The following is a 45140-nucleotide window of genomic DNA, read 5'->3' as shown; positions in this document are numbered from 1 at the left end:
ACGCCGCAGCGCTCGCAGATGATGCCCTTGAAGCGCACGCGCTTGTACTTGCCGCAGTAGCACTCCCAGTCCCGGGTGGGACCGAAGATCTTCTCGCAGAAGAGGCCGTCACGCTCGGGCTTGAGCGTGCGGTAGTTGATGGTCTCGGGCTTCTTGACCTCGCCGTGGCTCCAGGTGCGGATGTCGTCCGCGGTGGCGAGGCCGATCTTGAGCTGGTCGAAGAAGTTAACGTCGAGCACTTGGCTTCAGAGTCCTTCGGTAGTGCGTAAAGGTAAGTAGGGGGTCGGGCGGAAGGACGCGCGTCGCGCGCTGTCTCTCGATTCCGGGAGGACAGGCGCTTCGCGCGTCCTCCCGGTCAGACCTCTTCGACCGAGCTGGGCTCGCGACGCGACAGGTCGATGCCGAGCTCCTCGGCGGCGCGGAAGACGTCCTCCTCCGCGTCGCGCATCTCGATGGTGGAGCCGTCCTGCGACAGCACCTCCACGTTGAGGCAGAGCGACTGCATCTCCTTGACGAGGACCTTGAACGACTCCGGGATGCCCGAGTCGGGGATGTTCTCGCCCTTGACGATGGCCTCGTAGACCTTCACGCGGCCCGGCACGTCGTCCGACTTGATGGTGAGCAGCTCCTGGAGGGCGTAGGCGGCGCCGTAGGCCTCCATCGCCCACACCTCCATCTCGCCGAACCGCTGGCCACCGAACTGGGCCTTACCGCCCAGCGGCTGCTGCGTGATCATCGAGTAGGGGCCGGTCGAGCGCGCGTGGATCTTGTCGTCGACCAGGTGGTGGAGCTTGAGGATGTACATGTAGCCGACCGAGACCGGGTCCTTGAACGGCTCGCCGGAGCGACCGTCGAAGAGGTGGGCCTTGCCGTCCTCCTTGATCATCCGCTCGCCGTCGCGGTTGGGGTGCGTGGCGCGGAGCAGACCGGTGATCTCGTCCTCGCGCGCACCGTCGAAGACCGGCGTGGCCAGCTTCGTGTTCGGCTCGGCGTGCTCGGCACCGATCGAGGTCAGGCGCTGCGCCCACTCCTCGTCGGCGAGGTCGGCACCGATGTGCCATCCCTGCTTGCCGAGCCAGCCCAGGTGCAGCTCGAGGATCTGGCCGATGTTCATGCGTCGCGGCACACCCAGCGGGTTGAGGACGACGTCGACCGGCGTGCCGTCCTCCATGAAGGGCATGTCCTCGATCGGCAGGATCTTCGCGATGACGCCCTTGTTGCCGTGGCGACCGGCGAGCTTGTCGCCCACCGAGATCTTGCGCTTCTGCGCCACGTAGACCCGCACGAGCTGGTTGACGCCCGGGGGCAGCTCGTCGCCGTCCTCACGGTCGAAGACGCGCACGCCGATGACCGTGCCGGTCTCGCCGTGGGGCACCTTCATCGAGGTGTCGCGCACCTCGCGCGCCTTCTCACCGAAGATCGCGCGGAGCAGGCGCTCCTCGGGGGTCAGCTCGGTCTCGCCCTTGGGCGTCACCTTGCCGACGAGCAGGTCGCCGTCGCGGACCTCGGCGCCGATGCGGATGATGCCGCGCTCGTCGAGGTCGGCGAGCATCTCCTCGCTCATGTTGGGGATGTCGCGGGTGATCTCCTCGGGGCCCAGCTTGGTGTCGCGGGCGTCGACCTCGTGCTCCTCGATGTGGATCGAGGTGAGGACGTCCTCCTGCACCAGGCGCTGGCTGAGGATGATGGCGTCCTCGTAGTTGTGGCCCTCCCACGGCATGAACGCCACGAGCAGGTTGGTGCCCAGCGCCATCTCGGCGTTGTCGGTGCACGGACCGTCGGCGATCGGCGAGCCGACCTCGACCCGGTCGCCCACCTCGACCAGCGGACGCTGGTTGATGCAGGTGCCCTGGTTGGAACGACGGAACTTGGCCAGGCGGTATGAGGAGTAGCTGCCGTCGTCGTTCATGGTCTCGACGAGGTCGGCCGAGACCGCCTTGACGACACCCGCGTGGTCGGCGACGACCACGTCGCCGGCGTCGACCGCGGCGCGGTACTCGATGCCGGTGCCGACGATCGGGCTGTCGCTCTTGATCAGCGGCACGGCCTGACGCTGCATGTTGGCGCCCATGAGCGCGCGGTTGGCGTCGTCGTGCTCGAGGAACGGGATGAGCGCGGTGGCCACCGACACCATCTGGCGCGGGGAGACGTCGATGTAGTCGACCTCCGCGGCCAGGACCTCGGCGACCTCACCGCGACGCTGGCGCACCAGCACCCGCTCGTCGGTGAAGCGGCCCTCGGCGTCGACCGCCGCGTTCGCCTGGGCGATCACGTAGCGGTCCTCGTCGTCGGCGGTGAGGTAGTCGATCTGGTCGGTGACCTGACCCTCGACGACCTTGCGGTACGGCGTCTCGACGAAGCCGAACGGGTTGATGCGACCGTAGGAGGCCAGCGAGCCGATCAGACCGATGTTCGGGCCTTCGGGGGTCTCGATGGGGCACATGCGGCCGTAGTGCGAGGGGTGGACGTCGCGGACCTCCATGCCGGCGCGGTCGCGGGAGAGACCGCCGGGGCCGAGCGCCGAGAGGCGACGCTTGTGCGTCAGGCCGGCGATCGGGTTGGTCTGGTCCATGAACTGCGAGAGCTGCGAGGTGCCGAAGAACTCCTTCAGCGCCGCGACCACGGGCCGGATGTTGATGAGCGACTGCGGCGTGATCGCCTCGACGTCCTGGGTGGTCATGCGCTCGCGCACGACGCGCTCCATGCGGGCCAGACCGGTGCGGAGCTGGTTCTGGATCAGCTCGCCGACGGTGCGCATGCGGCGGTTGCCGAAGTGGTCGATGTCGTCGGGGTCGATCGGCAGGACGCCCTGCGCGGTCTCGAGCTCGGCGCGACCGTCGTGCAGCGCCACGATGTAGCGCACGGTGGCGACGAGGTCGGAGATCGTCATGGTCTGCTGGTCGAAGGCCTGCTCCTGGCCCAGCTTCTTGTTGATCTTGTAGCGACCGACCTTGGCGAGGTCGTAGCGCTTGGGGTTGAAGTAGTAGTTCTTCAGCAGCGTCAGCGCGGCCTCACGCGTCGGCGGCTCGCCCGGGCGCAGCTTGCGGTAGATGTCGAGCAGCGCGTCGTCGGGGCCCGAGGTGTTGTCCTTCTCCTCGGTGAGCTGGATCGACTCGAACTGGCGCAGGTCGGCCATGACGGCCTCGTAGTCGTACTCCTCGCCGGTGTCCTCGGCGACGGCCTGCAGGGCCTTGAGCAGCACGGTGACGTTCTGCTTGCGCTTGCGGTCGAGGCGGACGCCGACCATGTCGCGCTTGTCGATCTCGAACTCCAGCCAGGCACCGCGGCTCGGGATGAGCTTGGCGGTGAAGATGTCCTTGTCGGAGGTCTTGTCGGCGGCCCGCTCGAAGTACACGCCCGGCGAGCGGACGAGCTGGGAGACGACGACACGCTCGGTGCCGTTGATGACGAAGGTGCCCTTGGGCGTCATGAGCGGGAAGTCGCCCATGAAGACCGTCTGGCCCTTGATCTCACCGGTCTCGTTGTTGGTGAACTCGGCCGAGACGTACAGCGGCGCGGAGTAGGTGAGGTCCTTCTCCTTGCACTCGTCCACGGTGTACTTGGGGTCGTAGAAGACCGGGTTCTCGAACGAGAGCGACATCGTCTCGGAGAAGTCCTCGATCGGGGAGATCTCCTCGAAGATCTCCTCGAGGCCGGACTTGTAGGAGACGGATTCGCCGGCGGCCTCGCGGGCCTGCAGGCGGGTCTTGTGGGCCTCGTTGCCGACCAGCCAGTCGAAGCTGTCGGTCTGGAGGGAGAGCAGCTGCGGGAGAGCGAGCGGCTCGGCGATCTTCGCGAAAGAAATGCGGGACTTACCGGGAGTGGTGCGCGCGGCCAAGAGTTGTCCTTCGACGGTTCGACTCTTCGAGAGCGCCAGAGGCCCCCCACGTCAACGGCCACCGGGCAGGCCGCAGCGCATCTGAGGGCAGGCGCAAAGCGCCACGATACAGTACCCAGGCTCAACTGGGCAACACCGCGTTCATCGCAGATTGTCCGGGCTCCTGGCCCACGTCCTGCGCGCGGTTCGTGCGCCGATCATGCTCGCGCGACGCCGACGCGTCAAGCATCCGCGCCGCTTCACTGTGGACGACGCCCGCCGCGCGCCGGCTCAGGCGCCGCAGCTCGCGTCGGTGCACAGGTCGGCGAGCAGCCACCCCTGCGGCCCCTTGGCGCTGCGGACGAGCTCCATCGTCGCCCACATGTTGAGGGTGAAGGGCTGGGCGCCCTTCTTCGTCACCGCCTGGTCGATGAAGACCACCACCGTGGCCCGGTCGCCGTCCTTGCTCACGCGGGTGAGGGCGGTGCCGGTGACGGAGGCCTGCACCACGATCTGCTGGGCCTGGGCCTCGGTCGTGAGCTCGGGCCAGGCCTTGGTCTGCTTGGCGGCCATCTCGTCGGTGAGGTAGCCCCGCAGCCGGTCGAGGTCGGCGGCCATCGTCTGGTGGTTGTAGGAGAGCACCGGACCGACCATCTGCTCGGCCGCGCCCTCCGCGGAGAGTCCGGCCCGCTCGACCTCGGCGCCGCGCGCCGCTGCGGCGCGCGGGGAGTCCGAGGCCGGCCAGGTGCCCGGGAGAGTGCCGACCCAGATGCTCAGCGCGAGGGCGAGGACGGCGACGACGCCGATGGCGCCGACGAGGGCACCCGAGGGCGGTCGGGAGAATCTGGAGGTCCGCTCGGGCGTCGGCTCCTCGCGGGGCGCGTCGGCGGCGGCTTCCTCGCCGACAGGGCCGGCGAGGGTGTCGGACGCGGCGACAGCGGCGCTCGGGGCGGGCGTCGCGGCCGACTTCTCGAGGCGTGTCGTCTCGGCGGCCGCAGCCGCCTCGGCGGCGCGCTGCTCCTCCTCGCGAGCGCGCTCGGCGGCGAGCTCGGCGTCGGACTCGGCGCGCTTGGCGTCGTCCAGCAGGACGGCGGCGGCGTCGCTGTAGGCGCGGAAGCGGCGGTCGCCGGGGTCGAGCTCGGCGATCGCAGCCTTCCAGGCGGCGCGGATCTCGTCGGCCGACGCCGACTCCTCGACGTCGAGGAGGTCGTAGAGGTTGGCGCTCACGGGGTGCTCCCCTGGCTCGGGGCGGTGGTCGCGCTGGGGGCGGGCGTCGTCGGCGCGGACGGCGAGCCGCTCGGCGAGGGCGACTGGCTTGGCTGGGTCGGCTGGCCCGGGACCGGCGGGACGCCGCCCTGCGGCTGCGAGGCCTCGCCGAACGAGGGCAGGCCGTCGTCGATGTCGTCGAGGTCGTCGACCTTCCAGACACCGCCGATCTTGACCAGCGACACGTCGTAGCGGAAGCGCAGCGGCTCGAAGGGCACGCGCTCGGACGGCTTCTGCGGGTTGGGGTAGGTGAACTGCACGATGCCGCCCACCAGCAGGTCCGCCGAGTCGGCGTCGATGGAGGAGATGCCCACGGAGAAGACCTGCGCGGAACGGTCGACCTTCGTCTGCTTGACCGTCTCCTCGGCGAAGCCGACGTTCTCGTCGAAGACCTTCGCGAACTTGGCGCTCATCAGGCCGGCGACGGCTGCGTAGTCGGGCATCTTGCCGCTCGCGTCGAGCAGGTCGGGGCCGTAGGTGTTGAACCGCTGCGCGAACGTGCGCCCGAGGGCGAGTGCCCGCTCGCGGTCCTGCGCGGGGCTCACGCCGGGATCACGCAGCGACTCGATGCGGGCGAACGGGCTCGCGCCCGCGCCGCGGTCGAGCACGAGGTAGGCCGTGACGCCGAGCGAGGCGACGAGCACGGCGCTCAACAGTCCGACGATGCCCCACTGCAGGCGGGCACCTCCCCGTCGTCCCGTGGTCGGGTCGACGTCTTCGCTCACGCGATGGTCCTCACTGGTCGAGCATCGGTTGCAGGTACAGCCACTTCCACGAGTCCTTGCCGAGGGAGGGCGGTGCCACGTTACCTCGCGGTGCGCTGCGCGCTCCGGCCGGCTCTCCCCAGGTGACGCTGCCGGTCGACTCGTCGTAGCCCGCCACGATCGGCGAGGTGCCGGTGAGGTCGGGAGCCACGCGCGGCAGGTTCTGCGGACCACGGGCGTTGGACGACGTGATCGGCTCCTTGCAGCCGACGCCGCGCGGGATCGGGAGGTCCTGGTAGCGCTCGGTCTCGGGGTTGCGCCGCGAGGTCAGGTACCCGTCCTTGCACACCGGCTGGTTGGTGATGATCAGGCCGAAGTGCGCGTCCCACTTGCCGCTGCCGCCCTTGGAGACGGGCGTCTTGCCGACCACGACCATGCCGCCGAGCACGGCCCAGGGGTAGGCCACGAGCAGCTGCTTGACCGCCGGCAGGTGGCGGACGACGACCTGGCCGGTGGCGGCGAGGTTGGCGATGAGCTCGCTCAGGTCGACGCCGTTCTGCTCCAAGAAGGTGCGCAGCTGGGTGGCCGCGACCGAACCGTTGTCGATCACCTTGCGCAGCGACGGGTCGGCGGAGGCCAGCGAGCGGGAGAAGAGCGAGAGCTGGCTGGCGAACGTGCGCAGCGACGACTCGCTGGCGATCTGCCCGCGGAGCACGGTGTTGCCGTCGCGGATCAGTGCCGAGGTGGTCTCGAAGTTGTCGTTGGCGGTCTCGATGAACGAGTTGCCGGTGTCGATGATGCGCTGGAGGTCCTCGCCGGCGCCGCCGAAGGCCTTGCCCAGCTCGGCCACGGTGGTGCTCAGCGCGTCACGGTCGACGCTGCTGACGGTGTTGGACAGGTCGCCGAGCAGCTTCTCGGTGGCGATCGGGGTGGCGACGTCGTCGATCTCCGAGCCCTGCTTGAGGAACGGGCCCTTGTCGGTCTGCGGCTGCAGCTCGACGTACTGCTCGCCGACGGCCGACTTGTTGCCCACGAGGGCGAGGGTGTCGGCGGGGATCTTGTCCCACTTGTTCTCGATCTCGAGCTCGACGTCCACGCCCTCATCGGTGAGCGTCAGCTCACCGACCTGGCCGATCCCGACACCGCGGTAGGTGACCTCCGCGCCGGAGAAGATGCCGCCGGACGTCGGGTACTTGGCCACCACGGTGTAGGAGCGGTCGATGACCACCCGGTCGAGCTGGGCGTAGCGAGCGCCGACGAAGGAGACGCCGACCAGGGTGATCACCGCGAAGATGATCAGCTGGATACGGGTGCGGCGGGTGATCATCGCGTCCCTCCCGGACGGGCGCCGGAGCTCAGCATCGGGCCGGCGAGCAGGCCGACCATGTCGGTGTCGTAGGTGTCGTCGAAGGCCTTCCACATGGTGTCGACCTGGCTCGTGCCGCCCGGTGCCGGTCGACCGAGGCCGCCGCCGCCGAGCACGCTGCCGAGCAGGTTGCCCAGCGCGTTGCCGTTCGGCGGTGCTGCGGCACCCTGGCCGCCCCGCGCACCGCTGGTGGGTGCCGCGCCGCCGACGCCGCCGAGGACGCCGCTGAGCGGGCCGGTGACGCCGCACAGGATCTTCACCGCGGAGCAGACGTTGTCGAGCAGGAAGCTCGGCAGCTTCAGGCACGCCGCCGGGTCGGGCGGGGTCTTGATGCAGGACTGGATCGTGGCCGTGACGCCGTCGCAGAGGTTGGGCAGGTTGATGATGTCGTTCAGCGGGCTGTCGGGCAGCGCGTTGATCGGGACGCACAGCAGGTCGGGCAGCGTCGCGTCGCCGAGGTCGAGCTGGAGGTCGACCGACAGGTTCACGTAGTCGCCCATGTTCAGCTTCGAGGCCACCGCGGGGTCACGGCCCACGGCCTCGTCGACGAACGGGTAGGTGAGGAACGTGCTGAAGCCCTTGACGAAGTCGTCGCCGGACTTCGCGATCTGGGTGAGGATCGGGTCGAGGGCCTTGAGCGAGTTGACCGTCTGCTCCTTGGTGGTGGTGATCACCCGGACGCCGACGTCGCTCAGGCGCGTCAGGCCCTGGAGCATCGCCACGAGGTCGTCGCGCTGACGGTCGAGCGAGTCGAGCGCGCTCGGCAGCTCGTCGAGGGCGCGGTCGATGCTCGTCTGCTGGCTGCGGGCCGTGGCGGCGAGCCGGTTGACCGACTCGATCGCGTTGACGATGTCCTGCTTGCGAGCTGCGAGCTGACCGGTCAGGTTGCTCAGCTGGGTGAGCACCGACTTGGCGGAGTCCTCGCGACCCTCCAGCGCCAGGTTGAGCTCGTTCGCGATCGTCTTGAGCTGGGCCACGCCGCCACCGTTGAGCACGAGGCTCAGCGCGCCGAGCACCTCCTCGACCTCGGGGTTGCGCCCGCCGTCGGGGATGGTGTCGCCGTTCGACAGCTTGCCGCTCCCGCCGCCCGGGGGTGCGGCGAGGGAGACGAACTTCTCGCCGAGCAGGCTGGTCTGACGGATCGAGGCGACCGGCTTGTCGGGGAGGTCGACGTCCTTGCGCAGCTCGAGCGTGACGACGGCCTTGTAGCCGTCGAGCTGGACCTTGGTGACCTGGCCGACCGCCACGTCGTTGACCTTCACCGACGACTTCGGCACGAGGTCGAGCACGTCGTCGAAGGCGACCTTGACCGTGATCGGGTCGGAGCCGACGTCGGCGCCGCCGGGCAGCGGCAGCGAGTAGACGTCGAAGCCGCAGCCGCTGAGGAGCAGCAGGCCGGCGAGCGCACCGGCAGCGGCACGCACCGGCCGCATCAGGCGGCGGCTCATCGCTTCACCTCCACGAGACCGTTGAGCGTCGGGTCATAGACCTTGCCGTACCAGGAGCCCGAGCCGAAGGGCGTCGCGCGCTTGTTGCCGAGGATGCCGCGGATCGCGCCGCAGAGCGTGCCGTTGGGGTCGCTCGCCGCGACGATGCCGCAGATGACGGCCGAGGGGTTGGTGGCGATCTCGGCGAGCACGTTCTGGATGTTGGTGTTGGCGTCGAGCGTGCCGTTGCCGGGGTTGTAGGTGTGGTAGAGGTTCGACAGGGCCAGCGGACCCGCGCGCAGCAGCTCGTCGAGCGCCGCGCGCTGGCGCACGAGCACCTTCGCGACCCGGTTCAGCCCGCGGATGTCCTTGCCCAGGGACGTGCGGTTCTCCTTCACGAAGCGCGCGACCTCGTCGAGCGCCGTTCCGAGGGAACCGAGCGCGGTGGTGAGCTCCTGGCGCTCGTCGGCGAGGAGCGTGGACACGTTGCCCAGCGACTTGTTGAAGTCGCGCACCGTGGTGTCGTTGTCGGCGAGGGTCTTCACGAAGCCGCCGAGCTGGGCGGTGGAGCGGAAGAGCTCCTCCTTGTTGTTGTCGAGGGTCTCGCTGAAGCGCCCGAAGTCCTTGAGCGTCTGGTTGAACGTGGCACCCTCGCCGCCGAAGTTCTTCGCGGTCTGCTCGAGGAGATCGGTCAGCGCGCCGTTCTTGTTGGCACCCGTGGGGCCGAGCGCCACGGTGAGGCGGTCGAGGCTCGAGTAGATCTCGTCGAGCTCGAGCGGCACGGCGGTGCGGTCGGCCTTCACGATCGTGTTGTCGGCCATCACGGTGTCGCCGGTCTTGTAGGCGGGCGTCAGCTGGACGTACCGGTCACCGACGACCGAGGGCGACACGATCACGGCCTGGGCGTCCTGCGGGACCTTGACCTCGGAGTCGTAGGTCATGACGACCTTGACCTGCGTGCCCTCGGGCAGCACCTGGTCGACCTTGCCGACGGCGATGCCGAGGATGCGCACGTCGCTGCCCTCGTAGAGCGACACCGTGCGCGGGAAGTAGGCCGTGACGGTCTTCGCCCCGCTCTCGCCGCCCACGAGCCACACGAGGGCCGAGGCGACGAGGAGGCCGATGACGGCCAGGGGCAGCCAGCGGCGCAGGCCGCTCACCTTCGCGTGCTCCATCAGTTCGCCCCCAGCGTCGGCAGGCCGATCGTCGGCGGCAGGTTGAAGATGTAGGTGTCGAACCAGGGGCCGTTGCCGAGGGTGCTGGCGAAGACCCGGTAGAAGGGCGCCATCGTGTTGATCGACTGCTCCAGGTTGTTCTCGTTCTTGTTGATGACCTGCAGCACGGAGTCGAGGTTGTCGAGCGCCGGCTTGAGGTCGGCCCGGCTGTCGCGGATGAGGCCGGTCAGCTGGGTGGAGAGCTGCGTGGTCGAGACCAGCAGACGGTTGATCTGCTCCTTGCGCTGCACCAGGGCCCGGAACAGCACGTCGGCGTCCGACATCAGCTTGATGATGTCGTCGTCGCGCGCATCCAGCACGGTGGAGACCCGGTCGAGGTTCTTGAGCAGCGAGTTGATCTGCTCGTCGCGCGAGGAGATCACCTTCGACAGGGCCGACACGCCCTCCAGCGCCCCACGGAACTCCTCCGGGGTGTTGCGCGTGAGGTCGGCCAGCGTGCTGAGCGAGGCAGCCAGCTGATCGGTGTCGATCTGCGCGGAGGTCTCGGCCAGGCCGCTGAAGGCCTTGACGATGTCGAAGGGCGAGCTCGTGCGCTCGACCGGGATGGTGGCGTCGTCGGCCAGGCTGCCCTGGCCCGCGGGGGCCACGGCGAGGAACATCGAACCGAGGATCGTCTTGACCTTGATGTCAGCGCGGGTCTGGTCACCGAACTTCAGGTCGGTCTTCACCTTGAAGGCCACCTTGACGGTGCCGTTGTCGGCGAGGGCGAGGTCGGTGACCTGGCCCACGCGCACGCCGGCGATGCGGACCTCGTCGTTGACCTTCAACCCGCCGGCCTCGGAGAAGGAGGCGTAGTAGGTGTCGCCGCCACCGATGATCGGGAGGTCCTGCGCTCTCAGCGCCGCGACGATCAGCAACGCCAGCGTCGCGATGCTCACCGCACCCACGATCACGGGGTTGCGCTCGCGGACCGGCTTCATCGCGCGGCCTCCTTCTCGAGGTTGCAACGCGGACCCGTGACCGGAACGTTCGAGCGGATCGCCGTCACGCCGGGGATGTTCACCGCGAAGGTGAAGGTGCAGAGGTAGAAGTTGAAGAACGAGCTGTAGATCGCCGTGCGACCGATCTTGCGCAGCTTGATGGGCAGCACCTGCAGGCCGCGGTCGATCTCACGGCGGTTGCTGGCGAGGGTGCCCGCCACCGTCCGGAGCTCCTTGATGTCCTTGACGAAGGGGTCCTTGACGTCGGAGACCAGCGCCGCGGTCTGCACCGACAGCTCGGAGATGGAGTCGAGCGAGGACAGGATCGCCTCGCGGTCGTCCTTCAGGCCGCCCACGAGCTGGCGGAAGCTCGTGATGAGCCGGCTCAGCTGGGTGTCGCGGTCCGCGATGCGTCCGAGCACGAAGTCGAGGTTGGTGATGAGGTCGCCGATCACCTTGTCGCGGGTGGCCAGCGTCTGGGTGATCGTCGCCGTGCTGCCCAGCAGGCCCTCGAGCGTGCCGCCCTCACCCTGGAAGACCTGGACGATCTCGAAGGACAGCTTGTTGATGTCGTCGGGCGAGAGCGCCTCGAACAGCGGCTTGAAGCCGTTGAACAGCACGGTGAGGTCGAGCGCCGGGGACGTGCGGGCCACGGGGATGGTGCTGTTCTCGCGCAGGCGCTGCGAGGCGCCGTCGGGCTGCGTGAGGGCGATGTAGCGCTGACCGATGAGGTTGCGGTACTTGATCGTGGCCTTGGTGGCGACGTCGACGTCGGTGTCGGCGTTGACGCTGAACTCGACCTTGGCCCGGTCGGCGCCGAGCGCCTCGACCTTCTCCACCGTGCCGACCTTGACGCCCGCGATGCGGATGTCGTCGCCGGGGTTCACGCCGGTCGCGTCGACGAACTCGGCCGCGTAGCGCTTGGTGGCGCCGAAGGAGAGGTTGCCGATCGTCACGATGAGCACGCCGGTGGCGAGGGAGGTGACGAGGACGAAGACCAGCAGGCGGACGAGGTCGCCGCTGGTGCGCTTGTCGAGACCGCGGATCTTCATCGGCGGGCACCTCCCTGGGCCACGACCGGGCCGGCGAGCAGCGCGTTGAGGTCGGTGCCGGCGTCGTACTCCTCGGCCAGGGCACCGCGCAACGCGCGGACGTCGTCCGGGGTGCCGTAGTAGCCGGCGCCGTAGCCGACACCGTCGGCCCCCGGCGCCACCCGCAGGTTGCCCTTGCCCGTGGAGCCGTTCACACCGTCGTTGAGCGGCGGGAGCCCCGGGGCGGGGTTCTGCTGGCTGAACGGCGGGTTGGGCAGCCCCTGGCAGTTCGGGCCGGAGTCGTCGGCGAACTTCGGACGGTCCTTCGGGGTGTAGCCGCGCGGCTGGTTCTTGAGCGGCTCGAGCACGATGTGCAGCTCGTAGTCGCGGAAGGCCTCGGCGAGGCGGCCCTGGGAGATGACGATCGCCCTCGAGACGCAGGGGAAGATCGGCGAGTACCGGGCGACGGCACGCAGCGTGGGCGTGCTGACGTCGCCGAGCACCTTGAGCCGCTCCGCGTTCGCGTCGAGGAAGGCGGTGGCGGTGTCGGAGAAACTGCGGACGTCGCGCAGCGTCGCGCGCAGCGCCGCCTCGCGGGTCTCGAGGGTGCCGGTCGTGGTGACGGTGTCGTCGAGGATGCGGGCCACCTGGGGAAGGATGTCGGCGTAGGTGTCGGACACCGACGCGGTGAGCTTGAGGTCCTCGAGCAGCTGCGGGATCTGGGGGTTGAGCCGCTTGAGGTAGGAGTCGAGGGTCTCGAGGTTCTTGCCGATGAGCTCGCCGCGACCTTCCAGCGCCGTCGCGAGCGCCGTCAGCGTCATGTTGAGGTCAGCCGGACGCACCGTGCGCAGCAGCGGGTACAGGTCGGAGAGCACCTGCTCGACCTCGGTGCTGACGACCGTGCGGGTGATGGTGGAGCCCGCGCGGATCGTGCCCGAGGCGCCGGTGGGCGGCACCTCCAGCGACACGTACTTCTCACCGAAGAGCGTCTTGGGGACGATCGAGCCCGTGACGTTGGCGGGGATCAGGTCGACCTTGTCGGGGTAGAGCCCCAGCGTGAGTTCGGCGCCACGAGCACCGTCGGACCTGGCACGCAGCACCTCGCCCACGATGACGCCGCGGACCTTCACGTCGGCGCGGTTGGGCAGCTGCAGACCGATCGTGGAGGTCTTGAGGCTGACCTCGTCGTAGGAGGAGAACTTCTTCGTGAAGGTGGCGTAGGTGAGGTACACCGCCACCAGCAGCAGTGCCACGAACACCAGACCGAGGGTCTTGTGTGCGGCCAGGACCTTGTTGATCACTTGTTCACCCCGCCAGCCTGACCGTCGTTGAGGCACCCCAGATCGCCATCGACAACAGCAGGTCGATCACGTTGATGGCCACGATCGACGTGCGGACCGCACGCCCGACCGCGACGCCCACACCGGCGGGGCCCCCCGAGGCGGTGTAGCCGTGGTAGCAGTGGATCAGGATCACCACCACCGCGAAGACCAGCACCTTGCCGAAGGACCACAGCACGTCGCCGGGTGGCAGGAACTGGTTGAAGTAATGGTCGTAGGTTCCGGCCGACTGCCCGTAGAACTGCGTGACGACCAGGCGGCTGGCGACGTAGGACGACAGCAGGCCGACCACGTAGAGCGGCACGATCGCGATGAGACCGCCGACCACGCGGGTGGTCACGAGGAACTGCATCGACGGGATCGCCATGACCTCGACCGCGTCGATCTCCTCGGAGATGCGCATCGCGCCCAGCTGGGCGGTGAAGCCGCAGCCGACCGTGGCCGCCAGCGCGATCCCGGCCACGAGGGGCGCGATCTCGCGGGTGTTGAAGTAGGCCGAGACGAAGCCCGCGAAGGCTGCCGTGCCGAGCTGGTTCAGCGCCGCGTAGCCGGACAGCCCGACCTGGGCGCCGGTGAAGAAGGTCATGCCGATGATGACGCCGACCGTGCCGCCGATGACCGCGAGCGCGCCCGAGCCGAGGGTGACCTCGGCGAGGATGCGCAGGATCTCGCGCGGGTAGCGCTGGATCGAGCGCGGCAGCGCCAGGAGGACGCGCAGGTAGAACGACAACTCCTGCCCGAGCTTGTCCAGCCCCTGGGCGGGGCGGTCGTAGATCGCCTTGATGCTCGCCACGGATCAGCCTGTCTTCGGGGGGACGACCTGGAGGTAGATCGTGCTCAGCGTGAAGTTGACGACGAACAGCAGCAGGAAGGTGATGACGACCGACTCGTTCACGGCGTCGCCCACGCCCTTCGGTCCGCCACCGGCGTTCATGCCCTTGTAGGCGGCGACGATCGCGGCGATAAGACCGAAGATCAGCGCCTTGATCATGCCGATCCAGACGTCGGGCAGCTGCGCCAGCGCGGTGAAGCTGGCGAGGTAGGCGCCGGGCGTGCCGTCCTGGAGGATGACGTTGAAGACGTAGCCGCCGGCCACGCCCACGACGCTCACCATGCCGTTGAGGAAGACCGCGACGAGCATGCAGGCGAGCACGCGCGGGACGACGAGGCGCTGGATCGGGTCGATGCCCAACACCATCATCGCGTCGAGTTCCTCGCGGATCTTGCGCGCTCCGAGGTCGGCGGCGATGGCCGAGCCGCCCGCGCCCGCGATCAGCAGCGCCGTCGCGATCGGACCGGCCTGCTGGATGACGGCGAGCACGGAGGCGGAGCCGGTGAAGGACTGCGCACCGAACTGCTTGATCAGACCGCCGACCTGGAGCGCGATGACGGCGCCGAACGGGATCGCGACCAGGGCGGTCGGGATGATCGTGACCGACGCGATGAACCAGGCCTGCTGGATGAACTCCCGCAACTGGAAGGGACGCCGGAACAGGCTCCGGCCCACATCGAGACCGAAAGCGAAGAGCTTGCCTGCGGTGCCGACGGGAGCCAGGACGCGGGCTGCCGTGATCGAGGACATCTGGCTCGTCAGGCGCTCGAGGTCGTGGTGGCCGCGGTCGGGAGGAAGGATCCCGGGGGCGGGGTGATTCCGTTGGTGCGGCACCACTCACCCGGCGGACGCTGCGAGCGCCGCTGGATGCCGTTGGAGGGGTCGAGCTGCAGCGGGATCGGGGGCAGCGGCGGCAGCTCCTGACCCGACTCGGCGGCCAGCTCGTCGGCGTCCTTCTCCTCGGACATGCCGATGGGGCCGACGCGCTGGGCGTTGAGGAACTGGCGCACGACCGGCTCCTCGGAGCTCAGGAGCATCTCGCGCGGACCGAACATCGCCAGGTGCTTGTGGTAGAGCAGGCCGATGTTGTCGGGCACCGTGCGCGCGGTGTTGATGTCGTGGGTGACGATGAGGAAGGTCGCGTCGATCTGCGCGTTGAGGTCGACGATGAGCTGGTTGAGGAACGCCGTGCGGACCGGGTCCAGACCCGAGTCGGGCTCGTCGAAGAGGACGATCTCGGGGTCGAGCACCAGGGCGCGGGCCAGGCCGGCGCGCTTGCGCATACCACCGGAGATCTCACCGGGGAGCTTGTCCTCGGCGCCGAGCAGACCCACGAGGTCCATCTTCTCCATGACGATGTCGCGGATCTCGGACTCGGACTTCTTGGTGTGCTCGCGCAGGGGGAAGGCGACGTTGTCGTAGAGGTTCATCGAGCCGAACATCGCGCCGTCCTGGAACAGCACGCCGAACAGCTTGCGGATCTCGTAGAGCTCCTTCTCGGAGCAGGTGGCGATGTCGGTGCCCTCGATGATGATCGAGCCCCGGTCGGGCTTGAGCAGACCGATGAGGGTCTTCAGCAGCACCGACTTGCCAGTGCCGGACGGACCGAGCATTACGCAGATCTCGCCCGCGGGGACCGTCAGGGTCACATCACCCCAGATCAGCTGCTTGCCGAAGCTCTTCGTCAAGCCCTCGACGGCGATCTCAACACCCATGACGGTCCTTCTCCCTCGATGACCCCTGGCGGGCGCTCACTCTGCGCTCTGGCGCAGCGCCCCCGCTCGGTATACAACGCACTCCTGCCGCGCAGGTTACGCCGTGGCGGTGGCGCGCGTCACGCCGAGCAGAAGGTAAAGATACCCGCAAGTAGCGAGACCCGCGTCACGCCGTCCCAAACCGTGACCGGACCGTGTCGTGAGCGGCGTCGAGGGCCGATGCACGCGAAAACGACACGGGGCCGGACGGGCTCTCGCCCGACCGGCCCCGTGTGAGGCGATCGATCAGATCACTTGAGGGTGACGGTGGCGCCGGCGCCCTCGAGGGCCTCCTTGGCCTTGTCCGCGGCCTCCTTGGTGACCTTCTCGAGGATGGCCTTGGGGGCGCTCTCGACGAGGTCCTTGGCCTCCTTGAGGCCGAGGGAGGTCAGCGCGCGGACCTCCTTGATGACGTTGATCTTCTTGTCGCCGGCCGACTCGAGGACGACGTCGAACTCGTCCTGAGCAGCCTCCTCCTCGGCACCGGCGCCACCGCCGGCGGCGGGGGCGGCGGCAACGGCGACCGGGGCGGCGGCGGTGACGCCGAAGGTCTCCTCGAACTGCTTCACGAACTCGGAGAGCTCGATGAGGGTCATCTCCTTGAACGCGTCGAGGAGCTCGTCGGTGGTGAGCTTCGCCATGGTGGCGTCTCCTTCTTAGTACGTGAGGGCCGCGGTCGCGGACCTCGGGGTTTCAGGTGGTGGGGTGCGTCGGCGTGATCGGGATGATCAGGCGTCGGCGGAGTCGGCGGCCTCGTCGGTCGCAGCCTCGGTGGACTCCGGCGCGTCGGCCGGGGTCTCCTCGGCGGCGGCCTCGTCGGCAGCCGGGGCCTCCTCGGCAGCGACCGGCGTACCGGCACCACCTGCGAGGATCGAGGGGTCCTCCTGCGCCTTCGCCTCCAGGGCGCCGGCGAGCCGGGCAGCCTGGGCGAGCGGGGCGTTGAGGAGGTAGACGGCCTGGCTCAGCGAGGCGAGCAGAGCGCCCGCCAGCTTGCCCAGGAGCACCTCGCGCGACTCGAGATCGGCCAGCTTGGCGATCTCCTTCGCGTCGAGGATGTTGCCGTCGAGGACGCCACCCTTGATGACCAGGGTGGGGTTCGCCTTGGCAAAGTCACGCAGACCCTTCGCCGCCTCGACGACGTCGCCCTTGATGAAGGCGATCGCGGTCGGGCCGGTGAGCAGGTCGTCGAAGCCCTCGATCCCCGCCTCCTTGGCGGCGATCTTGGCCAGCGTGTTCTTGACCACGGCGTAATCGGCGTTCTCACCGAGGGAGCGGCGCAGGGTCTGCAGCTCCTTGACGGTGAGGCCGCGGTACTCGGTCAGCACGGCACCGGCGGCACCGCTGAACGACTCAGCGATCTCCGCGACGGCGGCCTGCTTGTCTGCCCGCGCCATGGGTCTCCTTCCGGTGGGGACCGCCGCGAAGGACCCGTAGACGACGAACGCCCCGAGCGCAGGCGCTCAGGGCGTGGGCACGTGGTCCTCGCGGACGCGGTGCTGCTCTGATCCCCTGCGCAGGCCGTCCGCTGACTGCGGAACCTTCGGTCAGGGCTGGCAGCCCCGACAACCGGCGGTCTTAAGGTTTCGTGGGCAACGGTAGGGGCCGCAGCGAGCGTCGGCCAAATCCTCGGGCCGTGGAGCGATGCGGCACGATGGTGCCCGTGACGAACCCGACGCCGCTCGCCGACCTCTCCGCCGACGACCTCGCCGCACGCCTGAGCACCGTCCGTGCCGACTACGAGGCGCTGCAGGCACGGGGCCTCACCCTCGACCTCACCCGGGGCAAGCCGGGGGCCGACCAGCTCGACTTGGCCGCCGGCCTGCTCGGTCTGCCGACGACCTACCGCGACCGCGCCGGCACCGACGTGCGCAACTACGGCGGCCTCGACGGTCTGGTCGAGCTGCGCGAGATCTTCGCCGACCTGCTGGGCGTCGACACCTCCGCGGTCGTGTGCGGCGGCAACTCCAGCCTGACCCTCATGCACCAGGTGATCACGGCGATGCTGCTCAAGGGCGGGCCGGACTCGCCGCGACCGTGGTCGCAGGAGCCCACCGTGAAGTTCGTGTGCCCCGTGCCCGGTTACGACCGGCACTTCACGATGCTCGCCGAGCTCGGCATCGAGATGGTCACGGTGCCGATGCACGCCGACGGCCCGGACGTCGAGGCCGTGCGCGCACTCGTGGCCGACGACCCCAGCGTCAAGGGCCTGTGGATCGTGCCGACGTACGCGAACCCCACCGGCTCGGTCTGCTCCACCGAGGTCGCCGCGGCCCTCATGGCGATGCCCACCGCCGCCCCGGACTTCCGCATCTTCTGGGACAACGCCTACGCGGTGCACCACCTCACCGACGCCGAGGTGAAGAGCGCCGACGCGCTCGGCCTGGCAGCGGCCTCCGGGCACCCGAACCGTCCGATCATGTTCGCCTCGACCTCGAAGATCACCTTCGCGGGCGCCGGTGTGGCGGCGCTGGCCACCTCGGCCGAGAACCGGGCGTGGTACCTGGAGCGGCTCGGCTTCGCCTCGATCGGGCCCGACAAGGTCAACCACCTGCGCCACGTGGAGTTCTTCGGCGACGCCGACGGCGTGCGCGCCCACATGCGCAAGCACCGCGAGCTCATCGCCCCCAAGTTCGCGGCGGTCGACCACGCCCTCACCGAGCGCCTCGACGGCCTCGGGATCGCGGAGTGGACCGTGCCGACGGGCGGCTACTTCGTGAACCTCGACGTGCTCGACGGCACCGCCTCGCGCGTGGTCGCGCTCGCCAAGCAGGCGGGCATCGCGCTCACCCCCGCCGGCTCCGCGTTCCCGCACGGCCAGGACCCCCGCGACCGCAACATCCGCCTCGCGCCGACCTTCCCCGTGCTCGCGGAGGTCGAGGCGGCGATGGCCGGCGTGGCGGTGTGCGTGGAGCTGGCGGCGCTGGAGAAGCTCTCCGCCTGACGAGCGCCGGCCCGCGCGGGGCCCGCAACGCAGCGGCGCCCGCCGTCCTCGAGGGACGACGGGCGCCGAGGCGTACCGGGAGGGAGGCTCAGGCCTCGTCCTCCGCGGCGACGTTCTTGATGCGGTTCGGGTCGACCTGCACGCCGGGGCCCATCGTGGTGGAGACGGTGACCTTCTTCAGGTAGCGGCCCTTGGAGCTGGCCGGCTTGAGACGGAGCACCTCCTCGAGCGCCGCGGCGTAGTTCTCGGCGAGCTGGGTCTCGGAGAAGGAGGCCTTGCCGATGATGAAGTGCAGGTTGGCGTGACGGTCCACGCGGAACTCGATCTTGCCGCCCTTGATGTCGGTCACGGCCTTGGCCGGGTCCGGGGTGACGGTGCCGACCTTGGGGTTCGGCATGAGGCCGCGGGGGCCGAGCACGCGGCCGAGGCGGCCGACCTTGCCCATGAGGTCGGGGGTGGCGACGACGGCGTCGAAGTCCGTCCAGCCGCCGGCGACCTTGTCGATGAGCTCGTCGGTGCCCACGTAGTCGGCGCCGGCCTCACGGGCGGCGTCGGCCTTGTCGCCGCCGGCGAACACGAGGACGCGGGCGGTCTTGCCGGTGCCGTGGGGCAGGTTGACGGTGCCGCGCACCATCTGGTCGGCCTTGCGGGGGTCGACGCCGAGGCGGAACACGACGTCCACGGTCTCGTCGAACTTCTTCTTGCTGGCGCCCTTGGCGATCTTGATGGCGGCCAGCGGGGCGTGGAGCTCGTTCTTGTCGAACGTCTCCGCCGCCGCGCGGTAGGTCTTGCTGCGCTGCATGGTGGGTTCCTTAAGGAGTGGAGGAGATGTGGTCAGCGGGCCAGCGCGGCCCTTCCACGGTGGTTCAGCCGTCGATGGTGACGCCCATGGAGCGGGCGGTGCCCTCCACGATCTTCACGGCGGCGTCGAGGTCGTTGGCGTTGAGGTCGGGGAGCTTGGTCGTGGCGATCTCGCGCACCTGGTCCTTGGTCAGCTTGCCGACCTTGTCCTTGTGCGGGACGCTCGAGCCCTTCTGCAGACCCGCGGCCTTCTTGATGAGCTCCGCGGCCGGCGGGGTCTTGGTGATGAAGTCGAAGGACCGGTCCTCGTAGATCGTGATCTCGACCGGGATGACGTTGCCGCGCATGGACTCGGTCTGGGCGTTGTACGCCTTGCAGAAGTCCATGATGTTCACGCCGTGCGGGCCCAGGGCGGTACCGACCGGCGGAGCCGGGGTGGCCGAGCCGGCCTGCAGCTGCACCTTGACCAGTGCGGCGATCTTCTTCTTGGGAGGCATTCCTCTATCTCTTTCTGTCCGTGGTCACAGCGAGGACGTCGGGGCCCTCTGCCACTGCTCGCTCAGGCGAACCCGAGCATTCTTCCGCCTCGGCCCCGCGCCGGCCGAATCGGCGCAAGCGGTGGGCGGGAAGGATGGGGGAGCTCAGACCCGCTGGATCTGGTTGAAGCTCAGCTCGACGGGGGTCTCGCGACCGAAGATCTCGACGAGGGCCTTGACGCGCTGGGCCTCGGCGTTGATCTCGGTGATCGTGGCGTGGAGCGTGGCGAACGCGCCGTCGACGATCAGCACCGAGTCGTCGACACTGAAGTCGGCGACCTCGATCGGCTTCTTCACCGCGGTGGCGGTGCCGCCCCCGGTGCCGCTGGCGGCCGCGGCGGCGTCCGCCTCGGCGACGGCGGCCTCGACGACGGCCGGGGCCAGCATCTTCTCGACCTCGTCCATGCTCAGCGGCACGGGCTGGTGGCTGTGGCCGACGAAGCCGGTGACCGACGGAGTGTGGCGCACCGCGGCCCACGACTCGTCGGTGAGGTCCATGCGCACGAGGACGTAGCCGGGCAGGACGGTGCGCTTGACCATCTTGCGCTGGCCGTTCTTGATCTCGGGGACCTCCTCGGTGGGGACCACGATCTCGTGGATGTAGTCCTCCATGTTGAGGGAGTTGATGCGGTTCTCGAGGTTCTGCTTCACCCGGTTCTCCATGCCGGAGTAGGTGTGCACGACGAACCAGTCGCCCGGCTTGGCCCACAGCTCGCGACGGAAGGCCTCGAGGGGGTCCTCGGCCTCGGCGGGCTCGGCCTCCGCGACGGGCGCGTCGTCCTCGACCTCGGCGGACTCGGCCGTGGGCTCGGCGTCGTCGGCCTCGTCGGCCTCGTCGTCACCGTCAGCCTCGAGGTCGGCCGCCTCCTCGGCGGCGAGCTCCTCGTCGGTGGGACCGTCGAGGTCGACGTCACCGGCGTAGGACGCGGTGGTCTCGTCGAGGTCGCTCGCGAACTGGTCCGAGTCGTGCTGCTCCGACACGTGCTGCTCCATCACTTGGTTGTTCTCGGGAGTGGGCGCCGGACCTCGAGCTGCTCGGGCGGCGCCGCGGTGGTGATCGTGGCGATCAGATCTTGTCGCCGCCGGTGAAGACCTCGAAGGCCAGCTTGCCCAGGCCGAGGTCGATGACCGAGACGAAGGCGATCATCGCGAGGACGAAGACCAGGACGACGATGAAGTAGGTGACGAGCTGCTCGCGGGTCGGGTAGACGACCTTGCGCAGCTCGGCCACGACCTGGCGGTAGAAGGTGACCGGGCCGGTGCGCGGCTCGGGCTGCTTGCCGTCGGAGGAGCCCTGGCGGCCTCCACGCACAGTGGGAGCGTCAGCCACGCTGCTCACCCTTCCTTGCTCGTCGCTGCTGGAGCGAACCGATCGTGATCTTGCAGGGCACGAGGGACTTGAACCCCCAACCTTCGGTTTTGGAGACCGATGCTCTGCCAGTTGAGCTAGTGCCCTTCGGGATCGGGCCGGGTCGAGGTGCGCGGGCGCGCAACGAGACCTGGCTGACCACCGGGGGCTGAGTCTACGCATGCCCGGCAGCGGCCTCCAAAGTCGCCCGCCCCGGCCGGGCCCCCCGCGCGCACCTACGATGGGCCGCGTGCGGGACCTCCAAGCGCTGCCCAAGGCCCACCTCCACCTGCACGTCACCGGCTCGATGCGCCACGCGACGCTGCTCGAGCTCGCCGCCCGCGACGGCATCCACCTGCCCGACGCGCTGGTGGAGCAGTGGCCGCCGCGGTTGACCGCTGCGGACGAGAAGGGCTGGTTCCGCTTCCAGCGCCTCTACGACGTCGCCCGCTCCGTGCTGCGCACCGAGGACGACGTGCGCCGCCTGGTGCGCGAGGCCGCCGAGGACGACGTGGCCGACGGCGGCCGGTGGCTCGAGATCCAGGTCGACCCGAGCGGCTACGCGGCGCGCTTCGGCGGCATCACCGCCTTCACCGACCTCGTGCTCGACGCGGTGCGCGAGGCGTCGTCCACGACGGGGTTGGGGATGGCCGTGGTGATCGCGGCCAACCGCACCCGGCACCCGCTCGACGCCCGCACCCTCGCCCGCCTGGCCGCGCAGTACGTGGATCGGGGCGTGGTGGGCTTCGGGTTGTCGAACGACGAGCGGCGCGGGCGCACCCGGGACTTCGCCGGCGCCTTCGCGATCGCCGAGCGGGCTGGTCTGCTCCTGGCTCCCCACGGGGGCGAGCTCCTCGGGCCCGAGCACATCCGCACCTGCCTCGACGCGCTGCACGCCGGGCGCCTCGGCCACGGCGTGCGCGCGGCCGAGGATCCCGCGCTGCTGGAGCGCATCGTCGCCTCGGGGGTGGCCCTCGAGGTGTGCCCGACGTCCAACGTGGCGCTCGGCGTGTACTCCGACCTCACCTCGGTGCCGCTGCCGACCCTGCTCGAGGCCGGGGCCACGATCGCGCTCGGCGCCGACGACCCGCTGCTGTTCGGCTCCCGCCTCGCGGGCCAGTACGCCACCATGCGCGCCGCCCACGACCTGGACGACGCCCGGCTGGCCGAGCTGGCGCGGATGTCGCTGCGCGCGAGCCGCGCGCCCTCCGACGTGCGCGAGCGGGCGCTCGCCGACATCGACGCCTGGTTGAACAGCGACGTCGAGGGCACGATGTCGACGTGAGCGCCCAGCAGCCTCCCGTGCCGCCCCCGCCGGAGCCCTCGCCCTACGGCCAGCAGCAGCCGAACCCCTCGCCCTACGGGTCGCCCTACTCCCCCGGGCCGTACCGCGCCGACGGGACGCCGGGCCAGGCCGCCCGGGGATGGCCGCCGCCCGACCCGGCGCCGGCTCCCCCGGGCTACCCGCCGTACGGCAGCCCGGCCCACCCGTGGTCACCCGGCTACGCCTCCCCCTTCCCGACGGCGCCGCCCCCGCACCCGCGGGCGATGACCGCGATGGTGCTCGGCATCGTCGGACTGGTCGGTGTGGCGCTGGCGCCGTTGCTCGTCGTGACCGGGGCGGCCGGCGTGTGCTCGCCGATCGCGATCTGGCTGGCGGTGCAGGTGCGCCGCGACCTGCGGCGCGAGCCCGGCCGCTACAGCGGGGAGGGCTACGCGACCACCGGACTGGTCACCGGCATCATCGGGCTCGTCCTCTTCGTGCTCGCCCTGGTGCTGGTGCTGGCCGTCGTCGGGCTGTTCGTCAGCGTCGCCACCAGCTCACCCTGACGCCGCACGCCACGGGCGCGAGCTTCAGAGCGCGCAGCCGACGAGCACCGGCTCGTTGACGAGCTCGACGCCGAAGCGCGCACGCACGCCGTCGCGCACCTCGCGCGCGAGGGCGAGGAGCTCCTCGGTGGTGCCGCCACCCCGGTGCGTCAGCGCCAGCGTGTGGCGCGTCGAGAGCGACACGCGCGCGGGCTCGCGGTCCAGGCCGAACCCGCGTCCGAATCCCGCCTGCTCGATGAGCCAGGCGGCGCTGGTCTTCACCGTGCCGTCGGGCTGGGCGTAGGCGGGGGCGCCGTCCGGCACCTGATCGGGGGCGAGCACAGGGTTGGTGAAGAACGAGCCGGCGCTCCACGTGTCGTGCTCGGCGGCGTCGAGCACCATGCCCTTGCCGCGGCGCAGGCCCAGCACCGCCTCGCGCACCTCGGCCAGGGGGGCCCGCTCCCCCGGCTCCACGCCCAGCGTGCGCGCCAGCTCGGCGTAGCGCACCGGCGCGGACAGGTCACCGGGATGGAAGGCGAACGTGACCTCGAGGACGACGTGCCGCCCGCCCCACGCGTCGAGGCGGTCGGCCTTGAAGCGCGACGTGCGGTAGCCGAAGCGGCACTCGGCTGCGGTGAAGGTGCGTTCGCCGCGCAGCACGCGGTCCCACACCCGCACGCGCGCGATCGTGTCGGCCACCTCCTGGCCGTAGGCGCCGACGTTCTGCACGGGGGTGGCGCCGGTGGTGCCGGGGATGCCGGCCAGCGCCTCGAGGCCCACCCAGCCCTCCGCGACCGCTCGGGCGACGAGGTCGTCCCACGGCTCACCGGCGGCCACCGAGACCTCGACGACGCCGCAGCCGTCGTCGACGACCCGCACCCCCCGCCCGGCCACGTGGACGACGGTGCCCGCGACGCCGTCGTCGGCCACGACGAGGTTGCTGCCCCCGCCCACCACGAGCAGCGGCTCGCCGGCGGCGTCGGCCTCCCCGACCGCGGCGATCAGTGCGGCGTCGTCCTCGACCCGGACGTAGCGCCGGGCCGGTCCGCCGAGGCGCAGGGTGGTGAGGTCGGCGAGCGCGACGGTCCGGCCGGGCTGGTCAGGCTGGTCAGGCTGGTCAGGCACGGACGATCGCCTTGGGAGCGCCGATCACCTTGCGGCCCTCGACGGTGACCTCGAGGGCGAGGGCGCGCAGGCCGTCGGCGTCGACCTCGCCGACGGTGCCGGCCACGGTGACCTCGGCGGCACCCTCGGCGGGCACGACGACAGGGGCGACGAACTTGCCGCCGAGCTCGACCACCTCGGCGCCGCCGGTCCACTCGGCGACCGCGCGGCCGACCAGCGCCAGGGTGTACATGCCGTGCGCGATCACGCCGGGCAGGCCGACGGCGAGCGCCACCGACTCGTCGACGTGGATGGGGTTATGGTCGCCGCTGGCGACGGCGTAGGCGACGAGGTCGGCGCGGGTGACGGCGAAGGTCACCGGCCCGAGGGTCTCGCCGGCGTTCACGCCTCCTCCCCGCGGTGCACGATGGTCGCGCCGGCCGTGGCGACGAGCGCGCCCTCGGCGTCGGTGATGGCGCTGCTGGTGCTCACGATGTCGCTGCCGCCGATGCTGCGCACGCCGGTGACCGTGAGGGTGGCTGTGAGCACGTCGCCGACCCGCACCGGCCGCTCGTACACGAATCGCTGGTCGCCGTGCACGATGCGCGAGAGCTCGACCTGTTCGGCGTCGAGGAACTGCTGCAGCGCGGCGAAGGTCACCACGATCGGGTAGGTGGGCGGCAGCTGCTCGGCCGCACCACCGCCGGGATGGCCGACCGCGGCCGCGAAGGTGGCCACGTGCTCCGCGGTGACCGCGTAGGGCGCGGTCGGGGGGAAGGTGCGCCCGGCGAGCGCGGCGTCGATGCCCATGGCTCCACCCTAGGCCGCTGGTGCCGCGGCGGCGGAGGGGCCCGGGAACGGCGACGGCCCGTCGTCCACGGGGGACGACGGGCCGTCGGCAGCGCGCGCGGCGCTGGAGGTGCTGGGCGCGACCGCTGGGATCAGCGGGTCTCGCGGTGCGCGGTGTGGGTGCGGCAACGCGGGCAGAACTTCTTCAGCTCGATGCGGTCGGGGTCGTTGCGGCGGTTCTTCTTGGTGATGTAGTTCCGCTCCTTGCAGTCCACGCAGGCGAGCGTGATCTTCGGGCGGACGTCGCTGCTCTTGCTGGCCACGGAGAGTCCTTCGATTGCGGGTGGTGTGCGGGGCTGGTAGCGGGAACGGGGATCGAACCCGTGACCTCACGATTATGAGTCGTGCGCTCTAACCGTCTGAGCTATCCCGCCACGTGAGTGGGGCGCCGCCGCAGTGGACCGCTCTGCGGACCGTGCGGCTGGCGCCCCGTCTCCGAGCCCCTTTACGGAATCGAACCGTAGACCTTCTCCTTACCATGGAGACGCTCTGCCGACTGAGCTAAAGGGGCAACGCCGCAGAACCATACAGCGCACCGCGCGCCGCCGCGAAATCGGGGCCGAGCACCGGCCGTGACGCCCCCTTCCCGCGGCCCTCAGGCGCCCGGTGCGGCGGCCTCCTCGCGCGGTGCGTCGTCCTGGATGCGGGCGAACGGACGGGCCTGCTCGAGCTCGTAGGCGAGCTCGATGAGCAGGCCCTCCTGGCCCGACGCGGCGCCGAACATCATCCCCTGCGGCAGACCCGCGGCGGTGGTGGCGAGGGGCAGGGAGATGGCCGGCTGTCCGGTGATGTTGTGCCACGGCGTGAAGGCGACCCAGTCCATCAGGCGCTCGACGATCACCTCGTATGGCTGGGTGGGGTCGAGGTGGCCGAGTCGGGGGGTGGCGGTAGCGAGCGTCGGGGTGAGGGTGACGTCGTACTTCTCGTGGTGGATCTCCGCCTGGGCCGCGGCCCGCTTCAGCCGGGTGATCGCGCCCGGGAGCCGGTGGAGGTGGCGGCGGGCGTGGCGGGCCAGCCCCACGGTGAGGCGGTCGTGACGATCGGGGGTCCAGCCGCGACCGTGGGCGAGGCGACCGCTGCCGAGCATGAACTGGGCCAGGAAGGCCCAGTAGAGCAGGAAGTCGTCGGGGAGGCTCGCGGGCGCGGGGACGTCGGTCTCGGTGACCGTGTGGCCGAGGTCCTCCAGCAGCGCGGCGGTCTGCTCGGTCAGGGCCCGGGTCTCGGCGTCGGCGCCGCGGTCGATGCCGGAGGTGTTGAGCGCGACGTGCAGACGCCGGCGCACCGGCCGGGTCAGGTCGCCGATCGGCGGCAGGTGCAGCGCCCGGTGCAGCCGCTCGGCCTCGCGGTAGAAGGCCGCGGTGTCGCGCACCGATCGGGTGAGGACGCCGTCGGCGACGATGCGCACGGGCATCTGCTGGAAGGTGCGGTCCTGGGCGAGACGCCCGCGGGTGGGCTTGAGCCCGACCAGGCCGTTGACGGCGGCCGGGATCCGGATCGAGCCGCCGCCGTCGTTGGCGTGGGCGATCGGCACGGCACCCGCCGCGACCAGGGCGGCGGAGCCCGCACTCGAGGCGCCCGAGGAGCGGGTGGTGTCCCAGGGGCTGCGCACCGGCCCGAGGCGCGGGTGCTCGGCCGAGGCACTGAAGCCGTACTCCGAGAGCTGCGACTTGCCGAGCGGCACCAGTCCGGTGCCGAGGTACATCGCGGCGAAGGCGCCGTCGTGGCGGGCCGGGTGCGGCGTCCACGCGTCGGTGCCGGCCATCGTGGGCATGCCCCCGACGTCGACGTTGTCCTTGACGACCGTGGGCACTCCGCCGAGGAACGAACCTCGCGGACGACGCGCGTCGCGCCGCGCGCGCTCGTAGGAGCGGTGCGCGAGCGCGCCGAGGCGGGCATCGACGGACTCGACGCGGGCGATCGCGGCCTCGACGACTTCCTCGGCGCTGACCGCGCCCGACTCCAGCCGCTCGGCCACGCCGACGGCGTCGAGGTCGCCGAGGGCGTCGTCGGCGAAGGCGTGCACGCGGTGCCCCTGGGGGCCGTGGGCCACGCGGGACTGGTGGCGCTCGTCACTCATGGCGCCACCGTAGTCGGCGCCCGATCTCAGAAGAGGAACAGCGCGCAGAGCGGCACGAGCAGGCTGATGGCGAGCGCGGAGAGCCCCATCGCGAGACCCGCGAAGGCGCCCTCCGTCTCGCTCTCGCGCAGCATCCGCGAGGCGCCGATGCCGTGGGAGACCGCGCCCACGGCGAAGCCGCGGGCCCGCAGGTCGCGCACCCCGAGGCGGTCGAGCAGCCAGGGAGCCGTGACCGCGCTGACGATGCCGGTGAGGATGGCGAACACCGCTGCCAGCGGCGGAATCCCGCCGAGGGAGTCGGTGATCGCGATGGCCACCGGCGTGGTGGCCGCCTTGGTGGCCACGGTGCGCTCGATGGCCTCGCCCGCGCCGAGCATGCGCGCCAGCAGCACGGCGCTGACGATGGAGACGACGGCGCCGACGGTGACCGCCACGAGCATCGGCACCACGAAGCCGCGCAGGCGATCGGCCTGCCGGTGCAGCGGCACGGCGAGGGCGACGGTGGCCGGCCCCAGCCAGAAGGCGATCACCTCGACATCGGAGCGGTAGTCGGCGTAGTCGACGCCCAGCGCGCCGATCCACGCCGCGACCACCGCGATCGCCACGATCACCGGCTGCGCCAGCGGGTGGCCCCCCGAGCGCTCCTGGAGGCGTCGGCCCACCTGGTAGGCCGCGAGGGTGACGCCGATGAGCGCGAGCGGCGAGCGGGCGACGTCCTCGACCTCGGTGAGGGCGTGGTGCAGCGTGACGGCCAGGGCGCTCACGACGCCGCTCCGGTGCCGGGACGCCGGTTGAGCAGGCGCTCGAGGCCCTGCGTCGTCCACCCGACGGCGGCCAGGCCCAGCAGCCAGGAACCGAGCAGCGCCACCGCGATCGCGAGGGCGTGCTCGCCGATCACGCCCAGGTAGGCCACCACGCCGACGCCCGCCGGCACGAAGAGCAGCTGCAGGTGGCGCAGCACGGCGGTGCTCGCGCGCACGACCGGGGCGTCGTCACCGGTGCCACGGCGACGCAGGACCACGAAGAGCAGCAGCATGCCGATGATCGGCCCGGGAACCGGCAGGTCGAGCACCCGGGAGACCAGCTCGCCGAGGAGCTGGAAGCCCACCAACCAGGTGAGCCCGCGGGTCATGCCGGTCACCGGCGCTCGCGCAGGCGGGCGTTGGGCAGCGCGGGGGCGGGGATGGGCGGCAGCGGCTGGCCCGGGACGACGCCGAACCGGCCGGCCGCCACCAGCCCGCCCGAGGCGACGACCTCGCCGGGGCGGTCGGGGTCGAGCACCTGGCTCTGCCACTGCTCCCGGAAGGCCACGATCTCGTCGTGGCTGCGGCCCACGAAGTTCCACCACATCACGATCGACTCGCCGAACGGGGGCCCGCCGATCAGCAGCACGCGCGCGCCCTCGGGCCCCGCCTCGAGGCGGAGGTCGGCGGTGTGCGGCGGCACGAACACCAGGTCGGCGGACGACGCGGGCACACCCGCCGCGGTGATCCCGCCCGTGTCGACGAGCACGCCCAGCTCGAAGGACACCTCGACGCCTCCCCCTCCCCCGGGGAGGGGCGCGGCGAGGTCGAGGACGCCGTGCGGCTCGAGCACGATCTCGGCGCCGAGCAGCGGCGTGGCCGTGGCGACCGGGGAGGTGGAGCCGAGCAGCGAGCCGAGGAAGACCCGGGCCCGCCAGCCGGTGCCGACGACCTCCTCGGGCGCGTGGTGCTGGAAGCCCGGCGCGGTGTCGCGGGCGTCGTCCGGGAGGGCGACCCAGAGCTGGGCGCCGTGGAGCACGTCGGTGGCCGGCGTCGAGACCTCCGAGTGGCTGATGCCGTGCCCGGCGGTCATGAGGTTGACCTCGCCGGGGCGCACCATCGCCACGTTGCCGGCGCTGTCGCGGTGCTCGACCTCGCCGGCGAAGAGCCAGCTGACGGTCTGCAGGCCGGTGTGGGGGTGCGGGGCGACCACCATGCCGCCGGTGTCGCCGACGAGGTCGGGCCCGTAGTGGTCGAGGAAGCACCAGGCGCCGATGAGCGAGCGACCGCGCTGAGGCAGGGTGCGGCGCACCGACATCGCCCGCGGACCGCCGAGCGGCACCTCGCGGGGCGTCATCAGCTCGGGGCGTGCGGCCTCGACCGCCGTGCAGTGCAGCTCGTCCGGCCGCGGCTCGGGATTGCTCACGCCCTCATCCTTCCGCCCCCGTCAACCGTGCGGTGGAGAGGGGTTCACCCTCCTGCAGCACAGTGGCGGCCGTGCGCATCGCCCAACTCGCCAACTTCGTCGGCTCGACCTCGGGAGGGATGCGGACCGCGATCGAGCAGCTCGGCCGGGGCTACGTGGACGCCGGCGCGGAGCGCCTGCTGGTGATCCCCGGGCCCGTCGACACCGTGAGCAGCACTGCGCTGGGCGACGTCGTCCAGCTGCGGGCGCCGCGGGTCGGCGGCGGCTACCGGCTCATCGTCGAGCCCTGGCGCGTCACCGAGGTGCTGGAGCGGTGGCGGCCCACCAGTGTCGAGTGGAGCGACAAGCTCACCCTGCTGCCCGTGGCCTGGTGGGCGCGGCGCAACGGCGTGCGCAGCGTGCTGCTGAGCCACGAGCGGATGAGCGACATGATGGCGATGCGCACCGGCCTCGACGCCACCTCCAAGGCGTCGGTGGGCCTGCTCAACCGCCTGCTCGTGCGCAGCTTCGACACTGTGGTGGTGACCTCCTCCTACGCCGAGGACGAGTTCCGCGAGGTCGCGCTGTCGGCGGGGTGCGAGGTGGTGCGGGTGCCGCTCGGCGTCGACCTGGAGACCTTCAGCCCGCTGCAGGAGGCGGAGCGACGCCGGCTGCGCCGCGACCTCGACGAGACCGGGTTGCCGGAGGTCGCCGCACCCGATCGCGACGAGCCGCTCCGGCTGGTCCACGCCGGACGCCTGTCGCGGGAGAAGTCGCCCCATCTCGCGGTGGCGACCGCGGTCGAGCTGCACCGCCGCGGCGTGCCGGTGCGCCTCGACGTCTACGGCGATGGACCGCACCGCGACGAGATCGCCGCCCTCGGGGCGGGCGCACCGGTGCACCTGCACGGCTACGTCGACGGGCGCGACGCGCTGCGCGACCGGCTCGCGGCCGCCGACATCGCGCTGTCGGTGTGCCCGGGCGAGACCTTCGGCCTCGCGGTGCTCGAGGCGCTCGCGAGCGGCACGCCTGTCGTCACCGCCGACCGCGGCGGGGCACGCGAGCTGATCGACCGCAGCTGCGGCGCCTGGGGCGCTCCCGAGCCGGAACGGTTGGCCGACGCGGTGCTGCGACTCGCGCGTCGTCCACGGGGCCAGGTGCGCCGGGCCGCGCGGCTGCGCGCGGAGGGCTATCGCTGGGAGGCGACCGTCGCGCGCATGCTCGCACTGCACACCGTCGATCAGCGGGCGCGACTGGCCGGCTGATCCCGGGGCGGTCGGGTGGCCTCGGCCGGCCGGGTCGGTTCAGCCCGGCCCGCGAGGGCCTCGTCGCCGGGGGCGTCGTCGCTGGGGGCCAGCGAGGCGAGCACCGGCGCGAGCCGGGCCCGCGCCCCGCGGGTGAGCAGCAGCAGCGGCATCAGCAGCGCCACGGTCATCGAGCCGACCACGATGGCGTAGTAGGCGCCGTGCAGCGACGAGTCGAGCGGCGCCACCAGACCGGTGAGGAGCGAGACGCCGACGAAGGCGCCGACGGCCGCGCGCGGCAGGCGCAGCACCGCCACGAAGGGCGACACCAGCAGGAAGTACCACAGGTGCACCACGGGCGAGAGGACGACGAACGCCGCCACCGTCAGCGCGGTCGCGGTGAGCGCCACCCCGCGATCCCCCGTGGGACGACGCAGGAGCACCCAGGCGCCGAGGGCCAGTGCCGCGAGCAGGCCGAGGGCGCGCACCGCGGTGAGGAAGGTCGCGGGCGGGAGGCCCGCGCCCACGAGACCCGCCATCCAGTCGAGCCAGCCGCCGACCAGCGTCGTCGACGACAGCGGCGTGTTGACCTCGCCGGGCACGAGCAGCGCCTGCGCCCAGCCACTGCCCAGGCCGGTGACGACCCCGAGCGCGAGCAGGGTGCCCACCGAGACCGCCCCCACCGAGGCGATGCGCCGCAGCCGTACGGCCAGGGCGGCGCCCGCGGGCAGCGTGACCAGCACGATGCCGACGCACACCAGACCGCCCGGCACCTTGACCCCGGCCGCGAGCCCGGCGACCACCGCACCCGCGACCCAGCCGCGCTCCGCGGCGACCACCAGCGCGGCGGCCATGAGGCCGACCACCAGCAGGTCGTTGTGCAGGCCCGCGACACCGTTGGCGAGCATCAGCGGCGAGGCCAGCACGAGGGCGGCGGCCAGCGCCGGGTTGACGCCCGTCCAGCGGGCCAGCCGAGGCACTGCCCAGGCGAGCAGGGCCAGCCCCACGAGGGCGAGGCAGCGGTGTGCGACGACGAGCACCCAGGGGTTGCCGGTGAAGCCCGCGGCGAAGGAACCGAACACCAGCGGCAGCGGACCGTAGGGGGTGGCGGTGTCGAACCACATCGGGTCGACCGCCTGGACGACGGGCGGCCCGGTGAGCCAGCCGGGCAGCGGGAAGAAGCCCTGCGGCACGAGCGCCTCGGGGCCCCAGCGGTAGGGCGAGAGCCCGACGTGGGCGAGCATCCCCTGGGCCGCGTACGACCAGCCGTCGCGCGAGAACAGCGGCGGGGCGAGCAGCAGGGGCGCGGTCCAGGCGGCGGTGGCGAAGCGCACGAGGGCCACGCCCTCGCGCGGCTCGGCGGTGCCCTGCTCACCGAGGGCGATCGTGCGCGAGAGCCGGATCCAGGCGCTGGCCAGGAGACCGAGTCCGGCCAGCACGGTGACGAGGCCGAGCATGCGGCCGAACTCGTGGGAGCGGAGCTCCTCGAGCAGCGCGATGCGCAGCACCGGGGTGGACGGCGGGAGCGTGGCGGTCAGGAGGCCGCCGGCCAGCACCAGGCAGCTTCCGCCGACACCTCGCGTGATCATGCCGGGAGGCTAGGAGCGCTCGGCGACGCCTTCTTGAACACGGCGGCAACCGCAGGCGACCACCGCTCGAATCCCGCCCGCGCCCGCTGGCCGCCGGCCGCCGGCTGACGGCTGGGGGCCTGCGCGGCCACGACCTAGGGTCGGTGCATGGGCCTGCTCACTCCGATCGCGGTGCGCCTGGGTGCGCAGCCGTGGCTGCCCCGCCTGCTGCCGCAGATCACCTGGACCGATCTGCGCCTGCAGCGGGCCACCTTCGGGCGGGTGAGCCTGCTCGACGTCGCCGGCCTGCCGAACCTGCTGCTCACGGTGCCGGGTCGTCGCACCGGCATCCCGCGCACGACCCCGCTGCTGTGCGTGCCCTGGGAGGGCACCGGCACGTCGTCCGCGCCCGACGCCCCCGGCGCTCCCGGCGGCCTGCTGATCGCGGGCTCCCACTTCGGCGCGCCCACGCCGCCGGTATGGACGCACAACCTGCGCGCCGCCGAGTTCGTGGACGTCGAGTACCGCCACCGCCATCTCACCTGCACCTGGCGCGAGCTCACCGGCGACGAGCTCGGCGCCGCGTGGGAGCACATGCTCACGGTCTGGCCCAACTACGCCACCTACACGCGCTGGACCGAGCGACGCATCCCGGTCTTCCTGCTCGCCCCGGTCGACCCCGAGAGCATCGTCGCCGACGCCGCCGGCCCCGCATGAGCGGCGGGTGACGGTCGCCACAGACCTCCGGCTCCCTACTTAGGGCAGCCTTGCTTTACCCTCGACGTCATGAGGAGCACCAGGGTCGACGCCGCGACGTCGTTCGCCGACACCCTGGGTGCCCACGACGGCCTCGCGCTCGTCGGGCGCGACGGCACCGCGCTCGCCTACGCCGAGCTCGCCTCGCGGGTGGGCGACGAGCGGTCGCGGCTCGACGCCCTCGGCCCACGCCAGCTGGTGCACCTGAGCCCGTCGTCCGACCTCGACTTCGTGGTGGCCTGGCTGGCGGCGCTGCAGGGCGGGCACCCCGTGCTGCTCAGCGACCGCGAGACGCTCGCCGACGCGTACGGCGCATCGGTGCGCCGCGGCGCCGGCGCCTGGACGACGACCGGCCGCACGGCCCCCGACCTCCACCCCGACCTGCGGCTGCTGCTCAGCACCTCGGGGTCCACCGGCAGCCCCAAGCTGGTGCGCCTCTCGGCCGCGAACCTGGCGAGCAACGCCGCGGCGATCGCCGAGTACCTAGGCCTCGGCCCGGACGACGTGGGGATGACCACCCTGCCGCTCGACTACTGCTACGGCCTCTCGGTGCTGCACAGCCACCTCGCCGCGGGGGCGAGCGTCGTCCTCGACGACCGCTCTGTCACTGATCCGGAGCTGTGGCGGCGGGCCCGACGACACGGGGTCACCACGCTCGCCGGCGTGCCCCACACCTTCGACCTGCTGGCCGCCGCGCAGTGGCCCGAGCTGCCGACGCTGCGCCGGGTCACCCAGGCGGGTGGTCGCCTCGCACCGGAGCGGGTGCGGGAGCTGGCTCTGCGCGGGCGCCGCGACGGCTGGGAGCTGTTCGTGATGTACGGCCAGACGGAGGCCACCGCGCGGATGGCGTACCTGCCGCCGCACCTGGCGCTCAGCCACCCCGGCCGAGTCGGGGTGGCGATCCCCGGCGGCGAGCTGCGGGTGGAGCCCTGCGCCGACCAGCCGGCCGGGGTGGGCGAGCTGGTCTACCGCGGCCCCAACGTGATGCTCGGCTACGCCACCCACCCCGCCGACCTCGCGCGCGGCGCCGACCTCGACGAGCTGCGCACCGGCGACCTGGCGCGCATCGACGCCGACGGCCTCGTCGAGATCGTCGGACGACGCTCGCGCTTCGCCAAGCTGCTCGGCCAGCGTGTCGACCTCGACCGCGTCGAGGCGCTGCTGCGCCTGGCCGGCCACGACGCCGCCGTCGCCGAGAGCGTGGACGGCGACCGTCTGGTCGTGGCGGTCCGTGCCCCGCAGGCCCCGGCCCTGCTCGGCGGCGAGGTGCTCGAGGCGGTCACCGCCGCCACCGGGCTCCCGCCGCACCTGGTGCGGGTGGCCGTCGTCCATGAGCTGCCGCGACGCCCCAACGGCAAGGTCGACCAGGCCGCGGTGGCCTCACTCGCCGCCAGTGACCACGTCGAGGCGGCCCCCACTACCGCGGAGGTGGGCGCCGACGACCTCGCCGCCCTCTACGCCCGGGTGCTGCACCGCGCCGAGGCCCGGCCCGACCGGAGCTTCGTCGACCTCGGCGGCGACTCGCTGTCGTACGTCGAGCTGGCCCTGCGCCTCGAGCGCCACCTCGGCACGCTGCCCGCCGACTGGCCTCGGCGCACTCCCCGCGAGCTCGCCGCCCGGGCAGCGCAGGGCACCGCGACCACCGACTCGGCCGGCCCGGGTACCTCAGCCCGCGCTCGCGGCCCGCGGCCGACGAGGTGGTGGCGCAGCACCCGGCTCGAGACCGGCATCGCGCTGCGCGCGGTGGCCATCGTGCTCATCGTGGGCTCCCACGCCGACGTGTGGGTGCTGCTCGGCGGCGCCCACGTGCTGCTGGCACTCGCCGGCGCCAACCTCGCGCGCTTCCAGCTCGTGGCCACCGACGACGCCCGCGCCCGGGTGCGCCGCGTCGTCCGCGCCGCCGCGCGCATTGCCGTGCCGTCGATGCTCTTCCTGGCCGCGGTGGCGCTCGTGCGCCGCGACCTGCCGTGGACGACCGTGCTCCTGCTCAACGACCTCCTCGGGCCGCAGCGGTGGACCGAGCCCGCCTGGCACTACTGGTTCGTCGAGGTGCTGGTGCTGCTCACCCTCGCCGCCGGGATCGTCACGACCCTGCCGTGGGTGCGTCGCCTCGAGGTGCGCCACCCCTTCGCCCTGGCGGCGGGCCTCACCGCGCTGGCCCTGGCGCCGCGGTGGTGGGTCGTCGGGAGCGGCTACGAGGGCGACGTCATCCACTCGACGCTGTTCGTCGCCTGGCTCTTCGCCGGGGGCTGGGCCGCCGAGGCGGCCCGCGGGCCGGCGCAGCGACTGCTCATCAGCGTCCTGCTGCTCGCCGGCGCGATCGGCTTCACCGCTTCCCCCGAGCGCGACCTGCTCATCGCCGCCGGCCTGCTCCTGCTGGTGTGGGCGCGCACCGTGCCGTGGCCGGCACTGCTCGTGCGCCCCGCGGGCCAGCTCGCCTCGGCCTCGCTGTGGATCTACCTCACGCACTGGCAGGTCTACCCGTGGTTCGAGAACCGCGCGCCGATCGCCGGGCTGCTGCTCTCGCTCGCGATCGGCGTCGCCACCGCCCACACCCTGCCGGCGCTCGGACGACGCGCCGGCGCCGCAGCCCGCCACGGTGTCGCCGGCCGGCGAGCATCCGTCGTCCACGCCGCCCGGCGGATGCGGCTGCTCGTGCCGGCTGCGCCGCTCCACACGACCCTGGCCCAGCCCCTGCTGGGATCCGCCTCCTACCATCGACGAGACCGACAGGAAGTCCGATGAGCCTCACCTTCCCCGCCCGCGCCGGCCTGGCCGCGCTCGCCCTCGCGCTGACGACCCCGCTCCTCGCGGCGTGCAGCGAGGACAAGCCGACCCTCGTGGTCTACAACGCCCAGCACGAGCAGCTGCTGGAGGAGATGGCGCCGGAGTTCACCAAGGAGACCGGCATCGAGGTCACCCTGCGCAACGGCAAGGACCTCGAGCTGTCGAACCAGATCGTGCAGGAGGGCAAGGCGTCGCCCGCCGACGTCTTCCTCACCGAGAACTCCCCGGCCATGTCGCAGGTCGAGGCCGCGGGCCTGTTCCAGAAGCTGCCCGCCTCGCTGGTGGAGCCGATCCCCGCGCAGTTCCGCCCCACGAGCGGACTGTGGACCGGCTTCGTGGCGCGCTCGACCACCCTCGTCTACAACACCGCCGCGGTGCAGGCCTCCGAGCTGCCGGCCTCGATCCTCGACCTCGCGAAGCCGGAGTGGAAGGGGCGGATCTCGTTCTCGCCCACGGGCGCCGACTTCCAGGCGATCGTGGCCGCCGTGCTCGACCTCGAGGGCGAGCAGGCCACGCAGGCCTGGCTCGAGGGCATCAAGGCCAACGGCACCGTCTACGACGGCAACAACCTGGTGCTCGAGGCCGTGAACTCCGGGCAGTCCGACGTCGGGATCGTCTACCACTACTACTGGGAGCGCGACCGCAAGGAGAACGGCGACAACTCGAACGCCTCCCAGCAGTACTACTTCGCGAACCAGGATCCCGGAGCGTTCGTGAGCGTCTCGGGTGCGGGCATCCTCGCCTCGAGCGACATGAAGCCCGAGGCCGAGAAGTTCCTCGCCTTCCTCGTGGGCGAGAAGGGCCAGCAGCTGCTCGCCGACTCCTACGCCCTCGAGTACCCCCTCAACCCCGCCGTGCAGCTCGACCCGCCCGTGAAGCCCTTCAGCGAGCTGCAGCCGCCGCAGGTCAACGTCTCCGACCTCGACTCCAAGAAGGTCGTCGACATGATGACGGAGGTCGGCTTCCTCTGAGCCTCACCCCCGTCCCTCCGGCCACCGCGCCGAGCACCGCACCCCCCGCGACCACCCGGACGCGGGGGGTCTCGGCGCCTGCCCTGCCGCTGCTGCTGGTCGGGCTGGCGGTGGCCGGGCTCACCCTCGTGCCGCTCGGCTACGTGCTGTGGACGACGGCCGACATGGGCCAGCAGCGGGCGCTCGACTTCCTGCTGCGCCCCCGCATCGGCGAGCTGCTCTGGAACACCACGCGCCTGCTGGTGCTCGCCACCGCGCTCAGCACGGTGATCGGCGTGGCGGGCGCCTGGCTGGTCGAGCGCACGGACCTGCGCGGACGCGGCTGGTGGCACGGCGTGCTCTGCGCGCCGCTCGCTGTGCCCGCCTTCGTCAACGGCTACGGGTGGGTCTCGACCACCCACCTCGTGCAGAGCTTCCCCGGCGCCGTGATGGTCGTGACGCTCTCGTACTACCCGCTCGTCTACCTGCCCACCGTGGCCGCGCTGCGACGCCTGGACCCCGGGGTGGAGGAGGTCGCCACCTCGCTCGGCCACGGCGGCTGGAGCGTCTTCGCCCGCGTCACGCTGCCCGCGATCAGCCCCGCGGTGCTGGGCGGGGCGCTGCTGGTGGGCCTGCACCTGCTCGCCGAGTACGGCGCCCTGCAGCTGCTGAACTACCCCACCCTCACCACCGCCGTGCTGCAGCAGTACGGCACCGGCTTCAACGGCCCCGAGGCCACCCTGCTCGGCCTCGTCCTGGTGGCGTTCTGCCTCCTCCTGCTCGGCGCCGAGGCGCTCCTGCGCGGACGCCGCCGCCGCGCCCGCGGGGGTGCGGGCGCGCGCCGCGAGCCCGAGCGGGTCGTGCTCGGACGACGCCGGCCCCTCGTCGTCCTCGGGCTGGGGGCGCTGGCCCTGTGGTCGCTGGCGGTGCCGGTGGCGGCCCTCGTGCGGTGGCTCGTGCGCGGCACCTCGGCGGGTCTCGACACCGCCGAGCTCGTCGACGCCACCGGCTCGACCCTGGTGCTCGCCGTGCTCGGCGGCGTGGTCACGACGGCGGCCGCCGTGCCCGTGGTCTGGCTCGCCGTGCGCTACCGGGGCGTGCTCACCACCGCGATCGAGCGCAGCGTCTACACCGCGAGCGCCCTGCCGGGCATCGTGATCGCGCTGGCCCTGGTGACCGTCTCGATCCGCGCGGTGCCCTCGCTCTACCAGACCCTGGTGCTCCTCGTTGCGGGCTACCTGATCCTGTTCCTGCCGCGCGCCGTCGTGAGCGTGCGCGGCACCTACGAGCTGGTGCCGCCCGCCCTCGAGGACGTCGGGCGCAGCCTCGGCTGCTCGGGCCTGGAGCTGGCCCGGCGCGTCACCCTGCCCCTCGTGGCGCCCGGCCTGGCCACGGCCACGGCCCTCGTGGCGCTCGCCACCTCGACCGAGCTCACCGCCACCTTGCTGCTCGCGCCGCTGGGCACCGATACTCTCGCCACGCAGTTCTGGTCCGATGCCTCGTCGGTGGCCTACGGCGCCGCCGCGCCCTACGCGCTGGCGCTCGTGCTGCTGTCCGTCCCGTCGACCTGGCTGCTCGCCCGGCTGAGCCTCAGGAGCCCCGCGTGACTCAGGTGAGCCCGGCCCTCGAGATCCGTGGGCTCGAGGCCGGCTACGCCCGCACCGCCGTGCTGCGCGGGGTCGACCTCGTCGTCGAGCGCGGCGTCACCGCGGTGCTCGGCCCCTCCGGGTGCGGCAAGACCACCATGCTGCGCGCGGTGGCCGGATTCGTGCGGCCCGCCGCCGGCACGATCACGGTGGCCGGCACGGAGGTCGTCGGCTCGGGACGTGCCGTCGCGGCCCGGCGCCGCGGCATCGGCTACGTGCCGCAGGAGGGCGCGCTGTTCCCGCACCTCACCGTGGCCCGCAACGTCGCCTTCGGCCTGCCGCGCGGCGAACGCCGCTCCTCGCAGGCGCGGGTCGCGGAGGCGCTCGAGCTCGTCGAGCTCGCACCCGAGCTCGCCGAGCGCTACCCGCACGAGCTCTCCGGCGGTCAGCAGCAGCGCGTCGCCCTCGCCCGCGCCCTCGCGCCGCGACCGCGGCTCGTGCTGCTCGACGAACCCTTCTCCTCCCTCGACGCCTCCCTGCGCGAGGACACCGGCCGGGCCGTCGTCCGCGCGCTCGAGGCGGCGGGCGCCGCGGCGGTGCTCGTGACCCACGACCAGGGTGAGGCGCTGTCGCTGGCCGACCAGGTGGCCGTGATGGCGCAGGGACGCTTCCTGCAGGTCGACTCCCCCACCCGCATCTACCTCGAGCCCGCCGACCCCGCCGTCGCGGCCTTCCTCGGCCACGCCACCCTGCTGCCAGGTCGCCGCGTCGGGTCGGGCGTCAGCTGCGCGCTCGGCACGCTGTCGGTGCGGGGGGCCGCCGGCTCGCGCGGAGCGGGCGGTTCGGGCGGTTCGGGCGGGGCCGACGAGGTGCAGGTGGCCGTGCGCTCCGAGCAGGTGCAGGTCGTGCCGGACGACGGCAGCGACGCGATCGCCCGCCAGGTCTCGGAGGGACCGGGCGGGGTGGCTGGCGAGGTCGCCGACGTCAGCTTCTTCGGCCACGACGCCACCGTGCGCGTCGTCCTCGCCACGGGCGAGCTCATCGCCGCCCGCACCCCCGCGGACGCCGTCCTCCGCGCCGGTGACCGGGTGCGCGTCGGCGTCGTCGGCGACGTGGTGGCCTTCGCCCGCTGATCGCCGGGGCGTGCAGGAATCGCCGGTCGACCGGCGTTTCCTGCACGTGGCACGCGTTGCAACGCGTGCCACGTGCAGGAAAAGCGCGACAAGTGCGGCCCCGAGAGGCCGCACCTGTCGTCAGGAGCGCCTCATCGACCGCGTGTGGGGCGCGGGATGAGGCGGATCGTGGGGCGTCAGCCGCGACCGCCGTGGTCGTCGCCGGCGTCGTGGTTCGGGCCGTCGTCGGAGGCACCCGCGGGACGGTCGCCGCCGTGGTCGTCGCCGGTGTCGTGACCGGGGCCGTCGTCGTCGTGCGAGCGGCCGCAACGGTCGCGCGCATCGTCGTCCTCGTCGTCGTTGAGGACGCCGTCGTCGTCGCTGTCCTCGTCACCGTCGCGCACGCCGTCGCGGTCGGAGTCGGCGCGCCGCGGCGAGGTGCCGAGCTCGTTCTCGTCCTCGTCGCGCACGCCGTCGCGGTCGGAGTCGTCGTCGTCGGCGACGCAGGTCTCGACGCGGTCGTCCTCGTCCTCGTTGTCGACGCCGTCGCGGTCGAGGTCCTCGTCGCCGTCGAGGACGCCGTCGCGGTCGGTGTCGCGCACACGCGGGTTGGTCGTCGCACTGTTGTCGCGCACCTCGTCGCCGTCGTCGTCACCGTCGTTGTCGGGGTCCTCGTCGCGGGGGTCGAGGCCGCGGCGGTACTCGGCGAGATTGACCAGCCCGTCGCGGTCCTTGTCGCCGCGGGCGTCCTTGGCGTGCACGCGCAGACCGTGGGCGCGCTCCCAGCGGTCGGGCATGCCGTCGCGGTCGGAGTCGCGACCGGCGGCCTGGGCCGGGGCCGCGAGTGCGAGGCTGACGGTGAGGGCGGTGGTGGCGAGGGCGGCCAGGCCGCCGGTGATCGCTCGGGGCATCGGTGCTCCTAGGGAGTGGGGCGCGGCGGGAGCCGCACCGGATGACCCGAGCGTGCCCGTCGTCCGCTCAACCGCGCTTCACCGCCGCGTCAAGAGTTCGTCAAGGGCACGGCCCGCCTCAGCCGTAGTCGGCCCATACCCGCCGCTCGGCGCCGTCGACGGTGATCGGGCCGCCGTGGGGGACGATCCACTGCGGCCGGGTGTGACCGAACGGCACGCCGCCGCACACCACCGCGCCGGGGTTGTACCGCTCCACGACCGCCACGACGGTGTCGCGCTGCTCCTCGCGCAGCCGGCGCCCCGTAGGCGCCGCCGTCGTCACCTCGAGGTTCGAGACCGGCGGTCGGGCCAGGAGCACGGCGTCCACGGCCTCGAGCAGGCCGCGCTCCCCCAGCGAGCGCACGATCCACCCCACTTCCCGGGCCGGCATCAGCTCCTCGGAGGTCTCGAGCAGCAGGACGCCGCCCGCCAGCGCGTCGGGCCCGAACGGGAAGCGCCCGGCCGTGAGCACCCACTGCAGCACCTCGACGCACCCGCCCCACGACCGACCGCGCACCCGCCGGGCCGGGCCGGCCCATGACCACTCCTCGGTGGGCGCGCGATCGCCGTACTCGGTGAGCGCGCGCGGGTCGTCCCACGGGCGACCGACGTCCTCGGACTCGCCGGGTTCGGTGAGCTCGAGCTCGCCGCCGTCGAGCAGGGCCGCTCGCAGCGAGCGCGCGTGCACGTCGTCCACCGCCGGGCCCGGGCCGAGGTGGACCTGGGTGGACCCGCCGTAGAAGCTGGCCACACCGTGGCTCCACAGCCACTGGTGCAGGTTCGTGTTGTCGCTGGTGCCGAGGAACGGCTTGGGGTCGGCGCGCACCGCGTCGGCGTCGAGGTGCGGGATCACGGTGATCTGGTCGTCGCCGCCCACCGTGGCGATGATCGCCCGCACCCGCGGATCGGCGAAGGCGGCGTTGAGGTCGGCGGCCCGCGCTGCGGGCGAGGCGCCGAGCTGCCGGGTGGTGGGGTACTCCACCGGCTCCAGTCCGGTGACCTCGCGCAGCCGACGCATCGCCTGCTCGTGCAGCGTCGCCGAGATCGCAGGCGCGGCGAAGGACGGCGAGAGCACCGCGATGCGGTCGCCCGGCCGTGCCTTCGCGGGATGGAGCAGCTCCCGAGTCATGGGGCCACCCCATCACAACCCGCCCATCACACCCGGGACCTCAGGCGAGGGAGAGGAAGAGCTTCTCCATCTTCTTCGCATCCAGGCTGTCGACGCCGCCGTCGGCGATGCACTGCTGCAGGCCGGCCGCCACGATGGCGAAGCCGGCCCGGTCCAGCGCCTTGGAGACCGCGGCGAGCTGGGTGACGACGTCCTCGCACTCGCGGCCCTCCTCGAGCATGCGGACGACGCCCGCGAGCTGCCCCTGGGCACGCTTGATCCGGTTGATGACCGGCTTCATCGACTCCGTCTCGAGCTGCACGTCAGTCATCCTGCCCGACGCCCGGGGCGAGCGCGGCCAGCAGCGCGGCGAGACGCTCCCCCGCATCGGCGGCCACCGAGCGCAGCGCATCCCCGGCGAGGTCGGCCATGAAGGCGGGGTCGAAGGTCTCGACCACGGTCGCGTCGTCGCCGGCGGCGCGGACGACCACGTTGCACGGCAGCATCGCGGCGATCGACGGATCGGCCTGCATCGCCTCGTGGGCGAGGCCGGGCCGACACGCGCCGAGGATCACCTGGGGCGCGATGTCGACGCCCAGCTTCGCCTTCATCGTCGCCGCCATGTCGATCTCGGTGATGACGCCGAAACCGACCTCGCCGAGCTGCTCGCGCACGCGGGTCAGCGTCGGTTCGAACGGCGCGGCGACGGTGGTGCTCAAGGTGTAGGTGCTCACGGAAGTCTCCTTCGGTCGAGGGCGGCCACGATACCCCCCTGGGTGTTTGACTTCATTCTTGCATACCCCCTAGGGTATCGCCATCGGCCATCGCGATCCCTACGAGGAGGACCCCATGAGCGTCACCGCCGCCCGTCCACACCCCGGTCCGGAGGTGGACGAGACCGTCACCCCCGGGCCGCTGGGCCGCATCGGCCTGTGGGTGGTGTCGCACCGGAGGATCACCGCCGCCGTCTGGGTCGCCCTGATCGTCGGCCTCGGGATCTTCGCCCCGAGGGTCGAGAGCGAGCTCTCGGGTGCCGGCTGGCAGGCCGACGGGTCCGACTCTGTGGCCGCCCGCGAGCTCGCCGTGGAGCACTTCGGCGGCAACGCCAGCTCGGCGATCCAGGTCGTGGTTCGCTCGGACGACGCCCCGGTCACCCAGGGCGCCGGCGCCGCGGTGATCGCGGAAGCCACGCGCCTCCTGGAGGCGGACGGCCGCATCGCCCAGGTCGTCGCACCCCAGCCCGGCGCGACGATCAGCCAAGACGGCCGCACGGCCGTGATCATCGCGGGAGCAGGTGTCGACACCAACGAGATGGTGCGCGTCGCCGACGACGTCAAGGGCCCTCTGGAGGAGCTGTCCACGGCCGGCGTCACGGTGAACCCGACCGGCGCCTCCCTGCTGTGGTCGGACTTCAACGAAGCCAACCTCGACGCGATGCTGAAGTCCGAGATGCTGTCGTGGCCGGTCACGCTGGCGATCCTCGTGCTCGCCTTCGGCGCACTGGTGGCAGCCGGCCTCCCCCTGATCCTCACGCTCGCCGGCCTCGTGGCATCGGCCGGATCGCTGGTGCTCATCAACCAGCTGATGCCGGTGTCGATCTGGGCGATGAACTTCGCGATGATGTTCGCCCTCGCCCTCGGGATCGACTACGCCCTGTTCCTCGTCGTGCGCTACCGCGCCGCCCGCATGGGGGCGCACGGCTCGCGCCAGCGGGCGATCGCCGAGACGATGGACACCGCGGGCAAGGCCGTCCTGCTCTCGGGCGCCACGGTGCTGATCTCGCTGTCGGCGGTGATGCTCGTGCCGTCGCCGTCCTTCCGCTCGATGGCGGGCGGCATCATGCTCGCCGTCACCTTCGTCCTGGCCGCGACCCTCACCCTGCTGCCGCTCGTGCTGTTCTCGCTCGACGAGCGCATCAACCGCTTCGCCCTGCCGTGGGTCCGCGCCGGCGAGCACCGCTCGCCGCGCTTCGCCGCCTGGGGCGAGCACCTGTGGCGTCGTCCGGTGGTGTGGGGCGTCGGGTCGGTCGTCGTCCTGCTGGCCCTGGCGGCACCCATCATCGGCCTGACCACGGCCATGCCCTCGATCAAGGTGCTGCCCGAGGACGCATCGGCCCGCATCGGCTACGACGCCGTCCAGGAGGCCTTCGGCCCGGGTGCGCCCGGCACCTTGCAGATCGTCGTCCCCGGCGGAGCGGCCGCAGATGCCGCCGCGGTCGTCGGCGCCGATCGCGGGATCGCCGGGGCGATGCCCGCGGTGAGCGCACCCGACGGCAGCGACTACGCACTCATCCAGGCGGTGCCCACCGTCGACCCGTCCGACCCTGCGCTGGCGCGCACCGTCGACCGACTCCGCGCGGACCTTCCGGACGGTGCGCTCGTCGGGGGCGCGGCCGTGGAGAACCTCGACCTCAAGGCCCAGCTCGACTCCTCCACCCCGCTCGTCGTCGGCGTCATCCTGGCGCTCGGCTTCCTGCTCCTGCTCGTGGCACTGCAGGCGCCGCTCATCGCGCTTCTGGGCACCCTCGTGAGCCTGCTGTCCACCGCCGCGGCCTTCGGCGTCGCCCGGCTGATCTTCCAGGAGGGTTGGGGCGCCGGCTTCTTCGGCTTCGAGTCGCAGGGCTTCCTCGACGCGTGGGCGCCGGTGTTCTTCTTCGCGATGATCTTCGCCATCGCGATGGACTACACCGTCTTCCTGCTCGCCTCCGCCAAGGAGCACTACGAGCGCAGCGGCGACCCCCGCGAGGCGATGGTGGGCGCCGTGGCCCACTCCGGGCGCGTCATCTTCGCGGCCGGCGCGGTCATGGTCGCGGTGTTCTTCACCTTCGCCCTCTCCGGCCCCCTGCCACCGAAGGAGATGGGGATCATCCTGGGCGTCGCCGTCCTCCTCGACGCCTTCCTCGTGCGCCTCGTCCTGCTGCCCGTGCTGCTGCGCCTCACCGGTGCGGCCGCCTGGTGGGCACCCGCCTGGCTGCGCCGCGCACTGCCCACGATCACGTTCGCCCACGACTGACCCACACCCGACCGACTCCGAGAGGAACCACCATGACCACCGAGACCACCACCCACCCCGGCAGCCACGGCAAGGCCGTGCTCGACGAGCTCTCGCCGCTCCACCGCGAGCTGCGCCGCGCCATCCCCGACGTCTACAAGGGCTTCGGCGAGCTGCACAAGGCCTCCTTCGCCGCCGGCTCCCTCGACGTGCGCACCAAGGAGCTCATCGCGCTCGCCATCGGCGTGGTCGAAGGCTGCGACGGCTGCATCGCCTCGCACGCCCAGGCCGCCGTGCGCGCCGGCGCCACCCGCCAGGAGGCCGCCGAGGCCATCGGCGTCACCTTCTTGATGAAGGGCGGCCCGGCCACCATCCACGGCCCTCGTGCCTACGAGGCCTTCTGCGAGTTCGCGGACGCCGCCGACGCGGCGTCCGCCTGAGGACGACGCCGTGTGCCGCGCGGTGCGCTGCCGCCAATGCAGCAGGACGACGTGGGCCGGCTGCGGATCGCACGTGGCGCAGGTGAGGGCGGGCGTCCCGGCCGATCAGTGGTGCGAGGGACACCCTGTCGACCCGACAGCCGGCGACGACGCGCCGGGCTCGTTCTTCAGCCGGCTCTTCGGCCGCTCCTGACCGGCGCGGCTGGCGTGCGGCTGGCGTGCGGCTGGCGTCGATTGGTGGCAAACCGCACGTCATCGGCGGCAAATGTTGCGGTTTGGCGCCCAACCGCAACCCCCCCGCGCCCCGCCCCCCCACCCCCCCCACCCCCCGGGACGCGCCGCC

Annotated in this window: 42 protein-coding genes, 3 tRNA genes and 1 pseudogene; 11 read left to right on the top strand and 35 right to left on the bottom strand. The window is 72.0% G+C overall.

Translation table 11 applies throughout. From position 1 onward, the window contains the following. From ACERUN_RS07625 to rplJ, 15 genes and pseudogenes are all read right to left on the bottom strand, one after another. Nucleotides 1-239: pseudogene (locus ACERUN_RS07625) on the bottom strand (DNA-directed RNA polymerase subunit beta); the annotation flags it as partial. Between the two features lie 116 nt (nt 240-355). Continuing rightward, on the bottom strand, nt 356-3838 hold the full coding sequence (gene rpoB / locus ACERUN_RS07620) for a DNA-directed RNA polymerase subunit beta (protein WP_370289271.1): 3483 nt from the start codon (nt 3836-3838) through the stop codon (nt 356-358). A gap of 270 nt (nt 3839-4108) precedes the next feature. Next, nucleotides 4109-5044 carry a J domain-containing protein gene (locus tag ACERUN_RS07615; RefSeq protein WP_370289270.1) on the bottom strand — a complete coding sequence of 312 codons (936 nt, stop codon included), beginning with the start codon at nt 5042-5044 and terminating at the stop codon, nt 4109-4111. Continuing rightward, the gene (locus ACERUN_RS07610; RefSeq protein ID WP_370289268.1) at nt 5041-5808 is read right to left on the bottom strand and encodes a hypothetical protein; all 768 of its coding nucleotides are present in this window, start codon (nt 5806-5808) and stop codon (nt 5041-5043) included. The genes ACERUN_RS07615 and ACERUN_RS07610 overlap by 4 nt, the downstream gene beginning before the upstream one ends. Before the next feature lie 10 nt (nt 5809-5818). Continuing rightward, nucleotides 5819-7114: an MlaD family protein gene (locus ACERUN_RS07605; RefSeq protein WP_370289267.1), complete on the bottom strand. Its 1296-nt coding sequence runs from the start codon at nt 7112-7114 to the stop codon at nt 5819-5821. Next, nucleotides 7111-8601, bottom strand: coding sequence for an MCE family protein (locus tag ACERUN_RS07600; RefSeq protein ID WP_370289266.1), 1491 nt, complete (start codon nt 8599-8601; stop codon nt 7111-7113). The genes ACERUN_RS07605 and ACERUN_RS07600 overlap by 4 nt, the downstream gene beginning before the upstream one ends. Then, complete coding sequence (locus ACERUN_RS07595; protein WP_370289265.1) at nt 8598-9755, bottom strand: MCE family protein; 1158 nt, start codon at nt 9753-9755, stop codon at nt 8598-8600. Before ACERUN_RS07595 ends, ACERUN_RS07600 begins: the two co-directional genes overlap by 4 nt. Next, the gene (locus ACERUN_RS07590; protein WP_370289264.1) at nt 9755-10735 is read right to left on the bottom strand and encodes an MCE family protein; all 981 of its coding nucleotides are present in this window, start codon (nt 10733-10735) and stop codon (nt 9755-9757) included. Before ACERUN_RS07590 ends, ACERUN_RS07595 begins: the two co-directional genes overlap by 1 nt. Then, on the bottom strand, nt 10732-11787 hold the full coding sequence (locus ACERUN_RS07585) for an MCE family protein (protein ID WP_370289263.1): 1056 nt from the start codon (nt 11785-11787) through the stop codon (nt 10732-10734). The genes ACERUN_RS07590 and ACERUN_RS07585 overlap by 4 nt, the downstream gene beginning before the upstream one ends. Then, a complete protein-coding gene (locus tag ACERUN_RS07580) occupies nt 11784-13067 on the bottom strand; it encodes an MCE family protein (RefSeq protein ID WP_370289262.1) in 1284 nt (427 codons plus the stop codon). Before ACERUN_RS07580 ends, ACERUN_RS07585 begins: the two co-directional genes overlap by 4 nt. A 4-nt stretch (nt 13068-13071) precedes the next feature. Next, nucleotides 13072-13899, bottom strand: coding sequence for an MlaE family ABC transporter permease (locus tag ACERUN_RS07575; protein WP_370289261.1), 828 nt, complete (start codon nt 13897-13899; stop codon nt 13072-13074). 3 nt (nt 13900-13902) lie between these two features. Beyond that, complete coding sequence (locus ACERUN_RS07570) at nt 13903-14688, bottom strand: MlaE family ABC transporter permease (protein ID WP_370289260.1); 786 nt, start codon at nt 14686-14688, stop codon at nt 13903-13905. A gap of 8 nt (nt 14689-14696) precedes the next feature. Beyond that, on the bottom strand, nt 14697-15653 hold the full coding sequence (locus ACERUN_RS07565; RefSeq protein WP_370289259.1) for an ABC transporter ATP-binding protein: 957 nt from the start codon (nt 15651-15653) through the stop codon (nt 14697-14699). A 290-nt stretch (nt 15654-15943) separates the two neighbouring features. Beyond that, nucleotides 15944-16333 (bottom strand): 50S ribosomal protein L7/L12, encoded by a 390-nt coding sequence (rplL, locus tag ACERUN_RS07560; RefSeq protein ID WP_370289258.1) that lies wholly within the window; start codon nt 16331-16333, stop codon nt 15944-15946. A gap of 87 nt (nt 16334-16420) precedes the next feature. Then, a complete protein-coding gene (rplJ, locus tag ACERUN_RS07555; RefSeq protein WP_370289257.1) occupies nt 16421-17086 on the bottom strand; it encodes a 50S ribosomal protein L10 in 666 nt (221 codons plus the stop codon). A gap of 266 nt (nt 17087-17352) precedes the next feature. Between rplJ and ACERUN_RS07550 the strand changes: the two genes are divergently transcribed. Continuing rightward, nucleotides 17353-18633, top strand: a complete 1281-nt coding sequence (locus ACERUN_RS07550) for an aminotransferase class I/II-fold pyridoxal phosphate-dependent enzyme (protein ID WP_370289256.1) — start codon at nt 17353-17355, stop codon at nt 18631-18633. Between the two features lie 88 nt (nt 18634-18721). On the opposite strand, the gene rplA is transcribed toward ACERUN_RS07550, so the two are convergent. From rplA to ACERUN_RS07525, 5 genes are all read right to left on the bottom strand, one after another. Then, the gene (gene rplA / locus ACERUN_RS07545) at nt 18722-19435 is read right to left on the bottom strand and encodes a 50S ribosomal protein L1 (protein WP_370289255.1); all 714 of its coding nucleotides are present in this window, start codon (nt 19433-19435) and stop codon (nt 18722-18724) included. A gap of 64 nt (nt 19436-19499) precedes the next feature. After that, the gene (rplK, locus tag ACERUN_RS07540) at nt 19500-19931 is read right to left on the bottom strand and encodes a 50S ribosomal protein L11 (RefSeq protein ID WP_370289254.1); all 432 of its coding nucleotides are present in this window, start codon (nt 19929-19931) and stop codon (nt 19500-19502) included. A gap of 144 nt (nt 19932-20075) precedes the next feature. Continuing rightward, on the bottom strand, nt 20076-20963 hold the full coding sequence (gene nusG, locus ACERUN_RS07535) for a transcription termination/antitermination protein NusG (RefSeq protein WP_370289253.1): 888 nt from the start codon (nt 20961-20963) through the stop codon (nt 20076-20078). 73 nt (nt 20964-21036) lie between these two features. Next, complete coding sequence (gene secE, locus ACERUN_RS07530) at nt 21037-21300, bottom strand: preprotein translocase subunit SecE (RefSeq protein WP_370289252.1); 264 nt, start codon at nt 21298-21300, stop codon at nt 21037-21039. 53 nt (nt 21301-21353) lie between these two features. Further along, nucleotides 21354-21426 (bottom strand) — tRNA-Trp (locus ACERUN_RS07525). Between the two features lie 142 nt (nt 21427-21568). Here ACERUN_RS07525 and ACERUN_RS07520 point away from each other — a divergent pair. Together ACERUN_RS07520 and ACERUN_RS07515 are read left to right on the top strand one after the other, a co-directional pair. Beyond that, nucleotides 21569-22603, top strand: a complete 1035-nt coding sequence (locus tag ACERUN_RS07520; protein ID WP_370289251.1) for an adenosine deaminase — start codon at nt 21569-21571, stop codon at nt 22601-22603. Then, the gene (locus ACERUN_RS07515) at nt 22600-23148 is read left to right on the top strand and encodes a DUF4190 domain-containing protein (protein WP_370289250.1); all 549 of its coding nucleotides are present in this window, start codon (nt 22600-22602) and stop codon (nt 23146-23148) included. The genes ACERUN_RS07520 and ACERUN_RS07515 overlap by 4 nt, the downstream gene beginning before the upstream one ends. 24 nt (nt 23149-23172) lie before the next feature. Here ACERUN_RS07515 and ACERUN_RS07510 read toward each other — a convergent pair whose 3' ends face one another. From ACERUN_RS07510 to ACERUN_RS07465, 10 genes are all read right to left on the bottom strand, one after another. Beyond that, nucleotides 23173-24252, bottom strand: a complete 1080-nt coding sequence (locus ACERUN_RS07510) for a UDP-N-acetylmuramate dehydrogenase (protein WP_370289249.1) — start codon at nt 24250-24252, stop codon at nt 23173-23175. Further along, a complete protein-coding gene (locus ACERUN_RS07505) occupies nt 24245-24637 on the bottom strand; it encodes a MaoC/PaaZ C-terminal domain-containing protein (protein WP_370289248.1) in 393 nt (130 codons plus the stop codon). Before ACERUN_RS07505 ends, ACERUN_RS07510 begins: the two co-directional genes overlap by 8 nt. Beyond that, on the bottom strand, nt 24634-25041 hold the full coding sequence (locus ACERUN_RS07500; RefSeq protein WP_370289247.1) for a MaoC family dehydratase N-terminal domain-containing protein: 408 nt from the start codon (nt 25039-25041) through the stop codon (nt 24634-24636). Before ACERUN_RS07500 ends, ACERUN_RS07505 begins: the two co-directional genes overlap by 4 nt. A 131-nt stretch (nt 25042-25172) precedes the next feature. Continuing rightward, on the bottom strand, nt 25173-25343 hold the full coding sequence (gene rpmG / locus ACERUN_RS07495) for a 50S ribosomal protein L33 (RefSeq protein ID WP_056887613.1): 171 nt from the start codon (nt 25341-25343) through the stop codon (nt 25173-25175). Nucleotides 25344-25377: 34 nt separating this feature from the next. Beyond that, nucleotides 25378-25454 (bottom strand) — tRNA-Met (locus ACERUN_RS07490). 64 nt (nt 25455-25518) lie between these two features. Next, nucleotides 25519-25591, bottom strand: a tRNA-Thr gene (locus tag ACERUN_RS07485). Nucleotides 25592-25675: 84 nt separating this feature from the next. Continuing rightward, nucleotides 25676-27157, bottom strand: coding sequence for an amidase (locus ACERUN_RS07480; protein WP_370289246.1), 1482 nt, complete (start codon nt 27155-27157; stop codon nt 25676-25678). Between the two features lie 26 nt (nt 27158-27183). After that, on the bottom strand, nt 27184-27921 hold the full coding sequence (locus ACERUN_RS07475) for an LrgB family protein (protein WP_370289245.1): 738 nt from the start codon (nt 27919-27921) through the stop codon (nt 27184-27186). Continuing rightward, nucleotides 27918-28289, bottom strand: a complete 372-nt coding sequence (locus ACERUN_RS07470) for a CidA/LrgA family protein (protein WP_370289243.1) — start codon at nt 28287-28289, stop codon at nt 27918-27920. Before ACERUN_RS07470 ends, ACERUN_RS07475 begins: the two co-directional genes overlap by 4 nt. Nucleotides 28290-28294: 5 nt before the next feature. Beyond that, nucleotides 28295-29326, bottom strand: a complete 1032-nt coding sequence (locus tag ACERUN_RS07465; protein ID WP_370289242.1) for a pirin family protein — start codon at nt 29324-29326, stop codon at nt 28295-28297. 71 nt (nt 29327-29397) lie between these two features. On the opposite strand from ACERUN_RS07465, the gene ACERUN_RS07460 reads away from it, so the two are divergent. Next, nucleotides 29398-30570, top strand: coding sequence for a glycosyltransferase (locus ACERUN_RS07460; protein ID WP_370289241.1), 1173 nt, complete (start codon nt 29398-29400; stop codon nt 30568-30570). On the opposite strand, the gene mptB is transcribed toward ACERUN_RS07460, so the two are convergent. After that, nucleotides 30546-32138, bottom strand: a complete 1593-nt coding sequence (gene mptB, locus ACERUN_RS07455; RefSeq protein WP_370289240.1) for a polyprenol phosphomannose-dependent alpha 1,6 mannosyltransferase MptB — start codon at nt 32136-32138, stop codon at nt 30546-30548. The genes ACERUN_RS07460 and mptB overlap by 25 nt on opposite strands. Nucleotides 32139-32285: 147 nt before the next feature. On the opposite strand from mptB, the gene ACERUN_RS07450 reads away from it, so the two are divergent. The 5 genes from ACERUN_RS07450 (at nt 32286) to ACERUN_RS07430 (ending at nt 39329) form a co-directional block, all read left to right on the top strand. Continuing rightward, nucleotides 32286-32834 (top strand): nitroreductase family deazaflavin-dependent oxidoreductase, encoded by a 549-nt coding sequence (locus ACERUN_RS07450; RefSeq protein WP_370289239.1) that lies wholly within the window; start codon nt 32286-32288, stop codon nt 32832-32834. 69 nt (nt 32835-32903) lie between these two features. Beyond that, nucleotides 32904-35618: an AMP-binding protein gene (locus ACERUN_RS07445; RefSeq protein ID WP_370289236.1), complete on the top strand. Its 2715-nt coding sequence runs from the start codon at nt 32904-32906 to the stop codon at nt 35616-35618. Beyond that, nucleotides 35615-36631, top strand: coding sequence for an iron ABC transporter substrate-binding protein (locus ACERUN_RS07440; RefSeq protein ID WP_370289234.1), 1017 nt, complete (start codon nt 35615-35617; stop codon nt 36629-36631). The genes ACERUN_RS07445 and ACERUN_RS07440 overlap by 4 nt, the downstream gene beginning before the upstream one ends. 110 nt (nt 36632-36741) lie before the next feature. Continuing rightward, the gene (locus ACERUN_RS07435) at nt 36742-38217 is read left to right on the top strand and encodes an ABC transporter permease (protein WP_370289233.1); all 1476 of its coding nucleotides are present in this window, start codon (nt 36742-36744) and stop codon (nt 38215-38217) included. Continuing rightward, nucleotides 38214-39329 (top strand): ABC transporter ATP-binding protein, encoded by a 1116-nt coding sequence (locus tag ACERUN_RS07430; RefSeq protein WP_370289232.1) that lies wholly within the window; start codon nt 38214-38216, stop codon nt 39327-39329. The genes ACERUN_RS07435 and ACERUN_RS07430 overlap by 4 nt, the downstream gene beginning before the upstream one ends. Before the next feature lie 176 nt (nt 39330-39505). Here the strand turns inward: ACERUN_RS07430 and ACERUN_RS07425 are convergent, their stop codons facing one another. From ACERUN_RS07425 to ACERUN_RS07410, 4 genes are all read right to left on the bottom strand, one after another. Then, nucleotides 39506-40219: a hypothetical protein gene (locus tag ACERUN_RS07425; protein ID WP_370289230.1), complete on the bottom strand. Its 714-nt coding sequence runs from the start codon at nt 40217-40219 to the stop codon at nt 39506-39508. Between the two features lie 118 nt (nt 40220-40337). Beyond that, nucleotides 40338-41387: an LD-carboxypeptidase gene (locus ACERUN_RS07420; RefSeq protein ID WP_370289229.1), complete on the bottom strand. Its 1050-nt coding sequence runs from the start codon at nt 41385-41387 to the stop codon at nt 40338-40340. Between the two features lie 40 nt (nt 41388-41427). After that, nucleotides 41428-41697 carry a metal-sensitive transcriptional regulator gene (locus ACERUN_RS07415; protein ID WP_370289228.1) on the bottom strand — a complete coding sequence of 90 codons (270 nt, stop codon included), beginning with the start codon at nt 41695-41697 and terminating at the stop codon, nt 41428-41430. Further along, entirely contained in the window at nt 41690-42100 is a 411-nt protein-coding gene (locus tag ACERUN_RS07410) for a DUF302 domain-containing protein (protein ID WP_370289227.1), read from the bottom strand. The genes ACERUN_RS07415 and ACERUN_RS07410 overlap by 8 nt, the downstream gene beginning before the upstream one ends. Nucleotides 42101-42215: 115 nt before the next feature. Here ACERUN_RS07410 and ACERUN_RS07405 point away from each other — a divergent pair, with 115 nt between their 5' ends. Beyond that, nucleotides 42216-44378 (top strand): MMPL family transporter, encoded by a 2163-nt coding sequence (locus tag ACERUN_RS07405; RefSeq protein WP_370289226.1) that lies wholly within the window; start codon nt 42216-42218, stop codon nt 44376-44378. Between the two features lie 32 nt (nt 44379-44410). Next, entirely contained in the window at nt 44411-44797 is a 387-nt protein-coding gene (locus tag ACERUN_RS07400) for a carboxymuconolactone decarboxylase family protein (protein ID WP_370289224.1), read from the top strand. Nucleotides 44798-45140: the final 343 nt, after the last annotated feature.

Origin of the sequence: Nocardioides sp. (genome assembly GCF_964229035.1) — a bacterium.
Taxonomy (GTDB): domain Bacteria; phylum Actinomycetota; class Actinomycetes; order Propionibacteriales; family Nocardioidaceae; genus Nocardioides.
The sequence above is the reverse complement of the archived record's forward strand: the minus strand, read 5'-3'. Positions and strand labels throughout refer to the sequence as shown.

What these genes read in the sequence shown, in the direction of transcription:
- ACERUN_RS07605 (WP_370289267.1), bottom strand. Translation starts at nt 7,114, where the DNA reads ATGATCACCCGCCGCACCCGTATCCAGCTGATCATCTTCGCGGTGATC.
- ACERUN_RS07600 (WP_370289266.1), bottom strand. Translation starts at nt 8,601, where the DNA reads ATGAGCCGCCGCCTGATGCGGCCGGTGCGTGCCGCTGCCGGTGCGCTC.
- ACERUN_RS07595 (WP_370289265.1), bottom strand. Translation starts at nt 9,755, where the DNA reads ATGGAGCACGCGAAGGTGAGCGGCCTGCGCCGCTGGCTGCCCCTGGCC.
- ACERUN_RS07590 (WP_370289264.1), bottom strand. Translation starts at nt 10,735, where the DNA reads ATGAAGCCGGTCCGCGAGCGCAACCCCGTGATCGTGGGTGCGGTGAGC.
- ACERUN_RS07585 (WP_370289263.1), bottom strand. Translation starts at nt 11,787, where the DNA reads ATGAAGATCCGCGGTCTCGACAAGCGCACCAGCGGCGACCTCGTCCGC.
- ACERUN_RS07570 (WP_370289260.1), bottom strand. Translation starts at nt 14,688, where the DNA reads ATGTCCTCGATCACGGCAGCCCGCGTCCTGGCTCCCGTCGGCACCGCA.
- ACERUN_RS07565 (WP_370289259.1), bottom strand. Translation starts at nt 15,653, where the DNA reads ATGGGTGTTGAGATCGCCGTCGAGGGCTTGACGAAGAGCTTCGGCAAG.
- rplL (WP_370289258.1), bottom strand. Translation starts at nt 16,333, where the DNA reads ATGGCGAAGCTCACCACCGACGAGCTCCTCGACGCGTTCAAGGAGATG.
- rplJ (WP_370289257.1), bottom strand. Translation starts at nt 17,086, where the DNA reads ATGGCGCGGGCAGACAAGCAGGCCGCCGTCGCGGAGATCGCTGAGTCG.
- rplA (WP_370289255.1), bottom strand. Translation starts at nt 19,435, where the DNA reads ATGCAGCGCAGCAAGACCTACCGCGCGGCGGCGGAGACGTTCGACAAG.
- rplK (WP_370289254.1), bottom strand. Translation starts at nt 19,931, where the DNA reads ATGCCTCCCAAGAAGAAGATCGCCGCACTGGTCAAGGTGCAGCTGCAG.
- nusG (WP_370289253.1), bottom strand. Translation starts at nt 20,963, where the DNA reads ATGGAGCAGCACGTGTCGGAGCAGCACGACTCGGACCAGTTCGCGAGC.
- ACERUN_RS07500 (WP_370289247.1), bottom strand. Translation starts at nt 25,041, where the DNA reads ATGGGCATCGACGCCGCGCTCGCCGGGCGCACCTTCCCCCCGACCGCG.
- ACERUN_RS07480 (WP_370289246.1), bottom strand. Translation starts at nt 27,157, where the DNA reads ATGAGTGACGAGCGCCACCAGTCCCGCGTGGCCCACGGCCCCCAGGGG.
- ACERUN_RS07470 (WP_370289243.1), bottom strand. Translation starts at nt 28,289, where the DNA reads ATGACCCGCGGGCTCACCTGGTTGGTGGGCTTCCAGCTCCTCGGCGAG.
- mptB (WP_370289240.1), bottom strand. Translation starts at nt 32,138, where the DNA reads ATGATCACGCGAGGTGTCGGCGGAAGCTGCCTGGTGCTGGCCGGCGGC.
- ACERUN_RS07450 (WP_370289239.1), top strand. Translation starts at nt 32,286, where the DNA reads ATGGGCCTGCTCACTCCGATCGCGGTGCGCCTGGGTGCGCAGCCGTGG.
- ACERUN_RS07445 (WP_370289236.1), top strand. Translation starts at nt 32,904, where the DNA reads ATGAGGAGCACCAGGGTCGACGCCGCGACGTCGTTCGCCGACACCCTG.
- ACERUN_RS07440 (WP_370289234.1), top strand. Translation starts at nt 35,615, where the DNA reads ATGAGCCTCACCTTCCCCGCCCGCGCCGGCCTGGCCGCGCTCGCCCTC.
- ACERUN_RS07425 (WP_370289230.1), bottom strand. Translation starts at nt 40,219, where the DNA reads ATGCCCCGAGCGATCACCGGCGGCCTGGCCGCCCTCGCCACCACCGCC.
- ACERUN_RS07420 (WP_370289229.1), bottom strand. Translation starts at nt 41,387, where the DNA reads ATGACTCGGGAGCTGCTCCATCCCGCGAAGGCACGGCCGGGCGACCGC.
- ACERUN_RS07415 (WP_370289228.1), bottom strand. Translation starts at nt 41,697, where the DNA reads ATGACTGACGTGCAGCTCGAGACGGAGTCGATGAAGCCGGTCATCAAC.
- ACERUN_RS07405 (WP_370289226.1), top strand. Translation starts at nt 42,216, where the DNA reads ATGAGCGTCACCGCCGCCCGTCCACACCCCGGTCCGGAGGTGGACGAG.
- ACERUN_RS07400 (WP_370289224.1), top strand. Translation starts at nt 44,411, where the DNA reads ATGACCACCGAGACCACCACCCACCCCGGCAGCCACGGCAAGGCCGTG.